The organism is Aliiroseovarius halocynthiae (assembly GCF_007004645.1).
Classification (GTDB): Bacteria; Pseudomonadota; Alphaproteobacteria; order Rhodobacterales; family Rhodobacteraceae; genus Aliiroseovarius; species Aliiroseovarius halocynthiae.
Genome location: NZ_ML660028.1, coordinates 1 through 54501 on the forward strand (window position 1 = coordinate 1; position 54501 = coordinate 54501).

Consider the following 54501-nt stretch of genomic DNA (forward strand, 5'->3'; position numbering starts at 1 on the left):
TTCCTACAGTCCGATCCGATTGGGTTTTGGTCCGGCTTTGCGAACATTTATGGCTATGTCGAAGGAAACCCAGCCAACCATCTGGACCCGAGCGGTATGAATGCTACTCTTGATGCAGCTAAGTTAGGCGGAACTGGGGGGTTAAGCCTTATGGCTCTGTTTGCCCCGCTAAACGAGGATGGGGACACACTAGCGGGAGGCATTCTGGGAGTTGCCACTTCAATTTTCAAGGAGTTGGACGCAGATGCGGCAAGTGTCGGGTCAAATGGTAAAGACCCTTGTGAAAGACTAAGCAGCCTCATCTGACTGGTCCAAGTTGATTGTTAGTGCATTATGGGCCTCTGATCCATCGGGATGATGGTTTCAGGTGCTGGCGGGCGATAGCCCAGTGCACTGTGGGGGCGTTTTTTGTTGTAGTGTCTCCTCCATTGCTCGATCAGAATTTGAGCTTCGCGCAGGTTGTAGAAGATCTCACCGTTGAGCAGCTCATCCCTGAACCGGCCATTTAAGCTTTCACAGTANGGAGAGTACCGCAAAGTGTGGGGCAGTTGTGTTTCGGGGTTGAGGGTGGCAGGGGTTTCCCATGTCAGCCGCTCCGGAAATCTATCAGCTGAAAGTTCGCCTTCTCGGCATCAGCCCGATGATATGGCGGCGTGTGCTGGTGCCGACCTCGACGACTTTGCGCGAATTGCACGGCATTTTTCAGGTGGCGATGGGCTGGGAGGGCATTCACCTGTTTATCTTCGATGTCTACGCGGTTCGGTACGGCTCGTTCGAATTGCATGTGGCGAACCCGGATGTTTCCTTGCAGGAGTTCGAGCTTCGAGCGAATGAACGGTTCTCGTATATCTACGATATGGGCGATCACTGGGAACACGAAATCCGCGTTGAAGCGATCAACCCGCCGCCGAAAAAATCCTATCCGGTCTGCACGGGCGGTTCCGGGGTTTGTCCGCCGGAGGATTGCGGCGGGCCGCACGGATATCTTGAGCGGCGGGATGAAACCGAGAGTTACGACGCCTGGAGAGACATGGACATCATGACTGGCTTTCTGGAAGACGTCGTGGCTGCGGATGCACCAGAACGCCCTGTATCTGACTTCCTGTCCGACGATGTGGAAGCCGCGATGGAGCGGATGATTGCCCGAAAGCCGTTCGTGGAAGGAAAGTTCTCGCGAGGTGCTGTGAACAAACGGTTTCGGGCCGGTGAGCACCGGGATCTGATGCACCAGCAGATGTGGTAGAGGGTGTCCGGAAAGGAACGGTTACGGACAGGGCCTCAAAGGCCGTCCGTAAATTACCTTGCATTACTATAGGACAGAGGTATCATTACGTACATCTATTTCGTAACGAATTGAGCCATGTCCAGAACTTTTGCTTATGCTGGCGTCTCAACCTTCGACCAGACGCCAGAAAGCCAGATCCACGAAATAAAAACGGCGGGATTTGCCGTTGAGCCATTTCGGATCATTACAGAGACGATCTCAGGCTCCATGGCCATTGCGCAGCGGAAAGGGTTTTCCAAACTTCTGGATCGGATGGAGAAAGGGGATGTGCTGATTGTCACCAAGCTAGACCGGCTAGGGCGTGACGCCATCGATGTTAGCACCACCGTTGCTAAGCTCGAAGACATTGGCATCCGTGTTCATTGTCTCGCCTTGGGCGGCGTTGATCTCACCAGCTCAGCCGGAAAGATGACCATGAATGTCATCAACGCAGTGGCCCAGTTCGAGCGTGATCTACTGATAGAACGCACTCAGTCTGGCCTCGCCCGCGCCAAAGCTGAAGGTAAGCCCTTGGGGCGGCCATCCGTTCTGTCGCAGGATCAACAACAGGAAGTGAAGGAAAAATCAGAAATGGGGAGGCTATCACAGCCATCGCACGACAGTTTGAGACAAGCAGGCAAACCATCATGCGCGTTAGAGATCACGCGTAATCTTGTGGGACTTTACGTACCTTTGTTGGGATAGACCCAAGGCCCACAAAGTTCAATCCAATGCCAGCATCAGAAAGGAAGGTTTGGCAATGACGCTTGCAGACCATTATGCTGACATCACGATCGGAGAGGATGGTCCCGAGGTTTTGAAACTTGCTGATGCGCTGGTGCGAATATCGGCTGAACGCGCGCGGATCCCAGATGACAGTGACTGGCAGAAGCATTCAGTCTCGGGTCGCTACACATCGTTGAACATCGCGCCAGATGTACAGTTCTTTTCCTGCGACATGCAATTCACCCAAGACACTCAGTGGCAAAGCCGTATGCCCCCAGGTATTTGGGTTGGAGCCTTGTTCAGTGGCGCAAGCGCGACCCGCCTGCAAGGCGTTGAAATTCAGTTTCCGGGAAATGGATTGCCGATGTTGCTATCGGTCGGCCAACCGAGCGACTTCACGGACATTCCGATGTCCATGAAACGGCTGCGTATGTCCTCGTTCTTGATGGGAAAAGGGTTTTTCGACGATGTGGGCGCCGATGATCCCACCGATCATATGCGAGGTTTGAAGAACCTTATGCGCCCTGGTGTCAATGTCCTACCCCTTGGGCCGCTCGAAGTATTGTCGCTGAATCTGCGCAACCTGTTGGACAACCCTTATTGCGGGGCCACGGGCAAGCTCTTTGTTGAAAGCCATGTCATGGCATCCATTTTCGAACTTGCCTGCCACCTTAATGACTGCCCCGTCCACAATGATCGAAGCGCGCATTCGGATCTTGCATATGATGCGCGCAACCAGATCAATCAAGCGCCTGAACAGTTCCAGTCCATATCTGCGCTGGCTGTACAACTTGGGACAAACGAAACGACCTTGCGACGCGCGTTTAAGTCGGTGATGGGGGTCACCATATTCGAGTATGTTTTGAACTGCCGCATGCAAGCCGCCCGTGTGCTGGTGCGTGATCGAGTTCTGCAGATCGCCGAGATCGCCTATCTTGTAGGATATAGCAGCCCGTCAAACTTTACTGCGGCCTACAAGAAATACTTCGGCCACACCCCCGTCGAAGACAGATAGTCCGGCGCGACCAGATTTCAACAGTCAAATTCCAGCAATCAACAGTCTCCAAGCTCGCGACCAGTTTAACCTAGCGTTAAGACTTTGCCGTCTCGCCGGGTCAGGCCCGTTCGAGTTGTAGCCAAGAACTGCGTCTTCGCATTCCAGCCATCAAAATACACGTCGCTGGTCAGGCGTTGGGAAGGAATGGCAAAACACATGGCACGCAAAACTCTATCCGGTATTGCTTTGAAGTTAACGTTGTCGGCGGCTTTGCTGACCAGCGTCTCGGGGCTGTCTGCTCCGGCGTGGGCACAAGATGCAGATGCTAATCCGGATTTTTTTGATCTTGGTCAGGTTGTTATCACCGCCCGGCGCACCGAAGAACAGCTAAACGAAGCGCCCGTGGCCGTCACCGTCGTGACGGATGAGAACTTGGGCAGCGGACGCGTTGATCAAGTGCTGGACATCGCCAAGACCGCCCCAAACGTAATGGCCTTTGATGCAAACGGGCTGGGTTTCGTTGTGCGCGGTGTTGGTTCTCAGGCTATGCAGGGGCTGAACAGCGAAACGGGCGTCGGCCTGTTTCTGGACGAAGTCTATATGGGGCGCCCCGACGCGGCCCCGGTCTATCTGGATGATTTGGAGCGCACAGAAGTCGTGCGCGGCAGCCAGTCTACACTTTACGGACGCAACACAATTGGTGGCGCGGTCAATCTGGTCACTCGCGAACCTGGTGACGTCTCGGCTGTGGAAACCGAACTGTCCTATGGCAGTAACGGATACGCGCGCGCGCGTCTGGCGTTTGACCAGCCTATGGGCGACGGGAACTGGTTGACCCGCGGCTATCTGAGTTACACAAAAGCGCCCGATGGCATCACCAATCTGGCAACCAATCAAACAGATCTTCCTCTGACGGCAATTTCCGGTCGCTTTACCGTGGTCGGGGATATCGGCGATGCGACATCGCTGAAATTCACCATCGATTCCGAGAAGGTGGACGACGACAGCATGGGACGCTGGGCGCCGCTGGATCTGGCATTGAATCACCAATCAAATCTGGACCACTCGGCCTATAAAAGAGACCGCCGCGGCGGTGCAATGCTGCGCATTGACCATGATTTCGATGCGTTTTACTTCAGCTCGATCACCGCATATCGGAAGTTCTCGCAAGACTTGGTTATGGACGGAGATTTCAGCGCGGGCCCGTATGATCCGAGCGTTGGTTTCTATGCCTTGCAACAGGGTCGCGAACAAGAGCAGTGGCAGTTCACCCAAGAGTTCCGCCTTGGCTCTCATGCTGGGTCCGACTTGGCCCCCGGCGAAATCAGCTGGAACGCGGGTCTGTTCTATATGTACGAAGACTTTGACGGGTTGGAGTTCTACGAGCTGGCATCCGTGCCACGTGATATGACCAGCCGGGATGGGCTAAAAGCCACAGCACAGACATATGCGGCATTCGGTAACATCTCATATCAGGTGTCGGATGCACTTTCGGTGCATGCAGGGGCGCGGGTGACGCGTGAGACCAAATCCGGGGATGTCGAAATCAGCAGCCCCGCTGGGACGTTCGTATACGGTCCAGCACAGTCTGGATCGGCTTCGACCGAGACGACGAATTTTAGCCCGGAAGCCGGGTTCGGCTATCAGCTTAATGACAACACGCTGGTTTATGGTCGGTTTGCTACTGGCTTTAAATCCGGCGGTATCGCGCAGTTTTTCAATGCTGATGGCAGCGTGAACACCTATCGGCCCGAAACCTCGCGCACTTTCGAGCTTGGCTTGAAAACCTCGCTGATGGATGATCGCGTGTCCCTAGGCGTCAATCTGTTCAATACCGAATGGAAAGACATGCAATCCAATGTATTCATCAGCGATATTCAGCGTGTCACGGCGAACGCATCTTCGGCCACATCGCGCGGGCTTGAACTGAGCCTTGACGCAGCCCTGTCTGACGAGCTGACCTTTGGCGCGACTTACGGATATCTGGATGCGCGCTTCGACTCGTTCCAATACTCGTTCTATTCCGCAACAACCGGATCGACCCAAACTGTTGACTATTCCGGCAATGCCATTCCGCTGTCCCCAAAGCACTCCGCAAGCCTGTCATTGGGCTGGGAGCGCGAATTGAAAAACGGGCTAGAAGCCTTTGCCAACGGTACATATTCCTATCGCAGCGAATACACGTTCGATCCGGTTGGCGCATACAAACAAGCGCCCACCCATCTTGTAGACGTCGCGGTCGGTGTGCGCGGCGGCGACTGGGAGGCCAGCCTCTGGGCGAAGAACCTGTTGGATGAGAAATATCTCAGCAACTATTTCCTGATGTCAGGGGCGCATGTGGGGATCGCGTCCCCCGGCCGAACCGTCGGGATGACCGTCAGCAAAACCTGGTAATACAGATGCTGCCCTGGCCAAGCGCCAGGGCAGCATTCAGCTGCACAAGAGCACCGCATGAAAACCCACACAGACGCACCAGACGCAGAGACCGCCCCACAATCAGGCAAGGTTGACTTCCTTGCCAGCCTGAAGCTGGTCACTGGCGCGCTGCACACGCAACGCGGCAGAATTCTTGTATCTATCGGCCTGGCAACCCTGTCGGTCCTGCTTGAAGTTCTGCCAATCTGGGTCATCTACAAGCTGATCTTGATGATTACATCCGGGCAGGCCACCCAGAGTGCTTTCTGGCTGCATGTCGGGCTAATGGCCGTCACGATCCCTGTTGGATATTTGTGTTTCGGCCTGGCCACACGACTGTCGCATGTTACCGCATTCAACTTGCTCTATGGTCTGCGCATGCGTCTGGCGCGCCACTTGGCCAAGCTTCCTATCGGCTATTTCAGCAACATGCGAAGCGGGCGCGCCAAGCAAACGATGATCTCCGAACCCGAGAAACTGGAGCTTCTGATCGCACATGCGATACCAGAAGGGATCAGCGCGCTGGTGTCGTGGGTCATTGTAACCATCTGGCTGTTTGCGGTGGATTGGCGCATGGCGTTGGCCTCGGTCATCCTGACGCCTGTGTCGTTGGGGATCATGTCGCTTGCTATTCGGATTTCCTATCGCGAGGCATCCGCGATGCAAGACGCCAATGTGAAAATGAACGAGTCAATGGTCGAATTTTTGGCTGGTATGCCCGTCATCAAGATCTTTGGGCATACGCATCTAGAGCGGCAAGACACGGCAAAAGCCGTCACACGATTGGCGGATGTCCAAAGCGAAATGGGCCGTGCTTTCGTGCCCTTGGGGGGGACATTCTATGCCCTGATCCTTGCGAACATCACCGTCATCCTGACGGTCGGTGTCTGGCTTCTGTATATCTGTCAGATTGGCCTGGGGACGCTTCTGTTCTTCGTGATCCTTGGCGCAAATTACAGCACACCTTTGATGCGGCTGTTCGATCTTTTCCACCACTTCGCGCATATCTCGCTGTCGGCGACATCCGCACGTGAAGTTCTTGACCAACTGCCCCAGCACGACAGCCAACAGCACCTGCCGATTACAACCCATGACATTGTTTTCGAAAGCGTGAATTTTGACTATGGCGGCGGCGAGGTTCTGAATGATGTCAGCTTTAGCGCATCGGCCGGAACAGTCACCGCCCTTGTCGGTCCGTCCGGGTCGGGCAAAACCACGCTGGCAACGCTGATCCCGCGTTTCTATGACGTGACAGGTGGGCGGATCACTTTGGGTGGGCAGGATGTACGCGATATGGCGCTGGACCAGTTGATGGACTGCGTCGGTTTTGTCTTCCAAGACCCGTTCCTGTTCACCGCAACAATTTCCGAAAACATTCGCTATGGCCGCCCCGACGCAACCGACGACGAAGTACAGGACGCCGCCCGTGCCGCCTGTGCGCATGATTTCATCATGGCGCTTCCTGACGGCTATGACACGGTGATAGGGCAGGGGGCACAGCTTCTGTCCGGCGGCGAGCGGCAGCGAATCTCGATCGCGCGGGCGATGATCAAAGATGCGCCCGTTGTCATTCTGGACGAGGCCACCGCCTTTACCGATCCCGACAGCGAGGCCGAGATCCAGCAGGCGATCAAAGTGCTGACACGCGATAAAACCCTGATCGCCATCGCGCACCGTTTGCACACGATCACCGAAGCTGACCAAATCCTTGTTCTGGACTGTGGCAGGATAACCGAGCGCGGGCGGCACACGGGCCTGCTTGCGAAGGGTGGACAATATGCCCGCCTATGGCAGGACTATACGCTGTCGCAATCCACACCACTTCGACAAAAAGAGGATCTGCCATGAGCGCCCAGATCTCTGCCCTGCGTGCCGTCACCGCCGAATTCGGCAGCCTTAAACGCCTTTGGGCGCTATGTGGTGACCTTCGCTCGGAACTGCGTCTGGCCCTGTTCTTCCGGGTCTTGCAGTCCTTTTCGCTGGGGCTGGCCTATGGTGGCGTCATTCAAGTGGCCACCCATAGTATGAACGGGGTGCCGATGAGCTTTGGCTGGGCAATGCAGATCAGCCTGTTGATGGTCCTGTCTTTGGCAGGTCAGCTGCTGTTTTCCTATCTTTCTGTGCGGCGCGCTTGGGATGCCTCTTTTCAGGTTGGGAAGGCGCTGCGTCTAAGCCTGATGGAGCATCTCAAACGCCTGCCGATGGGGTTCCATCTTGGGCGGCACAAGGGCGATACCGCCACGGCATTGACCACTGATGTGTCAATCATCGAAAGTTTTCTGTCTGATGCGATGGCGAAAATTGTGCAGGCTATCGTGCTGCCTGTCACAGTGCTTGGATTTATTGCCTCGCAGGATGTCTGGTTTGCCCTGACCTTCCTGATCAGCGTTGTCACTGCCCTTCCAGTCGCCATCTATATCGGCGTAAAATTTGGATCCATCGGGGCCGAGCGGCAAGAGGTTCAGGCCAATGCTGGCGCGGTGATGATCGAATATGTGCAGGGTATTCGGGTGATCCGTGCCTTCAACCAGATCGCACGCGGTCAAGAGATGTTTCGCGCTGCGCTTGACCAATTCCGCGCGATCTCGATCCAGATGGTGCTGCTGCTGACGCTGCCAATGCTCAGCTTCGTCATCGTCGTCATGCTGGGCGTTCCTGTTGTCGCAGCCGCGTCTGGTATGCGGTTGGACAGCCTGCAGCCCAGCACCCTGGTCACGATCCTTATGCTGTCCTTTGCGGTATATGCGCCTTTGATCAATCTGGTTGCGGTGCTTGAACGCATTCGCATCGCAGATGCCTCGCTTGGCCGGCTGGACCAGATCCTTCAGGAAAAGCCCCTGCCGGTGATCGCGGGGCAGCCAGCCCCGACCAGCAGCAGTGTGTCTTTTGAAGACGTGTCCTTCTGTTATGACGACGGCCCCGAAGTCCTAAGCCATGTCAGCTTCGATGTGCCTGCCAATTCCATGACCGCGATTGTTGGCCCTTCCGGGTCGGGAAAAACCACGATCCTTAGCCTTCTGGCGCGGTTCTGGGACGTGACTGCGGGGACTGTGTCCATCGGAGGCACGGATCTGCGCCATCTGGAAGTAACCCAACTAAATGCGTTGATCAGCGTGGTGTTTCAGGATGTGTACCTGTTCAGCGGCTCGATCAAAGATAACATCGCCGCAGCGCGCCCAGACGCCACACAGGCCGAAATCGAGGCTGCCGCGCGGGCAGCGCAGGCGCATGAATTCATCTGCGAATTGCCCGATGGGTACGACACAGATGTCGGCGAAGGCGGCGCGCGGCTGTCAGGTGGTGAACGTCAGCGGGTCTCGATCGCGCGCGCGATCCTGAAAGACGCACCCATTGTCCTGCTGGACGAGGCAACCGCCGCGCTGGATCCCAGCAATGACCGCGCCCTGCAGGAAGCACTGGCCGAACTGACGCGGAATAAGACGCTGATCGTCGTGGCCCACAAGCTGTCAACGATTGAAGCCGCCGACCAGATCCTTGTGCTTGAGGCCGGGAAGATTATAGAAAGAGGCACCCATACCGAGCTGGTGAGCCAGGAAGGCCTCTATGCGCGCATGAACGCGCGGAAAACGGACGCCAAGAACTGGCGCATCACCTGACGGATGGAGAACCTTATGAAAATCCTGACATACGCCATTGCAGCGGGTTTTGCCTGCACGACCGCCTTTGCCGACAGCTATCCTGTGACCATTAATGACGGGCGCGCGGTCGAGGTTACGCTTGAACAGAAGCCCGAAACAGTTGCTGCACTTTGGGCTGCTGCCGCAGATTTGCTTGTCGCTTTGGATACGCCTGTATTGGGCGTGACGACCTATGAGGGCAAAATGCCAGTCTATCTAGGTGAAAAGCTGAATGGCGCACTTGATTACGGCGACATCACCGCGCCGAACCTAGAGCTGCTCAGTACATCAAAACCGGATCTGACAATCGGCCTGACCCGTTATAACGCCCCTTACTCGGACGAGATCGAGGCGATTGGGCAGTTTCTTACATTTGATGGTTTTTCGTTCGAACAGTCCATGGCGTCGGTCTCGGAAATGGGGCGTGCGCTTGGGCGCGATGCGGATGTAGCCGCCATGAACCGCGACTATATTGCGTTGATCAACGACTATGCGGCCCGTGCGCCAAAAGAGCAGAAAGAGGCAGTGTTTATTTGGTCCTTCCACGATACGCTCTATGGGTACCGTGAAAACCTGACCACCGCTGATATCATCAAGCAAGCGGGTACGTCCAACCCCCTTGGCCGTGCCGAACAACTGGAATCGGCAGACGATGCATTTGTTGTGCTTGAAGCCGAAGACCTTCTGGCAATCGACCCGGATGTGATTTTCATGTTCATCTCGCATGGTGGCGCAGCAAAATTCAACGCAGCTTACGAACGGCTGAAGGCCTATAAAGCCGGCCAAATCTACAGTGTTGGGTATCAGTATTCACAACCATCTGGCCCGATTGCTCGCGAAATGATCCTGCGTGAAGTCGCACATCTAGTCTATCCCGAAACCTTTGAAAAGCCTGATATGCCTGACACAGCTCGCGCCACGCAGGTCGAGTTTGCAAAATGAGTGCCGAAAATGTCGTAAGGGCGGGGGGCGTGCCAGTCGCGTTGTTGATATCCCTACTGGCCGCAATTGCGCTGGCTGGGGTAGGGGCCAGCCTGTCTATTGGGGCAGTGGGCACAAGCTTCACGGATGCTTTGGGCTATCTTTGGCATGATGACGGATCGAACGCGGCGTTTTCGGTGCGCGAACTGCGTTTGCCCCGTGTGCTGTGCGCCTTGGGTGTCGGGGCCGCGCTGGCGCTGTCCGGGGCGTTGATCCAGACCGTTACCCGCAACCCTCTGGGGGATCCCGGTCTGACAGGTGTATCGGGCGGGGCGGCATTTGGCGTCGCGCTGTGTCTGACGCTGCTCAGCCAATCAGCCGGTGCCATTGTGCTTTCTGGCATCGCTGGGGGCTTTCTGGCCGCCACGTTGACCTTTCTTATCGCAGGTCGCCCGAATCTTCAGCCATCGCGGCTGATCCTTGCGGGTGTCGCCGTGTCGATCTTCTTTATCGCCGCCACCAGTGCGGTGATGATCCTGTCGCGATCATCGATGCAGACCCTGTATTACTGGATGATCGGCGGGTTTATCAATCGTGATTGGGTCGAATGGGTTATGTTTTGGCCTTGGGCTGTTGCAGGTACGATTGCTGCCTTTGCCTTGTCCCCCGCGCTGCGAATGCTGACATTCGAAGACAGTATGGCGGCTTCGATGGGGCTGAATGCCACTCGTTGGAGGCTGGTCGCAGGCAGTGTGTCCGTCATTCTGGCCGCAAGCGCTGTGGCCGTTGCAGGTCCCATCGCCTTTGTAGGCTTCGTGGCCCCGCATCTGGCGCGACTGTGCCTAGGCGCACGCCATGCGGTGATGTGGCTGTGGCTTTGCGTGTCAACACTGTTCGGAATGGCAGTGGTCATCTGGGCGGACACCATTGCGCGCGCGTTCTTTTCGGGGCGTGCGCCGGCTGGCGTGATTATCACGATCATCGGCGGCATCGCGTTTCTGGTGCTGATGCGATCTGCACGTCGCTTCAAAGGATAGACATCGTGAGCACACGCAGCGCGTTGCCAATATATCTTGTGCTCTTGCTAATCGTTTGCCTTCTGTCGTTGCGGTTTGGCGCGGTCGAGGTCGCATGGAGCGATGTGTTCAACATCACCTCGGAAACGCCTAACGCAAATACGCAGGTCATTCTGGATTATCGACTGCCCCGCACTGTGGCGGCAATCGTGATCGGCAGCTATCTTGCGCTGTCGGGGCTGGTGTTCCAGACCGTGCTCCGCAACCCGCTGGCCGACCCGACCATGTTTGGCGTTTCCGGGGGCGCGGCCTTTGCAGTGGTCGCGGCCATGTCGCTGGCGATCTATCTGTTTCCAGTGGGTGAAAGCCTTCAGGTGGCGACCAGCTATTTGCCGATGGCGGTCGTACCAGTGATTGCCCTTGTGGGCAGCCTTTCGGCGACCGCGCTGGTCTTCTGGCTGGCATGGGATCGCGGGTTTTCACCGCTGCGACTGGTGCTGATCGGTGTGGTGCTAGCCGCCGTCTTGAACGGGATCGTGATGGCGATGGTGCTGACACTGTCGGAAACCCGAACCGAGCTGGCCATCCTTTGGTTGGCCGGGTCACTTTATGCTCGGGATTTCAGCAATGTGTTACCCGCCCTGCCTTGGGGCGTTGCGGCCATTTCTGCCATCGTAATCTTGTCGCCACAGCTATCCGCCCTGCGCTTTGACCCGCAAACGGCCGCGTCGATGGGGGTAGCAACCCGCACCCTTGCCCCGGTTTTACTGGGCATCGCCGCATGCCTTGCCGCCAGTGCCGTCTCTATCGCCGGACCGATTGGGTTCGTCGGGCTCATCGTGCCACATCTGGCTCGCCTGATTGCCCGCCCAACCATCGCAGCACAGATCTTAAGTTGCCTGTTCATCGGCGCCATCCTTGTCGTCGCAAGCGATACCGTTGGCCGGGCGGTTGCGGCCCCACTTGAAGTTCCGGTCGGCATCGTAACCAGCCTGCTGGGTGCCCCGGTATTTGCCTTTCTGATCCGCGCTCAAGCCAAGAGAATCTGACATGATCGAAGCCCGCAACATCTCTGTCCGCTATGGCGACACCGCCATTTTGCATGACATCAGCCTGACCATCTCAGCACATGAGATCACCACATTGATCGGCGCTAATGGCTGTGGAAAGTCGACGCTACTCAAGGCGCTTTCGGGCCTACATCCAGTCAAAACCGGAGAGGTGCTGCTGTCCGGTCACCCCTTATCAGACTGGTCCCGAAAAGAAATCGCCCGCCAGATCGCGGTTCTGTCCCAGTCACCGCAGGCCCCCGAAGGGCTGTCGGTTGCGCAATTGGTAGAGCATGGGCAGTTCTCGCAAAAATCACTCTTCTCGCGGGGCAATCTGGCGGATGTTCATTGGGCGCTTGAGCAGACAGGGATGGAGGATCACGCCGATCGTCCGTTTGATGATCTGTCCGGGGGTGAGAAGCAGCGCGTTTGGATATCGCTTGCCTTGATTCAGAAGCCACAGATGCTGCTACTCGATGAACCCACCTCATATCTGGATCTGGGTCATCAAATAGACCTGCTGAACTTGCTGATCCGCCTGCAAAAAGACCAAGGTATCGGTATTTTGATGGTCCTACACGACATCAATCAGGCCAGCTTCTATGCGGATCGGCTGATCGCCTTGAAAGACGGGCATGTCTACGCAGATGCAGCACCGCATGATGTTATCTCTTCAGAACTGGTGAAGTCGCTGTTGAACGCGGACGTGACTGTGATGCAAGATCAAAGCGGCAATCATCCATACTGTGTCCCGTTTGGGCGCATTTAGTGTCAGGCGGCGCCCCGACGCCTAACATTCTGTTGCGTATCGCTATGATCCGCCCCACCTGAAAAATACGTGGATATACCAATCAAGATGCCATGTATCATTTATGCTGCACACGGAATACAGATGATTATAGTATTAAAACAATAGCTTAAATCTACCCTCCTCCTCATTTCGCTGTCACGTGTTGACATGAATAATTATTCACATTATTCGATCACCTGTCTTTCGAGACTTGCCAGGTGCAATGCGCCAAGCCCTTCCCAAAATTCGCCAACTACGTGACGTACCCGACTTGGGCGCGAACCGTTAAACTCGTTTCGCGCAGGAGGTCCCTTTGACGCGTTTCCACTTCAAATCGGTGTCAGCAATGCTGATGATGTCGACCATTCTGGCCCCAGCTGTTGGGGCAGCCCAAGACGCCGATACTGGCGCTGAAGATTTCTATCTTGGGACAATTGTGCTGCAAGCGATTAACGATGGCGGTGCTGGTGTCAGCTCGGTCGAAGCTGCGAACACCGCTGGGACACGTGTGCCGGTGGATCCGAGCGACCTTCCGCGTTCTGTGACCATCCTGCCGCGCGAGTTGTTCGAGGCTCAAGGCGCGCGCACGATGGAAGAAACCGTCGCCTATAGCCCCGGAATCACAACCGGTACATATGGTCACGATGACCGATATGACGAGTTTATCTTGCGCGGTTTCGAAGCTCAGATTGGCGGCGTGTTCCGCGATGCAATGCCTCTGCGAACGGTCGATTGGGCGTCTTGGCGCACCGAGCCGTTCGGCTTGGAAAGCGTCAACATTCTGCGCGGCCCGACATCGGACTTGTACGGCGCAAACCAACCCGGCGGCCTGATCAACGCCGTCACCAAACGCCCCGAATTCACGTTTGGCGGTGAAGTCCAGACAATCATCTCTGACCATGGTGGAAAGCAAGTTGGCCTTGATGTGACCGGTCCGCTCTCGGACACTTTGGCATATCGCCTCGTCGGCGTCTGGAACGAGTCCGGCACGCACTTCGATGAAGTTGATACCGGGCGTATCTATATCGCGCCGTCGCTAACCTTTGCCCCATCCGACCAGACAACGTTGACGGTCTATGGCCAGTATCAAGAAGACAATGTGGGCAACACCTATATCACAGTGCCCAAATTCGGGACGCTCGAGCCCAACAACGTCGCGACATTTGGCCCCGACACCTACGTGGGAAATCCCGAATACAACACGATTGAATCCACGCAGAAATATCTGGGATACGAGTTCGAGCACGCGTTCGACAATGGCCTGACATTTGTGTCTCGTGCACGCGTTTCGGACAACACATGGGACGACCACACCGAATTCGCAGGTGCATTTGTAAACAGCAGCTACTTGCTGGGTGCCCCGGTCGGTCTGCCGTCGGATATCGATATGGCGATCATGACCAAGTTCGATGTCGATCAGTCCATGCAGCAGCATAGCTTCGACAACGCCGTTCATGTGGACATTGATACGGGTAATGTCGTCGGCCAAGTCGCAGTCGGCATCGATCATTATCGGGTTCACAGCGCTACAGACTTTACATATGCCTATGCTGGCGAATTGAACCTATTGACGGGCGATCGTACACCGTATTTGACCGGAACCGGACTCGACTTCTTTCTCCCGAACCATCGCACAACGGATCTGAAACAAACCGGGATTTATGCGACCGGGCATGCCGAGGTCAATGACACGTTCATCCTGTCAGGCGGCGTGCGCCACGACTGGATCGATCAAAGCGTCACTGGTTACCTCACAAATCCTTTAACGGGGACCTCAGACTCGATCGATAACAAGATTAACGAGACATTCACGTCGGGGAATCTTGCTTTGGGATATCGAATTGCACCGGAGCTGATGGCTTATGGGTCGTTCTCGCGTTCCTTCAGCCTGCCACCGAGCGGTGAAAATGTGAACGGCGGCGGTCTTGCCATTGAAACTGCAAAATCCTTCGAAGTTGGTATGAAATACCAGTCAGCAGATGGACATAGCAGCATTGGTCTGTCGGCCTATTCGATCACCAAGAATGACGTTGCTTTTAGCGTTGCGCCGCAGTTGTTCACTCAGGTTGGCGAGGTGCGTTCGCGTGGGATCGAGCTTGAGGCCACTCATGATTTTGGCAACGGGTTAAGCCTGTTTGGAAGCGCGGGATATGTGGACGCTTCAATCGTCGAGAACCACAATAATCTATACGTGGGCAATCAGGTGCCACGCGCACCAAAATTCTCGGCTGCCCTGTTTGCGCAATACGAAGTTCCGTCAATCGAAGGGCTGACATTCAGTGCGGGTGCCCGCCATACGGGCGCACGATACGCGTTTATCGGCAATCAGGACGAGCTTCCTGCATCCACCCTATTTGATGCATCGGTAAGCTACGAGTACAACGACTGGAACATGCAGCTGGCCGTCCGTAACTTGGCCAACAAACAGGATATCGGTTTCTGTTCACCCGCTGTGGCTGGTGCCTTCCTTCCTGCGGGACTTGGCACAACCTCCGGAACCTGCGTCTACAACTCGGGCCGCGAGATCTCGCTTAGCCTCAGTCGAACCTTCTAAGGCACAGAATGATGATGCGCGTATTTCTTCCGTGCCTACTTCTAAGCTTGGCTTCGCCCTCATGGGCGGAGCCACGACAGCTGACACATCGCTACGGCGTAACACAGATCGACGGCACCCCGGAACGCGTCGTGTCTTTGTCCTATGTTGGGCATGATTTTCTGTTGGCGCTAGGCGTCAAACCCATCGCTTTGCGATATTGGTATGGCGACGGGAAATTCGGAGTGTTTCCCTGGGCAGAACAGGCCTTGGGCGATGCGGAACCTGTTGTTCTTTACGGTGATATCGACGTCGAACAAATTGCCCTTCTGAAGCCTGATCTGATTGTCGGGCAATGGTCTGGGATGACGGAAACACAGTACCAGCTTCTGTCAAAAATCGCGCCCACCATTCCCCCCGCCGCTGGCGAAGGTGACTATACTTCGTCATGGCAGCTTATGACCCGCAAGTTGGGCGAGGCGTTGAACATGCCCGAAAAGGCCGAGGCTGTCATTGACCGCCTTGAAACCCGATTTTCGGATATACGTAACGCGCACCCCGAGTGGGCAGGCAAAAGCTCTGCTGTTGTATGGCCCCCGCGCATTGGTGCCTATACTAGCGTCGATCTGCGCAGTCGTTTCCTTGCAGATCTGGGATTCACCCCATCGGTCGGCGTAGATCAATTGATCAGCTCGAATGCGTATTACGTGATGATCCCGCAAGAAGATCTGACACCAATTGACGTTGATCTGCTGATCTGGACCGACACTGCCGAGCTGGCAGACGCGCTGGACGGCATCGTTTTACGCAAAGCCATGCGCGCCTATCGCGAAGGACGTGAAGTTTACGCCGACTATGATCTGGGTGCGGCGCTGTCGCATTCCAGTCCCTTGTCGCTGGACTATGCTCTGGATCGCCTTGTTCCCCTGATCGAAGCAGCCATGGACGGCGATCCTGCCACCCCTGTTGAAAGCACTGCGGCCGAAGGAGTGGCCCCTCCGTCATGAAACGAAACACGTCTTCGCATCTTGCGACGCTGGCAATAATGACCACCTTGGGGCTGGTGCTTGCCTTTGTGTCGCTGTGGTTTGGTGTACGTCCCCTGCCAACCAGCACCGTCTGGCAAGCGCTGGTGGCTTTCGATCCCAGCAATACCGAACACATGATTGTACACGAGCTTCGACTGCCCCGCGCGATGGCCGCGCTGATTGGTGGCGGGGCACTTGGAATGGCGGGTGCACTTATGCAGTCGCTTAGCCGCAACCCGTTAGCCGATCCCGGACTTCTGGGGGTTAATGGCGGCGCGGCACTTGGTGTGGTGATCTCGATCTGGGTTCTGGGCGCTACCGCACAATCCCAGCTGGTGTTCCCCGCCTTGGCAGGTGCTGGGTTGGCCGCCACGCTTGTGCTGCTTCTGGGTGGGGCCGTTAGGCCCCGCGGGCCGGATCCAACACGCTTGATTCTGGCCGGGGCCGCCGTGGGCGCACTGTTTCTTGCGCTGACCTGGGCCATCCTAATCCTGAGCCGTGAAAGCCTTGATACCTATCGTTTCTGGGTCTTGGGTGGGTTCACCGGGATTACCAAAAGCGATCTGGTTGCACTGCTGCCGTTGTTTGCCGTCAGCCTACCCATGGGTCTGGCCGCCGCCTTTCTTCTCGCGCCCTTGATCCTTGGTGATGATACCGCCCGCGCGCTTGGCGTTCGCGTTGGCTTCGTGCGGGTGTTCAGCACCGTCGCAATCGTCGCCCTGTGTGGCCTTACCGTGTCCATGGCCGGGCCTATCGCCTTTATCGGCCTTGTCGTCCCGCATCTGGTGCGCCCACTTCTTGGGGCCGACCTGCGGCTGGTCGCAATCGGTTCATTCCTAACCGGCGCGGCGCTAGCCGTGCTGGCCGATATCCTTGGTCGCCTGATCCTGCCCGGACAAGAGATCGAGGCCGGTGCCACGATGGCACTGATCGGTGGCCCAAGTCTGATCCTGCTTGTCCGTTTCCGTCGAGAGGTGGCGCTATGACCATGCTGACCCTGCGTTCGCCCGTTTTCTCGTTTCGGCTGCCGCTACGCCGCGTTGTCGTCAATGCTTTGTTGGCAGCCCTTGCTGCCCTGCTGATCGTGGCGGGGCTGTTTGGTGGAAGCTATCCAGTATCCTTTGCTGACTTCATGGCTGTGCTGAATGGCACAACAGATGCCGTCACCGAAATGGTCGTTCTGGACTATCGCCTTCCCCGGATCCTGACGGCACTTGGGGTCGGGCTGGCCTTCGGCCTTGCGGGCGAGATGATCCAAACCCTGCTGCGCAACCCGCTGGCCTCGCCCGATATCATTGGGTTTACCGCAGGTGCAGGAACAGGCGCCCTGTTCACCGTTGCCATTCTTGGCACGACCGCATTCGTCGTTCCCGGAGCCATGTTTGGGGGGCTGGGCGCGGCCCTTATTGTCATCGGGCTAAGCTGGCGGCGCGGGATCGCACCCGGCCAAATCGTCCTGATCGGGATCGGCATTACCCTAACCCTTGGTGTCATAGGGGATCTTCTTATGACACGGCTGGATGCCACATCGGCCTATGAGCTGATGAAATGGCTGGTCGGGTCGCTGCACAGCCGCAGCTATGCCGATGTACAGATCATCTGGCTGGGCCTTCTGATCCTTGCGCCGGTTGCGTTCTGGCATCAGTTCATCCTTGCCCGCGCATCGCTGGACGAACCAGTGGCGCTTGGCCTTGGCATCGCGCTTAACCGCAGCCGTATGGTGACCCTTGGTCTGGCCGTCGGGTTGGTTGCTGTTGCCGTGTCAGCCGCCGGCCCCCTGCCCTTCGTGGCATTCGTGTCCGGTCCGATTGCTCATGGCCTGAATCGCGCCAGCCGCCCCACGTTGCTTAGCGCAGCCCTCGTCGGCGCAATCATCACCCTGTTTGCCGATATGGTCAGCCAGACCGCGCTGAGCGGCATGTCGCTGCCTGCTGGTGTCTTCACCGCTTTGATTGGTGCCCCCGTCCTGATCTGGGTGCTGATCATTCAATCAAGAAAGAACCGCCTATGACCGCACATCTCACATGCGAAAACCTGTGTCTGAGCTATGGGAAGACCCCGGTTCTGACAGATGTAAATCTTGACCTTGTTCCCGGCCAGATCACCGCGATCGTTGGGCCGAATGGCTGTGGTAAATCCTCGCTTTTGCGGTGCCTCAGTCGGGTCCAAAGCCCCACTAAGGGACAGGTGCTGTTGGATGGCGAACCCATCCACAAGCAAAACACCAAACAGGTCGCCCGCAAGATTGCCTTCATGCCTCAAAGCGCGACCGCACCGACAGGCATGCGGATCATGGATCTGGTGCTGCGGGGGCGGACACCACATCAATCCCCATTGCAGCAATGGACCTCAGAAGATCAACGGATCGTCGAGCGCGCCCTAGATCAGGTTGGCCTAACGCATCGCGCCCATGAGTTGCTTGAAGACCTTTCAGGCGGGCAGCTGCAACGCGCATGGATTGCAATGGTGCTGGCGCAAGATACCGAAATCCTGCTTCTAGACGAACCGACCACTTTCCTTGATCTGGCGCACCAGCAAGACATCCTGAAACTTGTGCGCGAGCTTCAGGCGGATCGCGGCCTGACCGTGGCCATGGTGCTGCATGACATCAATCTGGCGTCGCGTTTCACCGACAATATCATCGCGTTGCGCGACCAGAATGTTCTGTGCTCGGGCGTGCCGCAGGACGTGATCACCGAGCCCAATATCCAAGACATCTATGGCCTTGCCTGCAGCGTGATCGCTGATCCGCATCACGGCCTGCCCCACATCATCCTGAAGTGAGCGAACATGACTGATCTGATTAAAGTACATGCTGATCTGGCGGGCCTTGCCTTTCCCGCGATGCGCCAGATGATGCTGCATGAAGCCGACGAACATGATCTTCCGGTGCTTGCAAACCACGATGACCACCTGATGGTCAGTTCCGAATATGGTGCTTTCGGACTGACCGCTCAGCCCGACGGCATCCGCCTGCATGTCCAAGCAGAGACTGACGAGCATCTGTATATCCTGCGCGACTCGCTGATCGAGCATCTGATCTATTTCGTACCTGATCTGGCGGACAGCATTCGGTGGTCCGATGGCCCTGCCGCTGAAACTCTGCCCCCGAACTTTCAGTTTGCCGAGATCCTTAAGCGAACCGAGCTTGGAACAGATTTCTATCGCCTTGTTCTAAGACCCGAACGGGTTCAGGACTTCGACGATACGGCAATCCATTTCCGCTTTGTCCTGCCAGCCCCCGGTGATACTTCACCCGAATGGCCACGCGTGCAGAAAAGCGGGGCAACGAAATGGCCCTCGGGCGAGAAAACCCTGCACCGTCCGGTCTATACGATGCGCGCATTCGACCAGCAGGCCGGTACCATCACGGCGGATGTCTTCCGTCACGATGGCGGCCGTGCTTCGGACTGGGCCGGAACGGTCAAGACTGGCGACAGCGTGGCAATGATTGGCCCGGGTGGCGGAGGCATCGTGCAGACCGACGAGATCCTGATCTGTGGCGATGAGACCGCCTTCCCGGCGATTGCACGGATCATCGACACCCTACCCGCCACCTGTACAGGCGCGGTCAGACTGCTCAGCACATCAGGCGCGCGCGATTATCCGATGCCCGCACATCCCGGACTGGCGCTGCAATGGCTGTCACCAGAAGAGGATCTGGCCGATGCGGCAATCGCCGCACTGGACCAGCTGACCTCGCCCTTCCTGTGGTTCTCGGCAGAAAGTCAGCCTGTCGCAAAGCTGCGCAAAGCTGATGCCATTGCGCGGATCGACAAGTCGCAGCGCTATGTCGCAGCCTATTGGACCAAGGGAACGTAAGACGCCCCTATCCTAAATCGCATCTGTGGTTATGCTCTTGCACTATGCGGGCAGCCATGGATGCGGTTGTGCGCTCTAGCAGAAAGCCAGAACGACCTGATGAAGAACCCTCAGCTGACCCCCCGAAAAGAGGCCCAACAGGCCAGATCGCGCAAAAAGGTCGAGAAAATCCTGTCAGTGACGCGCGCCCTTCTGACCGCAGGTCCCGCCCATCAGATCACAACCATCGGCATCGCCGAGCGTGCCGGGATCAGCGTCGGGTCGCTGTATCAGTTCTTCCCTAATAAAGAAGCGATCTTCTATGAACTATTTCGCCAGTGGCTGTCCGAAACGGTCAAGACGCTGGATCGCGTCAAGGACAGCCTGCCGGATGATGCAACCAAAGAAGATTGCGTCGACGCATTTCTGACCGCACTTAGCGACCCTAAGCTGAACTCACTGGAAAACTGGAAGCTGCGCATGGCCATGGGCCTGACGCCCGAGCTTGCCAAGCTTGAAGAACAACATATTCACGAGGTTACAATTCGCATCTTCGAACTGCAAAAGCGGTTCGGCAATCCCCCTCCGGACAAGATGATGGCGGACCTCATGGTTTTGCAGAACGAGATCACCGTGCGCTGCCTGTTCTCGCTCGCCTTCCTTGAAAAGTCACCCAATCACGATGTGCTGTTTGATCTGTGCAAGAAGCTGATGATGCTTATCTATGATTATCCAAGTTGGAGTGGGCTGGGATCAGCTGACAGCTGAGGTAACCAGGATCCCATATATTAGCATCCGGTTTCCGAGCGTGGATGCCTGCCAGGTGAAGAATGAAATACCGTCCGAATTGTTGCATCAATTTTCGTGCAAAAAGGCGCTAGGGCAGGTTGCCTCCACTTGCCACATATCCAATAACCCCTGTCGCTATGCAACCATGGCGACCTGAGGTCATAGCCCCCTCTTTATTCGTATGAGGTATCCGGACCCGCTTTGCGCGGACCCGGACCCAATAAACCCAGCGAACGCCGCGGTTTACCAGCCGCCTTCTGCGCGACGATCGTACTTGGTATCTCCCCCGAGATCGAACACCATCAACTTCGATTCTGTAAAGGTCTGGAGAAACCAGGGGTCGATTGCCGGAGGGGGCAGAATCCTACGCTAAGGGATTCTGGTTTTAAAATTAGCTTGTTATTCGCCTGAATTCTGGTTCCGTAGCTGATTGGGAATTCGGAACAGATGCACAGCGATACTGAGAGACGAACAAAGTCACCCTTACTTTTACTTCACGCTTGCAATCGGCCCGCTGTTTCGGCCAACTCCACCTGAAAGGGTGTTTGATGCCGCATATTCTAGTTTTTCTCTTAGCTTTATTCCTGCCGGTTAGCATTGCGCTTGCAGACATCCGTTCTGACGTACGCGAACTGTTTACCCGCGATATGAACATCCTCGATTTTGCTCGCGTGAAAATCGAAGTTGATCGCATGATTGATCCCCGCATCGATGTTGAAACGCAGCTTGCCCAGATTGACCAGATGGTCGCCACGATCCGCTCCATGCTGCCGCCAAACGCCACGAGCTGGGAGAAGGTCGAAACCATCCGCCGCTACACCTATCAGGCAGGCGATTGGAATGGTAGCCGTGCCTTCAGCTACGATCATGGCGATCCATACGGCCTCGACGTACGCAACAAGCTCTTGTCGGATTACATTCAGGATCGACGCGGCAACTGCATTACCATGCCATTCCTGTTCATCATCCTCGGCCAGCGGCTCGGGCTGGATGTGACGCCTGCCATGGCACCGCTGCATGTTTTTGTGAAATTCACCGATGACGATGGTGTCACACACAACTTGGAAGCCACAAGCGGGGCTGGTCGCACGCGTGATCAGCACTATCGCAAGCTTCTGCCCATCACAGATGCCGCGGTTTCAAACGGCGTGTTTCTGACCCCATTAGATGCCGAACAATCTGTGGCGGTCATTGCCGCCGTGATCGTGGAAGAGTTGATCGCACAAGAGCGTTATCACGATGCCATGTCCGTGGCAGATATCCTGATCGAGCATTACTCGATGTTCGCCTATATCATGGTCAAGAAAGCCACGGCGGCTTACCACCTGCTGCGCACGGAATTTCATGAGAAATATCCAACGGCGCAGGACGTTCCAGAAGATCAACGCGCCTATCTAGCCTACCTTCAGCGGGTCAATCAGGGCATGTTTGACAGGGCGGAATCTTTGGGTTGGCGAGCACTGCAAAGATAGGGTAACGTCCGCTTGTAATTACACGTTTTAGGGGAATGACCATGCTCCGCCATTTGAAACAGCTCATTTTGACCGCGCTTTTCGCGCTCTTTGCTTCGCAAGCCTCGGCGATGTTTATTCAACCTGACTGGTATGATCCCGCCAATCCTCAGGTCGGGACCAACCGTTATGCCTATTCCCACAACGATCCTGTCAATAAGTTGGATCCCGGAGGGAATGAATCGACAGACCTTCTAAGAAATCAAGAAGACTCGGATCGCGCCAATGCTGAGGCCGCTCAAGATGCACTTGAGCGTGCTGAAGCAATTAGAGAACGTGGATCTTGGTGGGATCGCGTACGAGACAATCTCGGGGTTGATGATTATTGGGAAGGTCGAGCCGAAAACCATATAAGTCGTATCGGTAAGTCATGGGGTGAGAGGGCTACTGGTGACGTAATAACTGGCGTGGAAGTAGGGTCAGTAGCTGCTGGCGGAGGAGTTGTAATCCAAGGTGGTAGAGCAGCTCTGAAAGGCGCAGCCGTTTCTGCCGCGGCGAGAAGGGAGGTTGCTCGGCAAGCCGCACTGGAAGCTGCACGCAGGCTAGGTATCGAGTTGTCAGAGGTCACCATAACTCGCGGCGTTGCAAAAGCTACAATTGGTGTGACGAAAACCTTAGATCCTAAAGATATTAGAGCAGTTGCTGATTACATGAAAAGTCAAGGAGCGGCGCGTGGTCAGCTCAATTCAGGATTTATCGCAAACGAGCGACTCGAAACCGTTTTAGAGCGAGCGGTTGGTAGGGGGCCGCAAGGCTTTCTTGGAGGAGGAACAGTCAGCCATAACCCTGCGAAAGAACTGGGTAACTTTATCATCGATTTTACATTCTAAAGTGCCATGAAGTATCCAGATCCAGATATCATCGTCAGTAGGTTCAACAAGCATAAGGCTGTCAGAGGAAAATACTTATCGGAGAGAGGTGTCGTCGATGAAAGCGGCGAACAACTCATTGTGATGCGCAAAGACTCTGACAATTTTACAATCGTCACTTCAAAAGTGATCAGGGGCCGTTGGCGGGGAGTCGATGTAGTTGAGCCGCACTCAACAGGTGAGCTTCAATACGATATCATAGATGAAGCTGGCCTTATCTTGGACGATAAGCTCAACCTCGATCAAGCTGCTGGAGTGAAAGCGAACCAACGATCTTGCTTTTGGGTGCCTCACGATGCCATTTTTCCATTTTGCAATCTTTTGAACTTTCTCAAATAGAATTGCGTGCTAGATGGTTATCCAGATCCCGGAACTGAAGTGTTTTGCGGCATTTACTTGGCAGAGTATTTCAAGGGCTTAGCCGCCGCAAAACCTCGTTGAAGATGTTGCCCCATTTGGTCAACCTCTATTCCGCGCCAGCGTCCTATAAACGGTTGGCCTAGACACGGAAAACACCTCTGCCAGATCGCTGATTGAATACTCTCCGGTGCCATGCATGCGGCACAGCTCCTTTTGCTGCTTGTCAGATAGCTTCGGCTGTTTGCCCCTCAGCTTGCCCTTGGCGCGTGCAATGGCCATGCCTTCGCGGGTTCGCATGCGGATCAGGTCAGCTTCAAACTCGGCGAAGGTGGCGAGAATGTTGAAGAACATTTTTCCCATAGGGTCGGTCGGGTCGTAGACCGACGCGCCGAGTGCCAGTTTCACGCCCTTCGCTTCGAGCTGATCAGCAATGGCGCGCGCATCCGGCACGGAGCGGGCCAGCCGATCGAGCTTTGGAACAATGAATGTGTCCCCTTCACGAACTGCGGCCAATGCTTGATCAAGACCGGGGCGGGCGCGATTTGTGCCGGTCAGACCGTGATCAGTATAGATGCGATCTGGGGTCACGCCGAGCTTTTCCAGCGCCTGTTTCTGGGCGGTCAGGTCCTGACCGTCAGTTGAGCAACGGGCGTATCCGATGAGAGCTGTGTTCATGGGCCCATGTGTACGAATAAGGCGCCTTCATTGCAAATTTAAACGTACCATCTATACGAGACGGCATTCGCCCCAGAATCGTTGGGAGGATGAGTTGGCTGAAAAATGACCGTTCAACGCTCCCCTTACGGACACACATTTCCAAACATTTCAGAAAGACCATCATGCCCCGCCGATCCATTTTGACTGCGCGCCAGAAAGCCGCGCTATTTGACCTGCCGACCGACGAAGCCACGATCCTACGCCATTACACCCTCGCGGATGACGATCTGGAAATTATTGGGGCCCGCCGCCGTAGTCACAATCGCCTTGGCTTCGCACTTCAGCTCTGCGCGTTGCGCTATCCGGGGCGTCTGCTGGCACCGGGGGAAGTCATCCCGGAGCCGATCACTCGATATCTGGCAGCACAGTTAGGGATTCGGCCTGATGACCTGATCGACTATGCGGTCCGCGAAGAAACCAGACATGAACATCTTGCAATATTGCGGAACACGTACGGGTATAAGATGTTCACGGGCCAAGGCGCACGGGATCTAAAGGCTTGGTTGACGGCTGAAGCTGAGCTTGCTCGGTCCAATGTAGATTTGGCCAGACGTTTTGTTGAGCAATGCCGGACCAACCAAACCATCCTACCGGGCGTAACCGTTATTGAACGGCTTTGCGCTGATGTGCTTGTCGCTGCTGAGCGGCAGATCGAAGCGCGTATCGTCTGGCGTCTTAACGATGAGGCCTGCGCCCAGCTCGATGCGCTCTTGTCAGAAGATGTGGAAGGGCATGTCACACGCTTTGTCTGGCTGCGTCAGTTTGAAGTTGGTCAAAACTCAGCAGACGTGAACCGCCTGCTAGACAGGTTAGAGTTTCTGCAGAACCTAGAGCTGGCCGGGGACGCGCTCGCTGGTGTTCCGCCCCACCGAATAGCTCAGCTTCGACGTCAGGGAGAACGGTATTTTGCTGGCGACTTACGCGACATCTCGGGCGATCGTCGGCTTGCAATTCTCGCAGTTTGCGCTTTGGAATGGCAAAGCGCCATCGCTGATGCGGTTGTCGAAACTCATGATCGGATCGTTGGAAAAACCTGGCGCGACGCAAAGAAGCTCTGTGCGGCACAGATTGCAGATGCGAAATCGGCGCTGCATGAAACGCTTTGCTCGTTCAAGAATCTAGGCGCGGCCCTTCTGGAAGCGAAGGGGGATGAAGCATCTCTTGACGCAGCAATGGAGTCTTCCTGCGGCTGGCCTCAGCTTGAAACGCTGGTTGCAACAGCTGCGGGTCTGACGGACACACTGTCTGCGGATCCGATGGCTCATGTTGTGCATGGCTATCACCGGTTCCGGCGATACGCCCCACGTATGTTGCGTGCGCTCGATATTCGCGCGGCATCTGTTGCCGAACCCTTGCTGGCTGCGGCAATGATCATCGCGAGCACAGGAAAAGACCCCAGCCGGCCTGTGGTCTTTCTTCGCGCCGCCCAAAAATGGCACCGTCACCTCAAGAACGCGGGGAGTGATGAACCCCGCCTTTGGGAAGTGGCTGTGATGAGCCATCTGCGTGACGCTTTCCGATCAGGCGATATCTGGCTGGCGAGTTCGCGCAGATACGGCGATCTGAAAGAGGCTTTGGTTCCGGTTGAATTTGCGCAAACTGTTCCGAAACTGGCCATGCCGTTTGACCCTGAGACTTGGATCGAGGACCGCAAGGCTCGTTTGGAGAACGGGCTACAACGGTTGGCGAAAGCGGCCAGAACAGGTGCGATCCCAGGCGGGACCGTCGAAAACGGCGTGCTGAGTACAGATCGTTTGGCGTCCGCTGTTCCGGCTGAAGCCGAGGAACTTATTCTCGATCTGAACAAGCGGCTACCAGACGTAAGGATTACTGATCTTTTGCAGGATGTTGATCATGATATCGAGTTCACGGAAGCATTCACGCATCTCAGGACGGGTGTGCCCTGCAAAGATAAGACAGGTTTGTTGAATGTTTTACTTGCCGAAGGCCTGAACCTCGGGCTGAGCAAAATGGCGGATGCCACAGACACGCATAACTTCTTCCAGCTCTCACGTATCTCTTGCTGGCACATGGAAAGCGAGGCTATCAATCGTGCCTTGGCGATGGTCATTGCGGCACAATCAAAACTTCCATTGGCCCAGTTCTGGGGTGTCGGTGAAACCGCATCCAGTGACGGGCAGTTCTTCCCGACCACACGGCAGGGTGAGGCAATGAACCTGATCAATGCGAAGTACGGATCTGTGCCGGGTCTAAAAGCCTATACTCATGTGTCAGATCAGTTTGGACCATTTGCAACGCAGAACATCCCTGCAACCGTGAATGAGGCACCCTATATTTTGGACGGTTTGTTGATGAACAAGGCCGGCCGGAAAATCAAAGAACAGTATGCTGACACTGGCGGCTTCACAGATCTCGTGTTCGCAGCCACTGCGCTCTTGGCTTACAGGTTTATTCCACGCATCCGGGATCTGCCTTCGAAACGGCTCTACGCCTTTGACCCAGCGAATGCACCTAAAGAACTGCGTGGTATGATCGGTGGCAAAATCAAGGAGCGGCTGATCACTGAGAATTGGCCGGATATCTTACGCGCGGTAGCCACAATGGCAGCTGGCATCATGCCGCCCAGCCAACTTCTGAAGAAGTTTGCCGCCTATCCCCGGCAACATGAACTTGCCCAAGCGCTGCGGGAGATCGGCCGGATCGAACGCACATTGTTCATCATTGAATGGCTGCTTGATGTGGACATGCAGCGCCGTGCTCAAATCGGGCTGAACAAAGGGGAAGCGCACCATGCTTTGAAGAACGCGCTACGAATTGGTCGCCAAGGTGAAATCAGAGACCGTACGGCCGAAGCCCAGCACTATCGCATGGCCGGGCTGAACTTACTGGCAGCGATCATCATCTATTGGAACACAAGGCACCTGGGCCATGCTGTCTCACAAAGACGGAACGCCGGATTGGATTGCCCACCAGATCTCCTTGCACACATCTCGCCCCTCGGATGGGCTCATATCTTGCTCACAGGTGAATATCGGTGGCGAAAATAACCCAACCCGTCCTTAGCGTAGGATTCTGCCCCCTCCGGCAATCGACCCCAACGAGCTCGTATTTCGCTTGAATCCTAGCGTTCACAAACAAAGCTTTTTGATTTCATTGGATCTGCAGTCTTAAGGATTAACCAATCCAACAGCTTCGGCCAGAGCCACCTTTCGTTCGAATGCGACCGGGCTTTTCCAACCCAGCTCGCCTGCCACATCTTCACGCCCGCGCTGTTGGTCGCAAAGACCGGGCGGCCGATATGGTCGGTGCGCAGGAAGTAGAGCCTGCCGTTCTCGACCACCGCGACGGGGGTTGCTGTGGTTTCAGATCATCACACAGCTATACAGGCTCTTGGTTGCTTCTCACCTGTTGCAAACATCTCCAAGCGCTGCGGATACCTCCGAAGAAACATCAATATCCCGCATTATTTCGTAGATCATAGTACACACCTGTTCGGTTGGCTCTTCACCTACAAATAAAAAAGGGGCACCCTCCCCAGCTGTTTCAGTCAAGAATAATCCGCCAAAGCCGCCATGGTCGCTTGACAATCTAAACCATAACAGAGGTACTTCTTTTTGGATCGTGGGCACAGGAAAGCCCAAGAACATAGGCTCCTTGACAGCGACCGTGAGAATACCATGCGGCTCAACTGCGCCTTCCGGTACGATTTGATTCAGTCGCTGCAAAACTGACCAATAGTGCTTATCTCGTAGCTCTCCCTCTGCAGCGGACGCATAGAGACATGATGAAAGCTGAAACGCAATCGCAAGCGTTGTGATTTTCCACATCATTCCAGCCCCGGATATACGTTGGTGTTCTTACCACCAGTATGTCGATACGCTCGGCGTAGTGCACTGATACATCGGATAAGTTATTCACTATACTCAATCAGAAAGAAACCATCTTCCCGGTGGTCGATAATCACCGCATCACCAGATTCTCCAGTATTCAACAGGACAGCAAACTTCTTGCCCAAGATGTTCTTTATCGCGAGCTCAGGAATATCAGCCTCATGATAGGAACCCCAGACAAAGCCTTTTTCTCTTACGATACTCATTTGGCCATCTAAATCTTTTTCAGTCAGTCTTATGAAGTAGATAAGCAATTCACCTCACCTACAGCTTCTCCGCTACTGAGATAGGCGTTGACGCTTTCCATGGCCCTTGGTGTTAAGGTTACAGCGTCCTGCCTTTTAAATCCATTTAGGTCGTTTGTGTATGGCATTTTTGATCCATCTTTCTCATCAAAAGCGAGCTGAACCGGGGCAAGTGACCCACCCGGGAAGCTCAATAGTTGGAGTAGATCCATCCGAGCACTGATAGGTACAATGTGTAAGTGGGCCGGGAGAGTCCACACCTTGCACTTGATTAATGAGCTTGCAGTTGCGACACGGTGGTGGGGGCGTTTGTTTAAAGGCAAAGCAACCATCACATTCTTGCGGAGTGCTTCCGGTTGCCTGATAGATCAACCAACCCGCTATGCCTGCGCAAGTTACGATTGCACCGCATAACAGAGCTTGCGGCCCGGTGCATACAAGCGGTGCAAGTGCTACGGTATTCTCTCCCCTTGGATCGACATACCGGCCCGGGTTTTGCAGGGCATAGTTATATACACTAGCCCCGTCGACCAGTCCCAACGGGTCGGCTTGGATGTAGCGTCCGGTGGTGGGGTCGTAGTCGCGCATCCAGTTTTGGTGCAGGCCGGACTCAGATTGGAACCACTGGCCCGCTGCCCGGCAGCGCATCTGCAAGATGCGCGAGAGGGAGGGAAACGGAGCAGGATGGGATCCGAGGTCATGGTGTGGACGCCGCCAAATGGCAGATAGCTTACCTGCCACATCGACACGCCCGCGCTGTTGGTCGCAAACACAGGGCGTTTGTGAAAACAATCTCTTTAGAAACTAGGAATGTCCTGAAAGGAGACAGGTTTCAGAGACACTTCTAGATCCTGCGTCAGTTGTTTGAGCCAACTCATGGCGCTTTTTCCCGACAACTCATACAACAGCATAAACCTTCCAACATCTAACCCAAAGTCTGGCCAAAAAGTCAAAAACTCAAACGGAAGCACCTCCGCTTCATCCAATGCAAACTCAAGGTGTTGTCCTCTGGTCTTCCGAATATCTGAAGCAGCTTTAGTTAGCTCATCCAGCACATTGAGCAACACTGGAGGTTCACAACAGCTAACATATTCCTTGCCATACCTTTCTGCGAGGTTCGCCTTCTTCATCTCTCCTGAATATCTGCTTAGATCTTTGCTCCAACGCGAAAATTCTGAAGTTGGATTATGTAGTATGAATCTCTCATTACACATAACAGCTGGTCGGACGCCTAGATCTTTTAGCACATATGCTTCGTGGAGAAGCCGAGGTATAAAACCAAAAAAATCACCTTCCAAACCAACCAGCGCATAGACGCTGGAAGTTCCCGCCATGCCAGCATCTTTATGACCCACTACAAGGCTGGGCCTTTCACCATTCAAACGCCAATCTATTGGGTGATCTTTGCTCAAATATATGTTTGGCGTCATGCGTCAAGTGCCTCTTTTGTATGTTATTATTGCGATAGTTCGACCAAAAAAGTCGTAAACGTGTATATGGGGACAATCATGATGTCCACCTGGCATATCCGGGTGCCCGTCTGGATGATCTTCTATTCTGTGCTGCGTATTCCAACTACAACTGTAGCCAAGATGTGTTCCTCCAGATCTCCGGATACGAGCACAGTTTGCACCGCGACTGCTTGGATTCAGAGATTCGAATGGTATTGGAGTCCTATTTTTGCGCGGGATCTGCGCCAGAAGCTGCGCTTTCGCCAGAGCTTGGCGCCTCGTAAGGGGCCCACAATTGTCCTCACACTCGTCATCCTCGTTGGCCTTGGGCACTGCCTTTGCGGCTTCGCCTACGGCCTTTCCCACAGCACGAGCAGCCCGGTAAGCTCTGTATGCTCGGTATCCCCAGCCAGCAGCCGCTGCAGCGCCGCCCACACATGCGCCCGTTCCACAAAGTAACCCTGTCCTATCCGTGTTATTGAGCGGGTTCTGTAATACATACCCGTACACGCTCGCCCCGTCGACCAGCCCCAGCGGGTCGGCTTGGATGTAGCGTCCGGTGGTGGGGTCATAGTCGCGCATCCAGTTTTGGTGCAGGCCGCTTTCGGATTGGAACCATTGTCCCGCTGCCCGGCAGCGCATCTGCAAGATGCGCGAGAGGGAGGGAAACGGAGCAGGATGGGATCCGAGGTCGTGGTGTGGACGCCGCCAAATGGCAGGTATGTGGCATCCCACATCTTCACGCCCGCGCCGTTGGTCGCAAAGACCGGACGGCCGATATGGTCGGTCCGCACGAAGTAGAGCGTGCCGTTCTCGACCACCACTTCCTACACTTTGGACGAGAGTATTGGGAAGCTACAGGTGCCGTCAGAATTTACCTCAATACGCCAAACTTACGCAATTTTGCAATCAGCCGCTCACACACATCTTCAGAAACCACTCGCCCCATTATCTCACGGTATCGGTCTAGAGACGTTAGTTCGTGAGGATCCTCTATATGCTGTCGATAAAAGAAGCTGCATGAAAGTGCGTATAGTTGATCAAAATCGGCAAAGGTCGACACGCAAATTCGTTCGAACGCAGCATTAAAATCTGCATCCATGCGACATACCGAAAACACATCCAACAACCAATAATCCTCAACCCCAAGGGGATTAATATCCTGCAACCTCAATTGTGCCTCGGTGACGAATGCTGAGAACACGCTTGATATTTCAGAGATAGCATCATCGTTCACAAAGGAATCCTCATCGTGAGTCTCAATTTTTTCTTGAACCTCAGCAAGCCTTCTCTTCAGATATTTTACCTTCACAGTAACGGTACCTTCCTAGAAAAATGATCTTAGGTGATATTTCGGTGGAATTTAGCTGCTATTGTGTAGCTACTCCAACCGGACCTGATAGAATCGCAAGTACAGCACCCGCGATTGCTAAACCAAGCCCGATATAGTCGAACCGGTCGATCGGAATGAGAGGGTCGTCGGGATCGAAATCGGACTCCTCATCCCATTCCGGCATTCTATCAGGCTCCCCTCGTCGGCAGAGATCTCGCCGCATCTGTGCCCTTCTTAGGCAGGCGCCTAGATTTTTGATTCGACCTGATGCAAATCTTAACCTGCAGTTATTTCTTTCCCTGCTCTCACGTTCCCAACACCAACTGTCGTCGCTCACACAATGTAAACCCACGTTGGGAAGACTCGGGAAACCCTCCCTAGGAGTGACAATTCCGACCGACAACCCCCTCGGATCCACATACCGCCCCGGGTTTTGCAGGGCGTAGTTGTAGACACTTGCCCCATCGACCAATCCCAGCGGGTCGGCTTGGATGTACCTCCCGGTGGTGGGGTCGTAGTCGCGCATCCAGTTTTGGTGCAGGCCGGACTCGGATTGGAACCACTGCCCCGGGAAGCGCAGGTTGATGGGGTCTCCGGTCGTGGCGTGGACGCCGCCAAATGGCAGATAGCTCGCCTGCCACATCGACACACCCGCACTGTTGGTCGCAAAGACCGCGCAAGAGTTGCGCACAAGTTATCCGTGCGGTAGATGCATTAATTATTTCAATCGAGCAACGTCGCTTTCCATCAGGTAGATGGCAACAGGAAACCATGGGGCATGTTCAGGTATTTCTTGATTGTTCAGATCGCAACATTGGCGACAGTCTTCAAGGTTTCTTAGTAGCGCAAAGTCGTTAATATCTAGGTCTAAGTTATCTGAGTTTGGGCCTACAAAGGGATCAAACGGATAGATTCCATGACACGATGCGGCAAGCCAACCGTTTCCACTGCAGACATCCCAACCAACTGGAATGAGTTGATCCGATAACTCTTCATAAATATCAGATGCAGGTTGAATTTCTAGGGCACTCAGGGCATCCGTTTCCACAGCGCGAAAACAAAGAAACAAACCAAGACGTCGCGCAACGCGCGTGATGTTTATGTCAGTCGCCTGCAAGGCACCCGGATATACAACCGAGCCACTAAGGAGTTCGTCAGAAACAACCGAACGAAGTTCAGGAGGTAATGTTTCTACCGGCTCCCAGACTGCATCCGACGCCGAAACGACACACCTACCCGCAACAAATCTCGGCGCCTCGCAGATCATCATCGACACTATCGCAGTATTTGTCATCTGCACTCTCCCTATGGATAGCTTGGCGGCCTACCATTTCCATTCAAATTATGTCCGATGGGAACATATGAGTGGTGGTTGCCTGTATGGCGCTTCGTTGCTTCTCTCCAGAAACATTCGCAATTGTGAGGCTTCTGTTGAACTTCGTAAATATGATAATGATACGTACCTGCGTCGCGGCCACGCTGGTGTACTTCAGGTCCGATATATCCAATATCACCCACTGGATAGGGTTTGCAGGGCGGACAACTTTCGCACATGGTGTTCATAGTTGCACCAAGTAAAAGCAGTAGAAGCTCAATTGGCGTCAATGGCCGAACCGGATCTCCCCAATTAGGAAGTGATTTTGGCCCGCCCAATACTCCCCCTCCGGTCCCAACTCCACCTCCGAGGCCACCACCTAGGGCAATCCCCTGCTCCCCCCTCGGATCGATATATCTCCCCGGGTTTTGTAGGGCATACCCATACACACTCGCCCCATCGACCAGCCCTAACGGGTCAGCCTGCAGATATCGCCCCGTGGTCGGGTCATAATCGCGCATCCAGTTTTGGTGCAGACCAGATTCGGACTGGAACCACTGTCCCGGGAAACGCAGCAGGATGGGGTCTCCGGTCGTGGTGTGAACTCCGCCAAATGGCAGATAGCTCGCCTGCCACATCGACACACCCGCACTGTTGGTCGCAAACACAGGCCGGCCGATATGGTCGGTGCGCACGAAGTAGAGCGTGCCGTTCTCGATCACCGCGACGGGGGTGCCCTCCATCCAGATGTGGGCCCAATCCACACTATGTGTTTTCCAACCCCCTTCTACATCAGGCGTACCAGGTCTTTACGTCCAATTTCGGAGGCAAGCTCTGCAATGGAACTTTCTACCACCCTATCTGATGTAAAACCGGACGTCGAAAGCACTTCCATAACTGTTTCCGGTGCACAATTTGAAAGAAGCAGTCTCAGTTCCTCATTTTGATTGATCGAACTGTAGCGAAATATCGCGCCGCGCTCGAACAACAAACTCACAATTGAATCATTACCCCAAGCAGCCGCTGAGCTCACCGGTGTTTCCCCTGATCTTGAGACATAGTTTGGATCCATCCCCTTTTCGAGTAGCGCAAGAACATGACATCTATTACCGCCTGTGCAGGCATATAGAAATGACTCGCCTAGATCATCAAAATCCGCGCGCTTGATCAGAGGCAAGTCTAGCAGGCGAAAAAATAGAAGCACCTCGCCTGAGCACACACAATCGCTCAAGAAATTTAGTACTTCGTCAAGCGTGTATCGAGAAAGATCTACTGCCCCAACGGCGGCGTAGTTATTCGATCCAATTTCATATTCCATTGTACAAGCTGTTACCTTACTTCTTGAGGACATCCTTGACTTTCTGGCAGCGAAAGTGGCCATAGAAAGCTCGACAATGCGGCGGCGCGGCGGTCTTCGCAAGTTCTTGCGCCGTCCGTTTATCAAGATGAACAGCAAAGACTCGCTCCGGGCAATCGTCTGGGCAGTTCTTATTCTCAAAATGATCTCTCCGCGTTCCATGGCAAACCCACCCGTTCTTAATCAACTGCTTATTCAGCCTTCTTTTTCTCAATTTCTGTAATGTCTTCTTAATTCCTTGCTTCAACACTTGTCCACAAATCGGGCATTCCCCCGTGGGGTCCGTCCAATACATTGGGTTCTGATATACGTAGCCATAGAGGGACGACCCCGGTATCAACCCCAACGGATCCGCTTGGATATACCGCCCAGTGGTCGGATCATAATCACGCATCCAGTTTTGGTGCAGGCCGGACTCGGATTGTAACCATTGGCCGGGGAAGCGGAGGTTGATGGGGTCTCCGGTCGTGGTGTGGACGCCGCCAAATGGCAGATAGCTGGCCTGCCACATCGACACGCCGGCGCTGTTGGTCGCAAACACAGGGCGGCCGATATGGTCGGTGCGCACAAAGTAAAGCGCCCCGCGTTAGTGGATCTCAGGAACTCTCAGCACAGCTATTGCGTAATACTAGATCACATTGAGGCCAATCAGGCACAGTATCATCAGATATCTCACGCAGTTTCGGTATCAGAGGGTATATGACACCCTGTAAGTATTTGCCCGCATTAACCAGAGCATCTAGCGGCGTGTCGGCATAAATTGCTTGGCTTTCAGCCACCCCTTCTACTGTCACTTCACAGAAATACTCGCTCCCATTCGACATAGGTGAACTTATCAGAATGCGAACATCATCATCTGAGGACTTCTTACGTATTCCCGTTAAACAAATAGAAAAATCCGCACTTTGGCTTTTGGGGGCTATCATTTGCCTTCCTTTCTTTGGCATTCCGCCAACAGATCGGCGGACTCTTCCCAACATTGCTGACGGCGGCGTTTCTGACGATCCGTTCTTCCCATCATGCGACGGCATTCATCATTTCGCCGTTCATACGCCGCATAGCAATTGCCTTCATTCCTATTAGCGACCGTGTCAGAACATTCATTGCAACTGATCGTCCAACGATACACATCGTAAGCCGTCGCTCCGATAATGAACAGGGCAGCCAGAACATCCCCTGCCGGGACCGGCCCATCGATGGCACACATTGCTCCTGCAGTGGCTGCGCGACGACCCCAAGTTCCTGCGGCTCTACTACTCGCCGAGCCGCCCATAGTGGCCGTCTCTTCCCCCCTCGGATCGACATACCTCCCCGGGTTTTGCAGGGCGTAGTTGTAGACGCTTGCCCCATCGACCAGCCCCAGCGGGTCGGCTTGGATGTAGCGTCCGGTGGTGGGATCATAGTCGCGCATCCAGTTTTGGTGCAGGCCGGACTCGGATTGGAACCATCTAGTGTAGATGAAGTCTATTAAAACAACTAATCCATTTCGAACATATACACGACACCGTCTCCCTCCTCGACTAGGGAGCATTTAGGCAAAATATCACACCAGAATCGCCAATATCCATTAGTCACAAATGCTTCGTTAGCTGCAACACTTCCGAACGGTGGATAAAGGTATTTCAAGATAACGATCGCTACCGAATTTAATTCTTCAATGCCCGACATCATCAGGGGTGGTGCTATCGCCATCGCCATGAGGGCTAGAACGATACCGACGAATAGTATCCTCGTTACCAACCTCATTGTTCACCAAACTCCTCTTTTATGGCGTCAACAAAATCAGAGTCATAATTCCAGTTATTATCCCAGAAGCTATCTGTATCGTAGTTGAAACCGCTTGGCCAGCCATCAGGTATGTTGACTGGAGTGTATTCTCCTCTTACCTCTCGATATGTTTGATGATACTCAACTCCATAGCACACATCCCCCGCAGCCAAATCTTTCGCGCAAGCCCTTACAGTTGCACGCTGCCCAGTATCCGTACGTGTACATTCATATTCACAAATTTTCCTTGCACCTTCATAATATTGGTCTCCCTTTTCATAGCCGACACCGCCAGTATTCGTGGCCCGACACCTAACTGTATAAAGCCCCATTACATCAATATACTTGAAAGTATTTTGCAGCGCATATCCATACACGCTCGCCCCGTCGACCAGTCCCAGCGGGTCTGCCTGCAAATACCTCCCCGTCGTCGGATCATAATCGCGCATCCAGTTTTGGTGTAGGCCGGACTCGGATTGGAACCATTGTCCCGCTGCCCGGCAGCGCATCTGCAAGATGCGCGAGAGGGAGGGAAACGCAGCAGGATGGGATCTCCGGTCGTGGTGTGGACGCCGCCGAATGGCAAATAGCTCGCCTGCCACATCGACACACCCGCGCTGTTGGTCGCGAACACAGGGCGACCGATATGATCGGTGCGCACGAACCAGAATATGACGCTTCATTGGTAGCCCTTTAGGAAAACCGCTGGGGATGGATCGGGATTTGTTTCAGCTGCTTACGGGCAACACGTGGGCTCTATCGGAACTTTTGGCTTCTGGAACTTTAATCCGCAAACTGTCTTGCCACATATTTGTTGAACTGCAGCACAAGTAGTCTTTTTCCTGACATGATCCCAAAAAAATCAGCCTCAACTGAGTTCGACCTATGTCGCAAGTGAGTAACGCTGGCACAAAGCGGAAACTCGTCGAAAACGTCATTAATCATATCCATCAAGCGAAATGCCAGATAGCCTCTCATACCAGAAACAAATTCTTCAGAACCGAAGCGAAGATCCGGCAACATATATCGACCGACGCGCTTCTCCAACTCGCCCAAGCGATCTTCAAGGTCTTCGACCAAAGTAAAAGAAAACTCGTACTGTCCACAGAAAAATGCATTAATGGCAGCTCCGATATCGTGATCTTCAGGATTCATCTCAAGACTATAGGCGCTACCTTCATACTCACGAAGATCTCCACTGAGCGCGCAAAGCCCATACAGAAATCCACCAATCCTACCAGTATTCTCGTCTCTATTTCGTACTCTCATGGCCCGTAGCACCTCCCCCCACATACTGCTTCATGATTTGCTTCCATTTTCTTCAGATGGCCCTCCAGTTTTTTTATGTACCGGAGGTGGGTCCCATAAGACGCTGAGCTTCGATTTAGATCAGTGTAGCGCCAAGCAATCGTCGTACGGAGAACATTGATATATTTTCTTAGCATTTGACAATACCAGCTTCCCGGGTCCTGTGGGAATGGGTTTAGCGGGAAAGCTAGAGCCTCATGTTCAAGGCCGTGACCATATGGCATTGGCCCGTTGGCACGCCCCCCTTCAGAGGAGTTATTATTCCAAAGGTCAATGAGGGCCTCACCTCCAAAATAGCCTATTCCCAGGCCAATCAAAGCACCGGCCATCGCCCCCAGGGGTCCGCCAACCGTGGAACCATACACTCCACCAATAACAGCGGTATTTTCCCCCCTCGGATCCACATACCTCCCCGGGTTCTGCAGCGCATATCCATACACACTTGCCCCATCGACCAGCCCCAGCGGGCCGGCTTGGATGTAGCGTCCGGTGGGAGGATCATAATCACGCATCCAGTTTTGGTGCAGGCCGGACTCGGATTGGAACCATTGACCGGGGAAACGCAAGAGAATGGGATCTCCGGGCGTGGTGTGGACGCCGCCAAAGGGCAGATAGCTGGCCTGCCACATCGACACGCCGGCGCTCTTGGTCGCAAAGACCGGGCGGCCGATATGGTCGGTGCGCACAAAGTAGGGCGTGCCGTTCTCAATCACCGCGACGGGGGTGCCGTCCATCCAGATATACTCGCGCTGCAGGGTCGAGATATCGGTCAGCGGATCAACCTCGTATTCCGCGATGCGATTGCCCGCGAGGTCAAACAGCGTATGGATGGTGCGCCCGTCCTGCGGCAGGCGACGGATCACCTGCTGGCCAAGCGCGTTATAGACATACTCGGCCTGCACAACGCCGTTGATCGAGAAGCTCTCCATCCGGTTCGCCGCGTCATAGGTATAGCCATAGCCGCCGCCCTGACGATTGTCATAGGTGGTGTTGCCCGCCGCATCATAGGTGAAGCTGCGCGGTGCATCGCCCGTGATGGATTGCAGGCGGTTGCTGAGGCTGGAATAGGCGTAGGTATCGGTGCTGGTATTGCCGGACTGGGTGGCGCTCCGCGTCAGGCGGTTGCCAACCCCGTCATAGGTGAAGTCCAGCGTATCCCAAGCGCCGGTCGCGTTGGCCAGAAACTCGCGCGGGGAATAGCCATAGGTGGCGTTGCGCCCCGGGTTGATTGGGTCACTGACAGCGGCAAGGTTGTTGCGGACGGTCCAAGTATATGTCGCGTCACGCAGCATGGTCGCCCCCTGCCCGTCTTGCAGACCGGCCAGGCGATACGAGTTGTCATAGATGGCGCGGTGCAGGTTGCCGTCACCATAGGTCATCATGGTCAGGGGACCGTTGGGCAGGTAGCTTGCACCCGAGATGACCGAGACAGGGCCTGCGCCAAGATCGACGGTGATGTCCGTAATCCGCTCGTCCGCATCGCGGGTATAGGCCACGACATGCCCGGAAGGGTAGGTGATCGATGTGATCTGTCCCTCGGCATTGTGGGCATATGTCACCCCATAGTCATGCTGCTCGATCTGCCGGAAGTCGGTGATCGGGACTCCGGTGTGTTGGTCGAACTGAACATAAGATTTTCCGCTGGCGTCAGTGGTCAAATCTGCATGACCGCTTCCGGGAAGATCAAGAGGCTCGTCCAAGAAATTGAAGGTGACGTCAATGCCTTCGGTAACGGAGAGAGTTCGATTCTGCACTGCGGCAAAGACGCCCAGGCGATCGGGGACATACGACGCTCCCTGGATCAGATAGGTGTAGCTGGCAACAACTGAAGCCGCTGAACTCCCCGTCTCATCACTGACGATATCACCTTGCCCATCAAACGAGTAGTACCGTTCGAGGCCTGAGCTATTTACGGGCACATGCCCGTTCATATTGCTGGCAAGCTCGGCTTCCGTACGTGCTACCGACCAGATGCGCAGATTATCAAACTGGGCCTTCGTCTTATAATTACCGACGCCACCAATAGCTCTGATCGTAACAGGTGTTGCATACGGGCCGCTCGACGTCGCGTCCAACAGACCGTCAATATAGATCCTAAGGACACCTGTAGCATCCCGAGTGAGCGCGTAGTGTGTCCAAGTGTTATGAGGCGAAGGTGTGGATGCACTGAATCTGTTCTGCCCTTCCGAGTATAGGGTGAACCGGCCGTCATTAAAGGTCACGAGCTGCTTCTCTTCTGGTTGCCCCGAAACCAGCTGATCGCGATAGTTAATAGTAGATCCACTCGGGAATTTCACCCAACTCTCAATGGTGAACTCACCGTCTAAGGCGATGTCACCAACTTCAACATACCAAGAGTCATTGAGCTCTAGCACGCGATCTGTGGCCCCAGAATAGTCCGCCGTTGGATCAGTCGAAGGCGAGGCATCGGTGACCGGTGACCCAGAGCCGATTAACTTGGTGCCCCCGGCCATAACCGCATCCGTGGCGTTTCCTGTTTCATCGACGGCAACATCACCTATGCCGTCAAACGCGTAGTAACGCTCAAGGCCGGGGCTGTTCACTGGCACATGCCCGTTCATATTGTTGGCAAGCTCAACCTCGGTGCGGGCAACCGACCAGACGCGAAGGTTATCAAACTGAGCAGCTGTAACGTTTTTGACGCTGCCAATCGTACCGACGGTCAATGGATGCGTATACGAACTGGAACCCGTGGCATCCAACACGCCATTAATATAGATCCGCAGTATACCTGATGCATCTCGGGTAATGGCGTAGTGTGTCCAAGTCTCAAATGTCGCAGGTGTAGAGGCGGCAACCCGGTCCACACCTTGAGACCAGAAGCGGAATCGTTCGAATGCAAAATTAAGACTCTGGTCCACCGTTCCGTCAGAAATAAGGGTTTCATCGCTGCGAATAACAGTGCCAGCTGGAAACTTGACCCAACCTTCAACCGTGAACTCACCCGGCAAAACAACATCGTCGATATCTACTGAAGTCGTTTCCCACAAGGCAATCGCTCTGTTCGGTGTCGGATACGTAACACCATCGACAACCACATTCACAACTTCATCCGAGGCCTCCCCCCAGTTGTTTCTTGTCGAGTAATTGAATGTATCGGTGGCCGTCTCACCAGTTTGCAGTGCATTAAACGCCCCATTCTGCGAGTACGTCAGATTACCATCATCAGTCAGCTCGACCTCTGCCCCTGACGCCAATAGAATCGGGGTACCAACCCTCGCCACTTGGCCGTTAATCTGCGTGATATCCAGCTTCGTAGGGGTGATAGATTTTTCCATCACGTAACTAAACGTTTGGTCCTGGGCTGGATCGCTTGGGAAGCGGCGTGCGATTAAGCGTGAACCGTTGTCATATTCATAGGTCGAGACCACGCCGCGCGCGTCGGTCATCAAGGATACGAGGCCGCGGTTGTTATATGTATACGACATGGTTCCGCGGTCGGCGCTGACCTCGCTCAGAACTTCACCAAAACCGTTATAGACAAAGTCCGTATCAATCGCGCGCTGATCGGTAAACTCGGTGATCTGATCGGCGTCGTCATGTTCATTCTGGCTGGTGTAACCTGCCCGATCCGCGACGCTAACAAGTCGATTTAGCGCGTCAAAGCTGTTGTCCGTCGTCAGATTAAGCGGGTCGGTCACCCGATCTAGATTGTCTTCAACGTCATGGCGATACTGCCAGATCTGACCTTCCGCACCAACCGTCTTTAACAGACGGCCAAGCTTGTCAAACTCGGTATCCTCCCAGAAATCTGCGGCATTGACACCATCGGTGTATTCGACGTGTGTGATATTGCCCATCGCATCGTGAGTATAGTTCACGACGTCTCCGGTCGGACCGACCGTACGGTTCATGCGCCTGGCCTGATCGTATTCGAAGCTCCATGTGTGGCCTCGGAAGTTGGTGTATGACGTCAGTTGCCCGACCGGATCGTAGGTGTATGTGCTGGAGACGCTTTTCGCGGTGCCGGGATTGCGTTCGACAGATGTGACCCGACCATTGATATCGTAAGAAAAAGCCCAGTCCACCCCATACGGATCACGCATCAGCGATGGCAAACCCAATGCATCGCGGGTGACAATTTCTGTCTCAAGCTGATTTGCATCCGTGGTTTTTGTGAGGTTACCGCTCGCGTCATACTCATAGGTGACGACATCGTCCACGCCGTCAGCCGAAAGTCCGGGCCCATCGACCGACTTCAACAAAGACAAACCTTGTGCATTCACCGAATATGTATAGCTCCAGGTGCGGCTTTTCCCATAATCTGCGCTGCCCACCAGAGCGTCGGTCTGACTATATTGGGACAGCAATCCCTCTGGCGTATAACTGAACGTTTCGGTCAGTTGCGATGTGCTGCGCGTCGCAGGAAGATTTGTATCGCCTTTCCACGTATAGGTTGTGACACGGGGATTTGCGCCATCGGCATCCTCGGTTTTGGTCAAAATACGACCTTGCGGATCGCGTTCATAAGTCGTCCGTGACCCGTTATGCCCGACCTGAGCATACACCAACCCTTCTGGTGCCCCAGCATTGGGTGTAAAATCGCGCGACAGGGTCGTCGCAAGAACGTTATCAGTAGCTTCACCCGCCTCAGAAGAGGCATAGGCTCGATCTCCCTCCAGAGTAAAATCATAGACGGTTTCATGCCCAAGTGGGTTGATGACACGACGTCGAGAAGCCGTCACATCATCAGGATCCAGTTGCACTTGATAGCTGTTCGCTCCAACATGGGTCGTTGATATGGCGGGGCGTATGGAAGTCCCAAAGGGCGTGCTGAACATGAACATTTGACCGCCGGAAGCTGAGCCACCGGTCGTAATGTCGACAGGTGCAGCTAATTGGTATCCAAATTCGGCATAAAGCGTCGGATCGCCCTGTGCATTCAGCCGGCCATCATAAATCTGAGACAGCAACAACGGATAGTATGGCCTATCATTCGCATCCTTAAGGTAAGAATAGCGGTAGGCCAGCTCGCTCGTTCCCGTCGCCAGATCCGTTCGTGTGACCTCTGTAAGCATCGGCACGGATGGAACACGTACATTAGGTTCATAGGAATAGTCGATGCGAAGCTCGGGTGTGAATGTTTCATCGTAATCCGTGTCGATTTCAATTTTGGAAATTAGCTCACGCGTGCTACCTGGAACCGTATCGGTCCTCCATGTATACTCGGCGCGCTGCCCTTTGTTATCCCTGACAACGGCGATTTGAGCATCCGTCCAATCGATATTGATTTCATACCCGTCCGGCCATTTAAGACCTTTTAGACGCCGATCCCAGGTCCACCGAGCATCAAAACTACGCGTCAGCCCTGACTTGTCTGTGGCATGAAGCGTGAAACCATAGAGCCAGTGCCCAGTCGTTTTGAACTTCATGGCGTCCTGAGGGTGAACTGCCGTGCGGTCTGCGTCGTTCTGGTAGTGGATACGCGATCCATCTTTCCGAAAGAAAACATGTTCGTTAAGCGAGTAAGTATATTGAAAAAGCTCGTTAAACGAAGACCGCCAAACGCCAGCATGGCCAACACGATTGGCATTGCCCTGCCATCCCATGGAGAGCTTACCGTTGGACAGGTACAACCTTTCAATCTGGAATCTGGCATCCTTGGGCGAGGTCCAATCGACCGAATTCTCTCGCTTAACGCCAGCAGCAGCGTCTATTGGGTTACCAAATTCAGTACAGCGGTTACATACAACCGGTTCCTGACAATATCCTCGATGCCGGTAAAAGCTACCGTCGTCCTTTGTAATCTTGCAATATAGCTCAACCCAGGTTGTGTTGTCATACTTGTCATAACAGGTGGCCGTCAGCCGTCCTTCGCTTTCGACCGGGTACTGCTCTGCCCTTACAAAAAATTCACCATCATAGTACATGCCCGGAATGACGGTAAGTCCCATCTTCTTGCAACTTCCTTCGGCGGAAGATGCCCAAGCCGGGATTGAAGAAGCACTTTGCCCCCATTCCTGCTCGTAAGACTCTGCAATTGCAGTTGAAGTAAAGAGTATGAAAAATACAATCAGTAGACGCATGTCGGCCTCACACTATCCATAAAGTAGACTCTCACAGCCACTGGTAGCGGCCTGTTTCTGAAACCACAACAAAATATTATACCTAAGTATTATTTTTCTTTTCGCGAAAACGGGATGACAGTAGTGCAGGCTGGCCACCGCGCCTCAGAGCAGACAGCTAACGCAAATCTCTCGCTCAATTCCCGCGAATTCAACCCCTCAGGGATGCGGCCGATCAGCAAACCCTCAGACGCATTTCATCTAGTGTTGGGTCCGTCCATGCATGCGCTTGGCAATAGCTGAACCAACCGCCATTCTGGCATAGCAACAGAGTTTCAAACAACTAGTTCGCCACCGGCACCTTCCCCAAAACGCGCAAAATTTCCTCGGTAGAGTAGAGCCCAGCATGCATGCCTAGTTCCGCATCTGACATCATATCAACGAACCCCTCCTCGGCAGCTGCCTGAGACAGTTCAATATCCGAGCAATCGTCTGAGATCATCTGGGTCAGTCGTGGAGTGATACTTAGCAGTTCGGAAATTGCCGTTCGCCCTTTCGCTCCACTGCCAGAACATGTGTCACATCCTGCGCCGGCACAGATTGTACAGGTTTTACGGACCAGGCGTTGAGACAAAACACCGCGCACGGTGGCTGCGATCAGGTAGGGTGGCACACCCAAATCCCGCAGACGATCAATCGCAGAAATGCTTGAGTTTGTGTGAACGGTTGAGAGAACAAGCCGCCCAACAAGGGCAGCACGCACAGCAATTTCGGCAGTTTCTTCGTCTCGGATCTCGCCGACCATAACCACGTTAGGATCTTGGCGCAGGATCGCACGCAGAGCCGACGCAAAACTCAAGTCTATTTCTGGGTTCACTTGAACCTGATTAACACCTTGCAAAGCGTACTCAACGGGGTCCTCGACGGTGACGATCTTCCGGTCTGAGGTGTTGATCTCTTGAAGCGCGGTATAAAGTGTTGTGGTCTTACCGGATCCAGTTGGACCAGCCACCAAGAAGATCCCATTCGGGGCATTGATCAGCTCGACAATTTGGCGAGTCCGTTCGGTCGAATAGCCTAGCGCCTGCCAATCCAGCGCAACATTCGCACGGTCTAGCAAACGCATGACGATGCTCTCCCCATACATCGTGGGCAATGTGGACATCCGAATGTCAATCATGCGTCCGCGCACCGAAATATCTGCGCGCCCATCCTGAGGGCGCCGCTTCTCTGAAATGTTCAGGTTCGCCATCACCTTCAGGCGGCTAACGACTGCAGCGCGCAAATCGTCCCTAAGTGTGCTGCGCGTGTCAAGAACGCCATCCACACGATACCTAACACGCGCCCCGGCCTCTTGCGCTTCGATATGCACATCTGATGCACCGTCTGACACTGCCTCGGCAAGAATATCATTGACCAGCTTGATCACCGGCCCCTCATTTGCGAGCGCCCGCAGGCGGTCGATATCACCGGACGAGGCACCAATATCATTGTCATCTACAGTGGCAATCTGCGCCAAAGCTCCCTTGATTGTGCTGGGGGAAGCAATAACGGGGGCAATGTCCGATTTCAGGTGATAGCTGATGCTCTGAAAGACATCCGTTGCGCGTGGATCTGCGGTGGCGATCACGATGTGATCGTCCTGATATTTGACTGGCAGGACGGCGACACGCTCTAGGAAGTCAATCGGGAGGTCCAAGGTCTGGGCGAACGCGGGATCCAGGTCGGCGGCTTCCGTAAACGGCAACGACAGATAGTCGGCCAACGCGCGAAAGACCGTGTCTTCTGACGCAAGCCCTATTTCTAGCAAAGTACGCTCAATAGTAGTACCTGCCTCTTCGCAAGCCTCAAGCGCGCGTCGAGCGGAAAAATCATCAAGATCTCCCGCAGATTGCAGGTGGCTCAAAAATTCCTCGGTTTGAATTTTCCTAAAACTCTGTTCCAACACAGCAACATAACCCCGAAGTTTTTGATTGTAGCAGTAGCAATATAGCGCGCCATACTCTATAGACATGAAAAATACAAAACCGCAAATCAACGCGGGGTAGATATGAGGCACGGCGGCAGATCGTCCCAATCCAAAGGGGCCTATAGGGGCTGGTTCAACCAAACGTTGGATCGGTTTTTTGCTGTTTTCTCGGGCCAGCCACTAGCACCACTGGTAACATTTGACCCGAATGGTAGGGATATTGATGTTCGTAGGCGCGACATCGTTGCGCCCGCCTCTTTGTTGGCGCCCGGCGCCAGTTCCATTTCCCCGCTACCAAAGGCCATTTTGGTTGATGTTGTGTTGCCGAAAGACATTATGTTGACTCGGCTGTTGTCGCTGCCGAAATCCGCACGAAACAAGGTCGCCGAGATTGCAGCATTTGATCTGGTGCGCAAAACACCATTCAAACCTACGGACGTTTATTCTGCTGTGTGGCTAGAAACCTCATCGGGTGACGAGCTTTCTGTCACCCAACACGTAGCTAAACGTTCAGAGATCGACGCAATCCTCCGCCGACTGGAAAGTGTTGGGCTTCGGGTGCGCAAAATATGTATCGAAAACCGCGCAAGTTCCCCTCTGGTCGATCGCACAGAACTGGTCGCCCCGTACGCCAAGGTGTGGCGGCGGCTCAACATTGCATTGGTTGGGCTTGGGGGTCTGCTGGCGACCGCGCTTTGGACGATACCCGGTTGGCATGCGCAGAACGCGATCGCGAAGCTTGAGCCAGCCTTGCTAGAAAGGCGCACGGATGTGGTCGCAATGCGCCAGAGGTTTGAACAAAAGAATGCATCTGCAACTCAAACCGAGCGATTTTTGCAGGCGGTGACGCAGCGCGCGCGCATGGTCGAAATCTTGCGCGCGCTGACGGTTACGCTACCCGACGAAGTTTGGCTTAGTGACGTTGTACTGCGACAAGGGCAATTGGTAATCTCGGGTGAAACTTCTGGCTCAGCAACGGATCTGGTTCTGAACTTGGCCAAAACCCCGATTTTCATCGGCCCGCGATTGTCGGGGCCTGTGTCGCGCACCTCTAATGGTGGTGAACGGTTTCAGATCGCCATGACGGTCGAGGTTCAATGATGGGCATGCGGGTTTTCGGATACTCTCTTCCAGCAACCCTATTGGGCCTTGGAGCGTTTGCGGGAGCGGTGCTGGCATTGCCTGCCTTAGCAGACTGGAAAGCCGACACTATCGCCAGGCTGGATGCAGCCGAAGGCGAGCTTCTATCACTTAACACGCGTGCAAACCGTTTGGCTGCACAGCTTCAGGCCGTGCCGGAGGTTGAAGGCAAGGCATTAAAATGGCATGCGGGCGAAATCGGTGTGGTAACAGCGCAAATCCAGTCCGAGATCAATCAGCTGGCAACGTCCAGCGGGATCGCGCTTCGCTCGATCGCCCCCACGGGTCAAGGGCTTGTGGAAGACGTGCAAACAGTCACCTTCCGGCTCGAGGCTGAGGCGACGCTGGATCGGTTAGCCCAGTTTCTGCAAAGTTTGGAGTTTGGCCAGCCGGTGTTGTTGGTCGACGCAGCAAATATTCGCCGTTTGAACCGTCCCGGTGCCGAGGGCACGCAACCTATAGTGTTTGTCCAGTTGGGTCTTTCAGCGCCGACCGAGCTTGCCGGGGAAGTCTCGCAATGAAAGCATTTGTGATGCCGGTGCTTGGAACTGGGATTTTACTGGGTGTCGTGGTCGCCTTGGGCGCTTTGACCATCACGCAGATGTTCGCTCCGGAAAGAACGGTGGTGCAATTCGCCTCGCAAAAGACAAATATTGCATCAGTTCAAAACGCCAACACTTCAACTGCGCCGGATCTTCCAAAACGGGCTGCAGTTTATTTTGAAGCGATCTCGGAACGGCCGATCTTTGCACCAACCCGGCGACCGGCTGTGGAAACAGTCGAAGAGATCGCCGTGATCGAGCCAGAAGTTGTTCCTGAGCCAGTGGAAATCAAACCGAGCTTGCCACCGAACATCAAGTTGCATGGCATAAGCGGTGATCGCGAAAACTTGTCTGCCTTGCTTTCCATCGAGGGCGGAAGCCCCGATTGGGCACCGGTAGGAACCCTCTTTGGGAATTGGAAATTGACCGACGTCGGCGCCGACTGGGTCCTTCTAAAGAGCGGTGATGCATTTCACCGCGTGGAGCTTTATCAATGATAACTTTCAAAAAGATAATTGCCTCAGCAGGCTATGCTCTGCTCGTGTTGTTTACCCTCGTTGCCTGCGATGCGGGCTCGGGGAAAGGCGGGTCACAGCTGCTGGCCAATCAGAAGGGAGGATCCGGTTCTTCAGGATCTGCGTTTCAGAGGTTCGCGGATTCACTGACGCGTCCGGCAGTAACCCGGAGATCACTTGGAACCGATGAGTTTCTAGCGGGTACGGCAAACAAACGCGAGCTGATTTCGGTCAGCGACAGCGGTGCCTTCACGCTTAACCTTGTGGACGTCCCCATCAAGCGCGCCGCCAAGGCGGTTCTTGGGGACGCGCTGAAGAAGAATTATACTATTCAGCCGGGCGTCGAAGGTTCGGTAACGTTGCAAACAACCCGCCCGCTTAGCGAACGGGCACTACTGGATACCTTCCAGACGATTCTTGAGCTGAATGGTGCAGCGTTGGAGACAAGCGGTGATCTGATCAAAATTGTCTCACAAAGCTCGGGAACGCGCCGCATCTCACGCGTTGAGGATGCGGTAGGCGTTGGTGCGCGTGTTGTTGCAGTGCCGCTGGAGTATATCGGGACGGCTGAAATGATGCGTCTGCTTGAGCCCATCACCGGACAGAATGTCCGTCTTCAACCTATTCCCAAACGCAACATTCTGTTGATCGCAGGGAACCGTGAAGAGTTGAATGCGACGATTGACGCCATCAACCTATTTGACGTCGATGTGCTGAAAGGCAAGTCAGTCGGGCTGTTCAAACTCAACGCAGCTGAACCCGAAGCAATCGTCGAGGAGCTGTCGGTTGTTTTTGAAAATGAAGAGGGTGGTAGCCTTCAGAACGTCATCACATTTGTTCCCTCGCAGCGACTGAGCGCTGTTATCGTTATCACGTCGCGCCAGAAATACTTGGCGCGAGCCGAGCGCTGGATCAGGGATCTGGATCGAACCGCTCGCGGCTCGCGCCGCCGACCGGTCGTTTACGCCATGCAGAACCGCAGCGCCGAAGAGCTGGCTCCCATTTTGAATGAAATGCTCAAAGAAGTCGCACAAGAAGAAGGTGGGCAGGTAGAGGGGGCGCCAAAAATCGTTGCGGACAACGCAAAGAACGCGCTGATCATTTGGGGCAACGAGAACGAACAGAACAATTTTTCGCGGTTGATCCAGTCGCTGGATACGACCCCGGTTCAGGTCCTGCTTGAGGCTACGATCGCAGAGGTACGCCTGAACGACGAGTTGAACTTTGGACTGCGTTGGTTCTTCGAGAATAAGACGGCCAGCGCGACGTTCTCAGATTCTCAATCTGGGTCAGTCGGGGCCAGTTTTCCGGGCCTGTCTTTGCTATTCCAAGGTGCATCAGCTTCGGTGGCGCTAAACGCACTAAACTCGGTCACCGATGTCGATGTCGTATCGTCACCCAGCCTGATGGTTTTGGACAACCAGGAAGCCAAACTTCAAATCGGGGATGAAGTGCCCATAGCTACGCAGCAGGTGCGGGATACGTCCAACCCGAACGCGCCAGTTGTTAACACAATCTCGTTTCGCAACACAGGTATTCTGTTGACGGTCCGCCCGCGTGTCTCAAATAGCGGCCAGGTTACTCTCGATATCGAGCAAGAAGTCTCGTCCGTGTCCAGCACGACCAGTTCAGGAATTGATAGCCCAACCATCTCGCAACGCCGCATCGAAACCAGCGTTGTCGTCACCGATGGTCAGACCATTGCCCTGGGCGGGTTGATTGAAGAAAGCCGAAACAGGACCAACTCGAAAGTCCCGGGCGCAGGAGATGTGCCCGTGTTGGGTGCTTTGTTCCGCAACAGACGTGATCAGGCCCGCAAGACCGAGCTTCTTGTTCTAATTACCCCAAAGGTTATCCGCAACGGGAATAGCAGCCGACAGATCACGGAAGAAATCCGCGCGCGTATTTCTGGTGCGAACGGCCTTATCCAAAATGGTATTGTCATTCCGGATGGGGGACACCGCATCATCGACTAGATTCGAGCCGACACGTCTTTGCAGTTTTGAGGAAGAGCCGATGCCCCAGTTTTCGTATTCAGCATTTGATCCGGACGGGAAAACCGTCACCGGACAGCTGTCTGCCGAAAACGAGGTTGCAGCTTTGGATCAAGTCGCGCGCAAAGGTCTGATCCCGATTGATTTGAAAGAGGGGGGCGTGGCTCTGAAATGGTGGCAGCGGGAGTTGTCGCTAAGCGGAACAACGGAAATTCGCCCCGAAGTGCTGAGCCGCTTCTTCCAGACATTTTCGATCATGCTTGATGCCCGGTTTCCGGTCACCAAGTCCCTTAGCTATTGCGCAAGGCAAATTCGCGATCCACGACTGCGCCGCCTGTTGGATGCCGCTCATCATCAGGTGCAAGACGGAGATCCGGTGGCCGAGGCTTTGACTGATGGTTATGGGTCGATACCTGCACGATATCTTCGCATGATTGAGGTCGCAGAAGCGTCAAACCAGTTGGCACAAGTTATTGGGCGGATCGCGAAAGGCTTGGACGATGAGCTGCGGATAAAACGCGAAATTCGGCAGGCTCTCGTTTATCCCGTCATTCTGATTTTGATGTCAATGCTGGTTATTGCGCTGTTGGTTTTCTATCTGACCCCGACGCTTATGCCTGTTTTCTTGTCTTCTCAGGCCGCACCCCCAGTTGTGTTGTCAACCATGGCTTCCATACGCCAGCTGGTTTTGCAGCACTGGTTAATTCTTCTTGTCCTAGCTGCGGCGATTGGCGGGCTTAGCTATGGGCTCCGCGGGCGCTTAAAGGTCCTTATCTTCAAAATTGCCCAGCATTTACCCGGCTTAAAAGTGTTTCTGCAAAAACGTCAATCGCTATTGTTTTGTCAGACGATGGTCCAGTTTCTGTCCTCAGGCGATCGGTTGCAGTCCGCAGTGCAGCAAACTCAAGCAGCTGTTCCTGACCCTGACTGGCAAGAGCTGCTAAAAAATGCGCACGACAGCATCGTCGACGGAAAAACGCTGCGAGCTTCCCTTAATGATACCGACCTTATGGATCCCTTGGCGCTTGCGATGATCGAAGCAGGCGAGGAAAGCGATCAATTGCTAGAGACATTGCAAACGGCCGTGAACACGCTTGGCGATCAGACTAAGCAGTCCCTCGCTCAGGCGGTCAAATTGATCACGCCAACCCTGACGCTTGTCATCGGACTTGGCGTGGGGGCTGTGATCATGTCGACGATCTCGGCTATTTTGGACCTCAACGATATTGCATTCTAGTCGGAAAACCTCATGAACCTGTTCGAAGTACTCATAGCCCTCGCAATCATGAGCGCCATCAGCGCGGTCGTGATCGCGGGAAGTGGAGGGGCTTCGCCCAGACTGCAAATGCAAGAAGCGGTGGCTGCGCTTCAATCACAAGCAGCGACATCACGTCACCGGGCAGTTAAGATCGGCCAAACTGTTGTTCTGGCGATCGAGGATGCCGACTGCAACGGTGACGTTTCAGCCAGTAAACTTCACTTCTTTGCCGACGGTACAGCCCGTGCAGATGCCCTATGCTTGACGATCTCCGACGCAGTTATGCGTCTCGTTCTTGACCCTCTGACAGGGCGTTTGAAGCAGGTTGAAAGATGACACCGCGTTCGGGGTATACACTGCTAGAGGTCTTGGTCGCGTTTGCTGTGATGGCTGGGGTGCTGGCTGTTTTGCTGCCAGGTCAATCTGCCATGCTCCGTCAATCAGGCAACTCCACACATGCCATACTCGCCACAGATTATGCCCAATCTCGACTTGACCGTCTTGGTGTGTCCGATCCGCTAGCCGAAGGACGGACCCAAGAGACCTATCGCCAATGGCGCATCGAAACTTTGGTCAACGAAAGCATGCAGGCAGATGGGCTTCCGAAGTATTTTGTCGTCCAGATCCGCATTCTGGACGCAGCGCAGCAAGTACTGGCCCAAATGGAAACTGTGAAAGTGGCTGAAAGATGAAGCGCAGCAAAGCAGGGCTAAGCCTGCTGGAAATGTTGGTATCTTTGGCCCTGCTTACCGTGATCGCCGTTGGGCTGGCAACCAGCCTGAACCTTGGTGCGCGCGCATTCAGTCGGGTGGAAGCAGTTGCAAAACAGCAGCCAGAACTGGCGCTACGCATCCGATTACGCGAATGGCTTTCTTCCGCAACACCACCAGATCGCTTGACCAACGTACCAATCACCTTCCAGGGCACGCCCACAACGCTGAGCTTCGTTAGTTTTGCCCCTACCCCATTCGCACCGGATCTGGCTGCACTCCGTGTTACGGTTCGCCTTGGGGAAACAATTCAGCTAATTGCCGAGGCACCGAATGGAGATGGGTCCCAAAATGAACCGACTGGCGGTACGCTGGCGCAGAATGTAACCAATGCGCGTTTAGCCTATTTCGACGCTCTGTCCGCCCCCCCGCAGTGGGTCGAGAACTGGGCGCACACAAACAGGTTACCCGCATTGGTGCGCATCACAGCAGATCCAGACAGTCAGCCCGCTTGGCCTGAAATGACGGTGCGCTTGCAACACGTAACGCTGCCTGCATCCTAGATCACAGGCTTAGATCTGCATCCTCGCCCGTGCCCCCGGGCGCGCCATCTCGCCCAAGCGATGTGACCGACAGAACGCCGTCGGCACCCGGTTCGGCATAGATATAATCACGGCCCCATGGGTCCAGAAGCGCCTCCGCGGTCTCCATATAAGGGCCAGTCCACGCCGTTTCCCCTGCGGGGCGCGTGACCAGAACGGCCAAGCCTTCGGCATCGGACGGGTAGCGGCCCATATCGATGTAAAAAAGCTGAAGCGCATTCGAGATCTGCTTGATCTGCAACGCGGCGGTCTCGGTTTTCGCACGTCCCAGATAGCCCACCAACCGCGGGCCCGCTACGGCCGCAATCAGCGCGATAACCGTCAGAACAATGAGAACCTCCAGAATTGTCATCCCGCTTTTCCGCGACATTTTCCGAGTATTGCGCAAGATCACTTGATCCCTCCTGACGATATCCAAACGGCCCATGCAGAAAGACAAAGGAACGGCCCGAAAGCAATCCCCGTTTTGGTGGAAATGGGTGATTTATTTTCCCTCATCACGGCAACTACCAGCAGGGTCACAATCGCAGACAGCGCCGCAGACAAAACAACATAGACTGGAGCGAATGGCCCAAGCCATGCGCCAATTCCGGCCATTAGCTTTACATCGCCCAGCCCCAACCCATCCACGCCGCGTAATGTCGAGAACCCAACCGCGATGGCCAGAAACACCCCTGCCCACAACACGGCCGAAAGCGCTGCCTGCAGCAGATCCCCTGCCCCAAAAGTAAAGACCAACCCGGTGATCAGCAGCAGAGCTGACGCGGTATCGGGAATTTCAAACGTCCGAAAATCCCAGACCGAAACCCAGATCAAAAGCCCTGCCAATATCACCGCTTGCCAGCCAAGATAAACCGGGCTTAACACAACCCAAAACAGTCCATAGACTGTCAGGTGAAGCCCAATAAGAAAAGCGATCTTGGTCTGATGACGCAGAAGTTCCATTCCGGCCTTATGCCCGCAAAAGGGGAAAGACACCATGGGCGTCGGGGCTTTGCGCTGATTGCTGTGCTGTTTGGTCTGGCCACACTGACGACCCTATATGCGGTGACCGCAGCGCGGGTGGTCGCCGCGCGAACCGGGCTTGCAACGGAAGAGATGCTTGTTGGGCGCGCGGGCAAATCGGCGGACATATTGCGGCTTGCCGCGGGATGGCTGGCGGAACCGGATCGCGACCTGTCACAGGGATTTACCATCACGCTTGGTGGGCAGGTTCTTCGCGTGACGGCGGTGGATGTCGGCGGGCAGATTGACCTGAACACCGCGCGGCCGGAATTGCTGGAACGCGCCGCCGCGCAGTTCGGCATTGATGCGGATGCACTGGCCAAGTTCCGCCAATGGCGCCGAGCACCCAACCGTGTGCAGCGGGTCGAGGACCTCTATCGCGTCAGCGGCATAGACCGCGAGACAACACACGCGATGCGGCTTGCCTTTACAGTCTATTCCGGACGGCGTGGGGTGGCGAAGGGGTTTGCGACGGGCGAGGCTGCGGCCATCGTTGGGGCCGATGCGGATGCGTGGAACACACCGCGCTCGGGCACGAATTTTCTGATCTTGGTTCACCGAGACGGGCAGGTGCAGATCGCCGGGATCGTGCNCGAATTTTCTGATCTTGGTTCACCGAGACGGGCAGGTGCAGATCGCCGGGATCGTGCACAGCGCGCAGAATGGAGAGGTTCGGGTATTAAGGGTGGGGTGAGATGCGTTTCACATGAAACAGCATTCCATATCCTTCCAAAGTCAGCGCAAACACGTGGCTTTGCAACGGAATCACCGAAAGTCCTGCTATACTCTCGTCGGGTCGAAAGCTAGTGGCCCACGAGATAGCAATTCGAGTGAGTCTGGATACAGATCCCTTTCGTATAGCTCTTGGATAGCTAGTAAATTGTACAATCCATCATCAGGGTAGGATGCCATCTCACTGGTAAGCGCGCTTACCCAATGCTCTTTGTCGCCATCAATGATCCACCAACCTTTTGGCATTTCACCGGCACGCGCAAGACCTAATGATCGAAAGATAGGCCGTTTTTTGCCAGCATCTGATAGCTCGGCCTTTCCAACGATATGTACCTCGGGTTCCTTCAGCGCGTAGCGCAGCGGGAAGCGAATTGTAGTAAAATAGTCTTGATCATCAAATTTAAGTTCCTGACTAGACAATCGCTTCTGGTAGGTCCCCTTAAAGAGCTTAATAATCTCCCCTTTAGGACCATCGCTATGGGTGCAAACCCCATAGACAATAAAACTGGGCAGCTCTAGCTCTACGATTTTTCCGATATTTTTCTTACTCATAGCCCAAATCGATCCAAGTATCGTATGCCGTATTTTGCGACCAATGCATAATCGGGGTTAGTCCGAGCGATTGAGTTAATGTGATTGCTGAGATTTTTCAAGCCTACTTTATCTATGACTGCCTGCTCAATAGCCCGGGCTTGCAAACGATCCATGCGTTTGGGAAGGCCGCGGACCTCAGTGATTATACGGCCCGAATCCCGCAGATGCTCAGCCGATCTCCTTGCCATATTATTTGTTATGCCGACATACGAAATTTTTCCGCCTTGTACAGAAATATATACAGACATAGGATTCTTCTTCGCAAAGACACTCCTAATAATCGCGACGGTGGCCTTGGTTCCACTATAGCCCAACTTCGCGACAGTTCCGACCCCCGCCACAGTTGCCACAAAGTCATCACCA

51 protein-coding genes and 2 pseudogenes are annotated in these 54501 nt (G+C 54.5%); 30 read left to right on the forward strand and 23 right to left on the reverse strand.

The features are described 5' to 3' along the window. On the forward strand, positions 1-306 hold a 306-nt coding region (locus tag FIL88_RS16855), incomplete at its 5' end, for an RHS repeat-associated core domain-containing protein (RefSeq protein ID WP_221931167.1). Positions 307-323: 17 nt separating this feature from the next. Here the strand turns inward: FIL88_RS16855 and FIL88_RS15745 are convergent. Beyond that, positions 324-521: integrase core domain-containing protein (locus tag FIL88_RS15745; protein ID WP_246066749.1), on the reverse strand; the 198-nt coding region annotated here is incomplete at its 5' end. A gap of 62 nt (positions 522-583) precedes the next feature. Here FIL88_RS15745 and FIL88_RS16990 point away from each other — a divergent pair. The 20 genes from FIL88_RS16990 (at position 584) to FIL88_RS15845 (ending at position 23686) form a co-directional block, all read left to right on the forward strand. Continuing rightward, complete coding sequence (locus FIL88_RS16990) at positions 584-1243, forward strand: plasmid pRiA4b ORF-3 family protein (protein WP_142854843.1); 660 nt, start codon at positions 584-586, stop codon at positions 1241-1243. A 117-nt stretch (positions 1244-1360) separates the two neighbouring features. Then, complete coding sequence (locus tag FIL88_RS15755) at positions 1361-1969, forward strand: recombinase family protein (protein ID WP_246066750.1); 609 nt, start codon at positions 1361-1363, stop codon at positions 1967-1969. Positions 1970-2024: 55 nt separating this feature from the next. Continuing rightward, positions 2025-3005 carry a helix-turn-helix transcriptional regulator gene (locus FIL88_RS15760; RefSeq protein WP_142854844.1) on the forward strand — a complete coding sequence of 327 codons (981 nt, stop codon included), beginning with the start codon at positions 2025-2027 and terminating at the stop codon, positions 3003-3005. 198 nt (positions 3006-3203) lie between these two features. Beyond that, the gene (locus FIL88_RS15765; protein WP_185960985.1) at positions 3204-5381 is read left to right on the forward strand and encodes a TonB-dependent receptor; all 2178 of its coding nucleotides are present in this window, start codon (positions 3204-3206) and stop codon (positions 5379-5381) included. Between the two features lie 57 nt (positions 5382-5438). Next, positions 5439-7250, forward strand: coding sequence for an ABC transporter ATP-binding protein (locus FIL88_RS15770; RefSeq protein ID WP_142854846.1), 1812 nt, complete (start codon positions 5439-5441; stop codon positions 7248-7250). Further along, positions 7247-9019: an ABC transporter ATP-binding protein gene (locus tag FIL88_RS15775; RefSeq protein ID WP_142854847.1), complete on the forward strand. Its 1773-nt coding sequence runs from the start codon at positions 7247-7249 to the stop codon at positions 9017-9019. Before FIL88_RS15770 ends, FIL88_RS15775 begins: the two co-directional genes overlap by 4 nt. Before the next feature lie 15 nt (positions 9020-9034). Continuing rightward, the gene (locus FIL88_RS15780) at positions 9035-9982 is read left to right on the forward strand and encodes an ABC transporter substrate-binding protein (protein ID WP_185960986.1); all 948 of its coding nucleotides are present in this window, start codon (positions 9035-9037) and stop codon (positions 9980-9982) included. Continuing rightward, the gene (locus FIL88_RS15785) at positions 9979-10998 is read left to right on the forward strand and encodes a FecCD family ABC transporter permease (RefSeq protein ID WP_142854849.1); all 1020 of its coding nucleotides are present in this window, start codon (positions 9979-9981) and stop codon (positions 10996-10998) included. The genes FIL88_RS15780 and FIL88_RS15785 overlap by 4 nt, the downstream gene beginning before the upstream one ends. A 5-nt stretch (positions 10999-11003) precedes the next feature. After that, positions 11004-12026 carry a FecCD family ABC transporter permease gene (locus FIL88_RS15790; protein ID WP_185960987.1) on the forward strand — a complete coding sequence of 341 codons (1023 nt, stop codon included), beginning with the start codon at positions 11004-11006 and terminating at the stop codon, positions 12024-12026. Between the two features lies 1 nt (position 12027). Next, positions 12028-12795: an ABC transporter ATP-binding protein gene (locus FIL88_RS15795; protein WP_142854851.1), complete on the forward strand. Its 768-nt coding sequence runs from the start codon at positions 12028-12030 to the stop codon at positions 12793-12795. Between the two features lie 334 nt (positions 12796-13129). Continuing rightward, positions 13130-15370, forward strand: coding sequence for a TonB-dependent siderophore receptor (locus tag FIL88_RS15800; protein WP_142854852.1), 2241 nt, complete (start codon positions 13130-13132; stop codon positions 15368-15370). Between the two features lie 8 nt (positions 15371-15378). Further along, complete coding sequence (locus tag FIL88_RS15805; protein ID WP_246066751.1) at positions 15379-16356, forward strand: iron-siderophore ABC transporter substrate-binding protein; 978 nt, start codon at positions 15379-15381, stop codon at positions 16354-16356. Further along, entirely contained in the window at positions 16353-17363 is a 1011-nt protein-coding gene (locus FIL88_RS15810; protein ID WP_142854853.1) for a FecCD family ABC transporter permease, read from the forward strand. The genes FIL88_RS15805 and FIL88_RS15810 overlap by 4 nt, the downstream gene beginning before the upstream one ends. Beyond that, positions 17360-18388, forward strand: coding sequence for a FecCD family ABC transporter permease (locus FIL88_RS15815; RefSeq protein WP_246066752.1), 1029 nt, complete (start codon positions 17360-17362; stop codon positions 18386-18388). The genes FIL88_RS15810 and FIL88_RS15815 overlap by 4 nt, the downstream gene beginning before the upstream one ends. Further along, a complete protein-coding gene (locus tag FIL88_RS15820) occupies positions 18385-19161 on the forward strand; it encodes an ABC transporter ATP-binding protein (protein WP_142854854.1) in 777 nt (258 codons plus the stop codon). Before FIL88_RS15815 ends, FIL88_RS15820 begins: the two co-directional genes overlap by 4 nt. Before the next feature lie 6 nt (positions 19162-19167). Further along, entirely contained in the window at positions 19168-20199 is a 1032-nt protein-coding gene (locus FIL88_RS15825) for a siderophore-interacting protein (protein WP_142854855.1), read from the forward strand. Between the two features lie 99 nt (positions 20200-20298). Then, the gene (locus FIL88_RS15830; RefSeq protein WP_185960988.1) at positions 20299-20946 is read left to right on the forward strand and encodes a TetR/AcrR family transcriptional regulator; all 648 of its coding nucleotides are present in this window, start codon (positions 20299-20301) and stop codon (positions 20944-20946) included. 569 nt (positions 20947-21515) lie between these two features. Further along, on the forward strand, positions 21516-22439 hold the full coding sequence (locus FIL88_RS15835; RefSeq protein WP_142854857.1) for a transglutaminase family protein: 924 nt from the start codon (positions 21516-21518) through the stop codon (positions 22437-22439). 35 nt (positions 22440-22474) lie between these two features. Beyond that, entirely contained in the window at positions 22475-23308 is an 834-nt protein-coding gene (locus FIL88_RS15840; RefSeq protein ID WP_185960989.1) for an RHS repeat-associated core domain-containing protein, read from the forward strand. A gap of 6 nt (positions 23309-23314) precedes the next feature. Next, a complete protein-coding gene (locus FIL88_RS15845; protein ID WP_142854859.1) occupies positions 23315-23686 on the forward strand; it encodes a hypothetical protein in 372 nt (123 codons plus the stop codon). A gap of 120 nt (positions 23687-23806) precedes the next feature. Here the strand turns inward: FIL88_RS15845 and FIL88_RS15850 are convergent, their stop codons facing one another. After that, positions 23807-24382 carry a recombinase family protein gene (locus FIL88_RS15850; protein ID WP_142854860.1) on the reverse strand — a complete coding sequence of 192 codons (576 nt, stop codon included), beginning with the start codon at positions 24380-24382 and terminating at the stop codon, positions 23807-23809. 164 nt (positions 24383-24546) lie between these two features. Between FIL88_RS15850 and FIL88_RS15855 the strand changes: the two genes are divergently transcribed. Next, complete coding sequence (locus tag FIL88_RS15855; protein ID WP_142854861.1) at positions 24547-27432, forward strand: Tn3 family transposase; 2886 nt, start codon at positions 24547-24549, stop codon at positions 27430-27432. 354 nt (positions 27433-27786) lie between these two features. Here FIL88_RS15855 and FIL88_RS15860 read toward each other — a convergent pair whose 3' ends face one another. From FIL88_RS15860 to FIL88_RS15935, 17 genes and pseudogenes are all read right to left on the reverse strand, one after another. Next, a complete protein-coding gene (locus FIL88_RS15860) occupies positions 27787-28215 on the reverse strand; it encodes a hypothetical protein (RefSeq protein WP_142854862.1) in 429 nt (142 codons plus the stop codon). An 80-nt stretch (positions 28216-28295) separates the two neighbouring features. Further along, positions 28296-28481, reverse strand: coding sequence for a hypothetical protein (locus FIL88_RS15865; protein WP_185960990.1), 186 nt, complete (start codon positions 28479-28481; stop codon positions 28296-28298). A gap of 370 nt (positions 28482-28851) precedes the next feature. Then, positions 28852-29013: pseudogene (locus tag FIL88_RS17140) on the reverse strand (hypothetical protein); the annotation flags it as partial. Continuing rightward, positions 28998-29168, reverse strand: a pseudogene (locus FIL88_RS17145) (RHS repeat-associated core domain-containing protein); the annotation flags it as partial. The pseudogenes FIL88_RS17145 and FIL88_RS17140, both read right to left, overlap by 16 nt. A gap of 149 nt (positions 29169-29317) precedes the next feature. After that, on the reverse strand, positions 29318-29932 hold the full coding sequence (locus FIL88_RS15875; RefSeq protein ID WP_185960991.1) for a hypothetical protein: 615 nt from the start codon (positions 29930-29932) through the stop codon (positions 29318-29320). Between the two features lie 21 nt (positions 29933-29953). Then, positions 29954-30613 (reverse strand): RHS repeat-associated core domain-containing protein, encoded by a 660-nt coding sequence (locus FIL88_RS17150; protein WP_142854866.1) that lies wholly within the window; start codon positions 30611-30613, stop codon positions 29954-29956. Between the two features lie 232 nt (positions 30614-30845). After that, positions 30846-31283, reverse strand: coding sequence for a hypothetical protein (locus FIL88_RS15885; RefSeq protein WP_142854867.1), 438 nt, complete (start codon positions 31281-31283; stop codon positions 30846-30848). Positions 31284-31341: 58 nt separating this feature from the next. Next, a complete protein-coding gene (locus FIL88_RS17155; RefSeq protein ID WP_142854868.1) occupies positions 31342-31947 on the reverse strand; it encodes an RHS repeat-associated core domain-containing protein in 606 nt (201 codons plus the stop codon). Positions 31948-32022: 75 nt separating this feature from the next. Continuing rightward, positions 32023-32598 (reverse strand): hypothetical protein, encoded by a 576-nt coding sequence (locus FIL88_RS15895; RefSeq protein ID WP_142854869.1) that lies wholly within the window; start codon positions 32596-32598, stop codon positions 32023-32025. 11 nt (positions 32599-32609) lie between these two features. Then, entirely contained in the window at positions 32610-33362 is a 753-nt protein-coding gene (locus tag FIL88_RS17160) for an RHS repeat domain-containing protein (RefSeq protein WP_142854889.1), read from the reverse strand. A gap of 44 nt (positions 33363-33406) precedes the next feature. Then, positions 33407-33937 (reverse strand): ankyrin repeat domain-containing protein, encoded by a 531-nt coding sequence (locus FIL88_RS15905; protein ID WP_142854870.1) that lies wholly within the window; start codon positions 33935-33937, stop codon positions 33407-33409. Positions 33938-33953: 16 nt separating this feature from the next. Continuing rightward, complete coding sequence (locus FIL88_RS15910; protein ID WP_221931169.1) at positions 33954-34544, reverse strand: RHS repeat domain-containing protein; 591 nt, start codon at positions 34542-34544, stop codon at positions 33954-33956. 354 nt (positions 34545-34898) lie between these two features. Beyond that, the gene (locus FIL88_RS15915; RefSeq protein ID WP_142854871.1) at positions 34899-35507 is read right to left on the reverse strand and encodes an RHS repeat-associated core domain-containing protein; all 609 of its coding nucleotides are present in this window, start codon (positions 35505-35507) and stop codon (positions 34899-34901) included. Positions 35508-35718: 211 nt separating this feature from the next. After that, positions 35719-36426: an RHS repeat-associated core domain-containing protein gene (locus tag FIL88_RS15920; RefSeq protein WP_142854872.1), complete on the reverse strand. Its 708-nt coding sequence runs from the start codon at positions 36424-36426 to the stop codon at positions 35719-35721. Between the two features lie 100 nt (positions 36427-36526). Continuing rightward, positions 36527-37012: a hypothetical protein gene (locus FIL88_RS15925; RefSeq protein WP_142854873.1), complete on the reverse strand. Its 486-nt coding sequence runs from the start codon at positions 37010-37012 to the stop codon at positions 36527-36529. Then, the gene (locus tag FIL88_RS15930) at positions 37009-43098 is read right to left on the reverse strand and encodes a LamG-like jellyroll fold domain-containing protein (protein WP_142854874.1); all 6090 of its coding nucleotides are present in this window, start codon (positions 43096-43098) and stop codon (positions 37009-37011) included. Before FIL88_RS15930 ends, FIL88_RS15925 begins: the two co-directional genes overlap by 4 nt. A 322-nt stretch (positions 43099-43420) precedes the next feature. Further along, positions 43421-44983: a GspE/PulE family protein gene (locus FIL88_RS15935; RefSeq protein WP_185960993.1), complete on the reverse strand. Its 1563-nt coding sequence runs from the start codon at positions 44981-44983 to the stop codon at positions 43421-43423. Between the two features lie 399 nt (positions 44984-45382). Here FIL88_RS15935 and FIL88_RS15940 point away from each other — a divergent pair, with 399 nt between their 5' ends. From FIL88_RS15940 to FIL88_RS15975, 8 genes are all read left to right on the forward strand, one after another. Beyond that, the gene (locus FIL88_RS15940) at positions 45383-46147 is read left to right on the forward strand and encodes a PilN domain-containing protein (protein ID WP_185960994.1); all 765 of its coding nucleotides are present in this window, start codon (positions 45383-45385) and stop codon (positions 46145-46147) included. 5 nt (positions 46148-46152) lie between these two features. Beyond that, on the forward strand, positions 46153-46707 hold the full coding sequence (locus FIL88_RS15945) for a GspMb/PilO family protein (protein WP_221931170.1): 555 nt from the start codon (positions 46153-46155) through the stop codon (positions 46705-46707). After that, on the forward strand, positions 46704-47225 hold the full coding sequence (locus FIL88_RS15950) for a hypothetical protein (RefSeq protein WP_142854878.1): 522 nt from the start codon (positions 46704-46706) through the stop codon (positions 47223-47225). Before FIL88_RS15945 ends, FIL88_RS15950 begins: the two co-directional genes overlap by 4 nt. A gap of 44 nt (positions 47226-47269) precedes the next feature. Further along, positions 47270-49219, forward strand: a complete 1950-nt coding sequence (gene gspD, locus FIL88_RS15955; protein ID WP_185960996.1) for a type II secretion system secretin GspD — start codon at positions 47270-47272, stop codon at positions 49217-49219. Positions 49220-49397: 178 nt separating this feature from the next. Continuing rightward, the gene (locus tag FIL88_RS15960) at positions 49398-50474 is read left to right on the forward strand and encodes a type II secretion system F family protein (RefSeq protein ID WP_185960997.1); all 1077 of its coding nucleotides are present in this window, start codon (positions 49398-49400) and stop codon (positions 50472-50474) included. A gap of 12 nt (positions 50475-50486) precedes the next feature. Beyond that, the gene (locus FIL88_RS15965) at positions 50487-50831 is read left to right on the forward strand and encodes a hypothetical protein (RefSeq protein ID WP_142854881.1); all 345 of its coding nucleotides are present in this window, start codon (positions 50487-50489) and stop codon (positions 50829-50831) included. Beyond that, on the forward strand, positions 50828-51187 hold the full coding sequence (locus FIL88_RS15970; RefSeq protein ID WP_142854882.1) for a type IV pilus modification PilV family protein: 360 nt from the start codon (positions 50828-50830) through the stop codon (positions 51185-51187). The genes FIL88_RS15965 and FIL88_RS15970 overlap by 4 nt, the downstream gene beginning before the upstream one ends. Beyond that, on the forward strand, positions 51184-51768 hold the full coding sequence (locus FIL88_RS15975) for a prepilin-type N-terminal cleavage/methylation domain-containing protein (protein ID WP_142854883.1): 585 nt from the start codon (positions 51184-51186) through the stop codon (positions 51766-51768). The genes FIL88_RS15970 and FIL88_RS15975 overlap by 4 nt, the downstream gene beginning before the upstream one ends. Position 51769: 1 nt before the next feature. On the opposite strand, the gene gspG is transcribed toward FIL88_RS15975, so the two are convergent. From gspG to FIL88_RS16865, 4 genes are all read right to left on the reverse strand, one after another. Then, positions 51770-52234: a type II secretion system major pseudopilin GspG gene (gene gspG, locus FIL88_RS15980; RefSeq protein WP_322788903.1), complete on the reverse strand. Its 465-nt coding sequence runs from the start codon at positions 52232-52234 to the stop codon at positions 51770-51772. Next, complete coding sequence (locus FIL88_RS15985; RefSeq protein WP_185960998.1) at positions 52198-52752, reverse strand: prepilin peptidase; 555 nt, start codon at positions 52750-52752, stop codon at positions 52198-52200. Before FIL88_RS15985 ends, gspG begins: the two co-directional genes overlap by 37 nt. A gap of 840 nt (positions 52753-53592) precedes the next feature. Next, positions 53593-54096, reverse strand: coding sequence for a hypothetical protein (locus FIL88_RS15995; protein WP_142854886.1), 504 nt, complete (start codon positions 54094-54096; stop codon positions 53593-53595). Further along, the coding region (locus tag FIL88_RS16865; protein ID WP_221931172.1) for a GIY-YIG nuclease family protein at positions 54093-54501 on the reverse strand (409 nt) is incomplete at its 5' end. The genes FIL88_RS15995 and FIL88_RS16865, both read right to left, overlap by 4 nt.

What these genes read in the sequence shown, in the direction of transcription:
- FIL88_RS15895 (WP_142854869.1), bottom strand. Translation starts at nt 32,598, where the DNA reads ATGACAAATACTGCGATAGTGTCGATGATGATCTGCGAGGCGCCGAGA.
- FIL88_RS17160 (WP_142854889.1), bottom strand. Translation starts at nt 33,362, where the DNA reads ATGGAGGGCACCCCCGTCGCGGTGATCGAGAACGGCACGCTCTACTTC.
- FIL88_RS15845 (WP_142854859.1), top strand. Translation starts at nt 23,315, where the DNA reads ATGAAGTATCCAGATCCAGATATCATCGTCAGTAGGTTCAACAAGCAT.
- FIL88_RS15805 (WP_246066751.1), top strand. Translation starts at nt 15,379, where the DNA reads ATGATGATGCGCGTATTTCTTCCGTGCCTACTTCTAAGCTTGGCTTCG.
- gspG (WP_322788903.1), bottom strand. Translation starts at nt 52,234, where the DNA reads ATGGGCCGTTTGGATATCGTCAGGAGGGATCAAGTGATCTTGCGCAAT.
- FIL88_RS15770 (WP_142854846.1), top strand. Translation starts at nt 5,439, where the DNA reads ATGAAAACCCACACAGACGCACCAGACGCAGAGACCGCCCCACAATCA.
- FIL88_RS15940 (WP_185960994.1), top strand. Translation starts at nt 45,383, where the DNA reads ATGTTGACTCGGCTGTTGTCGCTGCCGAAATCCGCACGAAACAAGGTC.
- FIL88_RS15860 (WP_142854862.1), bottom strand. Translation starts at nt 28,215, where the DNA reads ATGATGTGGAAAATCACAACGCTTGCGATTGCGTTTCAGCTTTCATCA.
- FIL88_RS15780 (WP_185960986.1), top strand. Translation starts at nt 9,035, where the DNA reads ATGAAAATCCTGACATACGCCATTGCAGCGGGTTTTGCCTGCACGACC.
- FIL88_RS15795 (WP_142854851.1), top strand. Translation starts at nt 12,028, where the DNA reads ATGATCGAAGCCCGCAACATCTCTGTCCGCTATGGCGACACCGCCATT.
- FIL88_RS15835 (WP_142854857.1), top strand. Translation starts at nt 21,516, where the DNA reads ATGCCGCATATTCTAGTTTTTCTCTTAGCTTTATTCCTGCCGGTTAGC.
- FIL88_RS15945 (WP_221931170.1), top strand. Translation starts at nt 46,153, where the DNA reads ATGCGGGTTTTCGGATACTCTCTTCCAGCAACCCTATTGGGCCTTGGA.
- FIL88_RS15970 (WP_142854882.1), top strand. Translation starts at nt 50,828, where the DNA reads ATGACACCGCGTTCGGGGTATACACTGCTAGAGGTCTTGGTCGCGTTT.
- FIL88_RS15825 (WP_142854855.1), top strand. Translation starts at nt 19,168, where the DNA reads ATGACTGATCTGATTAAAGTACATGCTGATCTGGCGGGCCTTGCCTTT.
- FIL88_RS16990 (WP_142854843.1), top strand. Translation starts at nt 584, where the DNA reads ATGTCAGCCGCTCCGGAAATCTATCAGCTGAAAGTTCGCCTTCTCGGC.
- FIL88_RS15915 (WP_142854871.1), bottom strand. Translation starts at nt 35,507, where the DNA reads ATGCTCCCTAGTCGAGGAGGGAGACGGTGTCGTGTATATGTTCGAAAT.
- FIL88_RS15810 (WP_142854853.1), top strand. Translation starts at nt 16,353, where the DNA reads ATGAAACGAAACACGTCTTCGCATCTTGCGACGCTGGCAATAATGACC.
- FIL88_RS15785 (WP_142854849.1), top strand. Translation starts at nt 9,979, where the DNA reads ATGAGTGCCGAAAATGTCGTAAGGGCGGGGGGCGTGCCAGTCGCGTTG.
- FIL88_RS15965 (WP_142854881.1), top strand. Translation starts at nt 50,487, where the DNA reads ATGAACCTGTTCGAAGTACTCATAGCCCTCGCAATCATGAGCGCCATC.
- FIL88_RS15830 (WP_185960988.1), top strand. Translation starts at nt 20,299, where the DNA reads ATGAAGAACCCTCAGCTGACCCCCCGAAAAGAGGCCCAACAGGCCAGA.
- FIL88_RS15765 (WP_185960985.1), top strand. Translation starts at nt 3,204, where the DNA reads ATGGCACGCAAAACTCTATCCGGTATTGCTTTGAAGTTAACGTTGTCG.
- FIL88_RS15760 (WP_142854844.1), top strand. Translation starts at nt 2,025, where the DNA reads ATGACGCTTGCAGACCATTATGCTGACATCACGATCGGAGAGGATGGT.
- FIL88_RS15840 (WP_185960989.1), top strand. Translation starts at nt 22,475, where the DNA reads ATGACCATGCTCCGCCATTTGAAACAGCTCATTTTGACCGCGCTTTTC.
- FIL88_RS15905 (WP_142854870.1), bottom strand. Translation starts at nt 33,937, where the DNA reads ATGGAATATGAAATTGGATCGAATAACTACGCCGCCGTTGGGGCAGTA.
- FIL88_RS15820 (WP_142854854.1), top strand. Translation starts at nt 18,385, where the DNA reads ATGACCGCACATCTCACATGCGAAAACCTGTGTCTGAGCTATGGGAAG.
- FIL88_RS15950 (WP_142854878.1), top strand. Translation starts at nt 46,704, where the DNA reads ATGAAAGCATTTGTGATGCCGGTGCTTGGAACTGGGATTTTACTGGGT.
- FIL88_RS15775 (WP_142854847.1), top strand. Translation starts at nt 7,247, where the DNA reads ATGAGCGCCCAGATCTCTGCCCTGCGTGCCGTCACCGCCGAATTCGGC.
- FIL88_RS15865 (WP_185960990.1), bottom strand. Translation starts at nt 28,481, where the DNA reads ATGAGTATCGTAAGAGAAAAAGGCTTTGTCTGGGGTTCCTATCATGAG.
- FIL88_RS17155 (WP_142854868.1), bottom strand. Translation starts at nt 31,947, where the DNA reads ATGTGGCAGGCGAGCTATCTGCCATTTGGCGGCGTCCACGCCACGACC.
- FIL88_RS15995 (WP_142854886.1), bottom strand. Translation starts at nt 54,096, where the DNA reads ATGAGTAAGAAAAATATCGGAAAAATCGTAGAGCTAGAGCTGCCCAGT.
- FIL88_RS15855 (WP_142854861.1), top strand. Translation starts at nt 24,547, where the DNA reads ATGCCCCGCCGATCCATTTTGACTGCGCGCCAGAAAGCCGCGCTATTT.
- FIL88_RS15815 (WP_246066752.1), top strand. Translation starts at nt 17,360, where the DNA reads ATGACCATGCTGACCCTGCGTTCGCCCGTTTTCTCGTTTCGGCTGCCG.
- FIL88_RS15755 (WP_246066750.1), top strand. Translation starts at nt 1,361, where the DNA reads ATGTCCAGAACTTTTGCTTATGCTGGCGTCTCAACCTTCGACCAGACG.
- FIL88_RS15975 (WP_142854883.1), top strand. Translation starts at nt 51,184, where the DNA reads ATGAAGCGCAGCAAAGCAGGGCTAAGCCTGCTGGAAATGTTGGTATCT.
- FIL88_RS15925 (WP_142854873.1), bottom strand. Translation starts at nt 37,012, where the DNA reads ATGAGAGTACGAAATAGAGACGAGAATACTGGTAGGATTGGTGGATTT.
- FIL88_RS15930 (WP_142854874.1), bottom strand. Translation starts at nt 43,098, where the DNA reads ATGCGTCTACTGATTGTATTTTTCATACTCTTTACTTCAACTGCAATT.
- FIL88_RS15920 (WP_142854872.1), bottom strand. Translation starts at nt 36,426, where the DNA reads ATGAAGCGTCATATTCTGGTTCGTGCGCACCGATCATATCGGTCGCCC.
- FIL88_RS15985 (WP_185960998.1), bottom strand. Translation starts at nt 52,752, where the DNA reads ATGGAACTTCTGCGTCATCAGACCAAGATCGCTTTTCTTATTGGGCTT.
- FIL88_RS17150 (WP_142854866.1), bottom strand. Translation starts at nt 30,613, where the DNA reads ATGCGCTGCCGGGCAGCGGGACAATGGTTCCAATCCGAAAGCGGCCTG.
- FIL88_RS15850 (WP_142854860.1), bottom strand. Translation starts at nt 24,382, where the DNA reads ATGAACACAGCTCTCATCGGATACGCCCGTTGCTCAACTGACGGTCAG.